At 38.9% G+C, this 57,671-nt stretch carries 44 protein-coding genes and 2 tRNA genes (2 of these 46 cut by a window edge); 25 read left to right on the forward strand and 21 right to left on the reverse strand.

Annotation, left to right across the window (positions count from 1 at the left end; genetic code table 11):
* The 4 genes from HMPREF1505_RS08920 to HMPREF1505_RS08935 all read right to left on the reverse strand — a co-directional run.
* A protein-coding gene (locus HMPREF1505_RS08920) for a thymidylate synthase (protein ID WP_036924771.1) crosses the window boundary here: on the reverse strand, nt 1-480 show its 5' portion. 315 nt of this gene lie to the left of the window's left edge; only the first 480 of its 795 coding nucleotides appear in the window; the start codon lies at nt 478-480; its stop codon lies off the left edge, out of view.
* 70 nt (nt 481-550) lie between these two features.
* A complete protein-coding gene (locus HMPREF1505_RS08925; RefSeq protein ID WP_051412356.1) occupies nt 551-1,954 on the reverse strand; it encodes a hypothetical protein in 1,404 nt (467 codons plus the stop codon).
* A gap of 4 nt (nt 1,955-1,958) precedes the next feature.
* A complete protein-coding gene (locus HMPREF1505_RS08930) occupies nt 1,959-4,052 on the reverse strand; it encodes an OmpA family protein (RefSeq protein WP_036924773.1) in 2,094 nt (697 codons plus the stop codon).
* Between the two features lie 109 nt (nt 4,053-4,161).
* Nucleotides 4,162-6,870, reverse strand: a complete 2,709-nt coding sequence (locus tag HMPREF1505_RS08935) for an endonuclease MutS2 (RefSeq protein WP_036924775.1) — start codon at nt 6,868-6,870, stop codon at nt 4,162-4,164.
* Nucleotides 6,871-7,539: 669 nt separating this feature from the next.
* Between HMPREF1505_RS08935 and HMPREF1505_RS08940 the strand changes: the two genes are divergently transcribed.
* Nucleotides 7,540-9,558: a TonB-dependent receptor plug domain-containing protein gene (locus tag HMPREF1505_RS08940; RefSeq protein WP_231480387.1), complete on the forward strand. Its 2,019-nt coding sequence runs from the start codon at nt 7,540-7,542 to the stop codon at nt 9,556-9,558.
* A gap of 170 nt (nt 9,559-9,728) precedes the next feature.
* Here HMPREF1505_RS08940 and HMPREF1505_RS08945 read toward each other — a convergent pair whose 3' ends face one another.
* Entirely contained in the window at nt 9,729-10,328 is a 600-nt protein-coding gene (locus tag HMPREF1505_RS08945; protein ID WP_013265218.1) for a Crp/Fnr family transcriptional regulator, read from the reverse strand.
* 28 nt (nt 10,329-10,356) lie between these two features.
* Complete coding sequence (lepA, locus tag HMPREF1505_RS08950) at nt 10,357-12,138, reverse strand: translation elongation factor 4 (RefSeq protein WP_036924780.1); 1,782 nt, start codon at nt 12,136-12,138, stop codon at nt 10,357-10,359.
* A 171-nt stretch (nt 12,139-12,309) separates the two neighbouring features.
* Between lepA and HMPREF1505_RS08955 the strand changes: the two genes are divergently transcribed.
* The 3 genes from HMPREF1505_RS08955 to HMPREF1505_RS08965 all read left to right on the forward strand — a co-directional run bounded on the left by HMPREF1505_RS08955 (nt 12,310) and on the right by HMPREF1505_RS08965 (nt 14,814).
* On the forward strand, nt 12,310-12,708 hold the full coding sequence (locus HMPREF1505_RS08955; protein WP_013265094.1) for a hypothetical protein: 399 nt from the start codon (nt 12,310-12,312) through the stop codon (nt 12,706-12,708).
* 163 nt (nt 12,709-12,871) lie between these two features.
* The gene (locus HMPREF1505_RS08960; RefSeq protein ID WP_036924782.1) at nt 12,872-14,392 is read left to right on the forward strand and encodes a DNA methylase; all 1,521 of its coding nucleotides are present in this window, start codon (nt 12,872-12,874) and stop codon (nt 14,390-14,392) included.
* The gene (locus tag HMPREF1505_RS08965; protein ID WP_036924784.1) at nt 14,389-14,814 is read left to right on the forward strand and encodes a hypothetical protein; all 426 of its coding nucleotides are present in this window, start codon (nt 14,389-14,391) and stop codon (nt 14,812-14,814) included. The genes HMPREF1505_RS08960 and HMPREF1505_RS08965 overlap by 4 nt, the downstream gene beginning before the upstream one ends.
* A 401-nt stretch (nt 14,815-15,215) precedes the next feature.
* Here the strand turns inward: HMPREF1505_RS08965 and HMPREF1505_RS08970 are convergent, their stop codons facing one another.
* The 4 genes from HMPREF1505_RS08970 to HMPREF1505_RS08985 form a co-directional block, all read right to left on the reverse strand.
* Nucleotides 15,216-15,719, reverse strand: coding sequence for a hypothetical protein (locus HMPREF1505_RS08970; RefSeq protein ID WP_036924786.1), 504 nt, complete (start codon nt 15,717-15,719; stop codon nt 15,216-15,218).
* On the reverse strand, nt 15,649-16,359 hold the full coding sequence (locus HMPREF1505_RS08975) for a hypothetical protein (RefSeq protein WP_155948931.1): 711 nt from the start codon (nt 16,357-16,359) through the stop codon (nt 15,649-15,651). The genes HMPREF1505_RS08970 and HMPREF1505_RS08975 overlap by 71 nt, the downstream gene beginning before the upstream one ends.
* 29 nt (nt 16,360-16,388) lie before the next feature.
* Complete coding sequence (locus HMPREF1505_RS08980) at nt 16,389-17,636, reverse strand: ABC transporter permease (protein ID WP_036924790.1); 1,248 nt, start codon at nt 17,634-17,636, stop codon at nt 16,389-16,391.
* 334 nt (nt 17,637-17,970) lie between these two features.
* Nucleotides 17,971-19,176 carry a pyridoxal phosphate-dependent aminotransferase gene (locus tag HMPREF1505_RS08985; RefSeq protein ID WP_036924792.1) on the reverse strand — a complete coding sequence of 402 codons (1,206 nt, stop codon included), beginning with the start codon at nt 19,174-19,176 and terminating at the stop codon, nt 17,971-17,973.
* A 224-nt stretch (nt 19,177-19,400) separates the two neighbouring features.
* Here HMPREF1505_RS08985 and HMPREF1505_RS08990 point away from each other — a divergent pair, with 224 nt between their 5' ends.
* Nucleotides 19,401-19,880 (forward strand): DUF4494 domain-containing protein, encoded by a 480-nt coding sequence (locus HMPREF1505_RS08990; RefSeq protein WP_036924794.1) that lies wholly within the window; start codon nt 19,401-19,403, stop codon nt 19,878-19,880.
* 33 nt (nt 19,881-19,913) lie between these two features.
* Entirely contained in the window at nt 19,914-20,585 is a 672-nt protein-coding gene (locus HMPREF1505_RS08995; RefSeq protein WP_036924795.1) for a YggS family pyridoxal phosphate-dependent enzyme, read from the forward strand.
* A gap of 221 nt (nt 20,586-20,806) precedes the next feature.
* Here HMPREF1505_RS08995 and hisC read toward each other — a convergent pair whose 3' ends face one another.
* Nucleotides 20,807-21,856: a histidinol-phosphate transaminase gene (hisC, locus tag HMPREF1505_RS09000; RefSeq protein WP_036924796.1), complete on the reverse strand. Its 1,050-nt coding sequence runs from the start codon at nt 21,854-21,856 to the stop codon at nt 20,807-20,809.
* 51 nt (nt 21,857-21,907) lie between these two features.
* Complete coding sequence (locus tag HMPREF1505_RS09005) at nt 21,908-22,630, reverse strand: RNA methyltransferase (RefSeq protein ID WP_036924797.1); 723 nt, start codon at nt 22,628-22,630, stop codon at nt 21,908-21,910.
* Nucleotides 22,631-22,781: 151 nt separating this feature from the next.
* Between HMPREF1505_RS09005 and HMPREF1505_RS09010 the strand changes: the two genes are divergently transcribed.
* From HMPREF1505_RS09010 to HMPREF1505_RS12990, 12 genes are all read left to right on the forward strand, one after another.
* Nucleotides 22,782-25,046, forward strand: coding sequence for a BamA/TamA family outer membrane protein (locus HMPREF1505_RS09010; RefSeq protein ID WP_036924798.1), 2,265 nt, complete (start codon nt 22,782-22,784; stop codon nt 25,044-25,046).
* Between the two features lie 122 nt (nt 25,047-25,168).
* On the forward strand, nt 25,169-25,975 hold the full coding sequence (locus tag HMPREF1505_RS09015) for an MBL fold metallo-hydrolase (protein WP_036924799.1): 807 nt from the start codon (nt 25,169-25,171) through the stop codon (nt 25,973-25,975).
* A gap of 198 nt (nt 25,976-26,173) precedes the next feature.
* Nucleotides 26,174-26,338, forward strand: a complete 165-nt coding sequence (gene rd / locus HMPREF1505_RS09020) for a rubredoxin (protein WP_013265795.1) — start codon at nt 26,174-26,176, stop codon at nt 26,336-26,338.
* Nucleotides 26,339-27,046: 708 nt separating this feature from the next.
* The gene (locus HMPREF1505_RS09025) at nt 27,047-27,556 is read left to right on the forward strand and encodes a DMP19 family protein (protein ID WP_013265644.1); all 510 of its coding nucleotides are present in this window, start codon (nt 27,047-27,049) and stop codon (nt 27,554-27,556) included.
* Nucleotides 27,549-28,028 carry an SsrA-binding protein SmpB gene (smpB, locus tag HMPREF1505_RS09030; RefSeq protein ID WP_036924800.1) on the forward strand — a complete coding sequence of 160 codons (480 nt, stop codon included), beginning with the start codon at nt 27,549-27,551 and terminating at the stop codon, nt 28,026-28,028. Before HMPREF1505_RS09025 ends, smpB begins: the two co-directional genes overlap by 8 nt.
* A 6-nt stretch (nt 28,029-28,034) precedes the next feature.
* Nucleotides 28,035-30,782 carry a methionine synthase gene (metH, locus tag HMPREF1505_RS09035; RefSeq protein WP_081722947.1) on the forward strand — a complete coding sequence of 916 codons (2,748 nt, stop codon included), beginning with the start codon at nt 28,035-28,037 and terminating at the stop codon, nt 30,780-30,782.
* Nucleotides 30,783-31,056: 274 nt separating this feature from the next.
* On the forward strand, nt 31,057-31,917 hold the full coding sequence (gene map, locus HMPREF1505_RS09040) for a type I methionyl aminopeptidase (protein WP_036924941.1): 861 nt from the start codon (nt 31,057-31,059) through the stop codon (nt 31,915-31,917).
* Nucleotides 31,918-31,953: 36 nt separating this feature from the next.
* Nucleotides 31,954-32,985: a tRNA (adenosine(37)-N6)-threonylcarbamoyltransferase complex transferase subunit TsaD gene (tsaD, locus tag HMPREF1505_RS09045; protein ID WP_036924802.1), complete on the forward strand. Its 1,032-nt coding sequence runs from the start codon at nt 31,954-31,956 to the stop codon at nt 32,983-32,985.
* A 34-nt stretch (nt 32,986-33,019) separates the two neighbouring features.
* Complete coding sequence (locus HMPREF1505_RS09050; protein ID WP_036924804.1) at nt 33,020-33,523, forward strand: CinA family protein; 504 nt, start codon at nt 33,020-33,022, stop codon at nt 33,521-33,523.
* A gap of 125 nt (nt 33,524-33,648) precedes the next feature.
* Entirely contained in the window at nt 33,649-33,912 is a 264-nt protein-coding gene (rpmB, locus tag HMPREF1505_RS09055) for a 50S ribosomal protein L28 (protein ID WP_004359782.1), read from the forward strand.
* 5 nt (nt 33,913-33,917) lie between these two features.
* Nucleotides 33,918-34,106, forward strand: coding sequence for a 50S ribosomal protein L33 (rpmG, locus tag HMPREF1505_RS09060; protein ID WP_004359784.1), 189 nt, complete (start codon nt 33,918-33,920; stop codon nt 34,104-34,106).
* A 46-nt stretch (nt 34,107-34,152) separates the two neighbouring features.
* A complete protein-coding gene (locus HMPREF1505_RS12990) occupies nt 34,153-34,311 on the forward strand; it encodes a DUF4295 domain-containing protein (protein WP_004359785.1) in 159 nt (52 codons plus the stop codon).
* Between the two features lie 718 nt (nt 34,312-35,029).
* On the opposite strand, the gene HMPREF1505_RS09065 is transcribed toward HMPREF1505_RS12990, so the two are convergent.
* Both HMPREF1505_RS09065 and HMPREF1505_RS09070 read right to left on the reverse strand, forming a co-directional pair.
* Nucleotides 35,030-35,104, reverse strand: a tRNA-Glu gene (locus tag HMPREF1505_RS09065).
* Nucleotides 35,105-35,132: 28 nt separating this feature from the next.
* A tRNA-Ser gene (locus tag HMPREF1505_RS09070) sits at nt 35,133-35,219 on the reverse strand.
* A gap of 367 nt (nt 35,220-35,586) precedes the next feature.
* On the opposite strand from HMPREF1505_RS09070, the gene HMPREF1505_RS09075 reads away from it, so the two are divergent.
* Together HMPREF1505_RS09075 and HMPREF1505_RS09080 are read left to right on the forward strand one after the other, a co-directional pair.
* Entirely contained in the window at nt 35,587-37,008 is a 1,422-nt protein-coding gene (locus HMPREF1505_RS09075; RefSeq protein WP_036924806.1) for a radical SAM protein, read from the forward strand.
* A gap of 29 nt (nt 37,009-37,037) precedes the next feature.
* A complete protein-coding gene (locus HMPREF1505_RS09080; protein ID WP_036924807.1) occupies nt 37,038-38,141 on the forward strand; it encodes a S9 family peptidase in 1,104 nt (367 codons plus the stop codon).
* Between the two features lie 446 nt (nt 38,142-38,587).
* Here HMPREF1505_RS09080 and HMPREF1505_RS09085 read toward each other — a convergent pair whose 3' ends face one another.
* Entirely contained in the window at nt 38,588-39,190 is a 603-nt protein-coding gene (locus tag HMPREF1505_RS09085) for an OmpH family outer membrane protein (protein ID WP_036924809.1), read from the reverse strand.
* 28 nt (nt 39,191-39,218) lie between these two features.
* Nucleotides 39,219-39,413 (reverse strand): hypothetical protein, encoded by a 195-nt coding sequence (locus HMPREF1505_RS13745; protein ID WP_036864978.1) that lies wholly within the window; start codon nt 39,411-39,413, stop codon nt 39,219-39,221.
* Between the two features lie 77 nt (nt 39,414-39,490).
* On the opposite strand from HMPREF1505_RS13745, the gene HMPREF1505_RS09095 reads away from it, so the two are divergent.
* Nucleotides 39,491-40,942, forward strand: a complete 1,452-nt coding sequence (locus HMPREF1505_RS09095) for an aminoacyl-histidine dipeptidase (protein ID WP_013265676.1) — start codon at nt 39,491-39,493, stop codon at nt 40,940-40,942.
* Between the two features lie 295 nt (nt 40,943-41,237).
* Here HMPREF1505_RS09095 and HMPREF1505_RS09100 read toward each other — a convergent pair whose 3' ends face one another.
* Nucleotides 41,238-41,807, reverse strand: coding sequence for a hypothetical protein (locus HMPREF1505_RS09100; protein WP_036924811.1), 570 nt, complete (start codon nt 41,805-41,807; stop codon nt 41,238-41,240).
* 320 nt (nt 41,808-42,127) lie between these two features.
* On the opposite strand from HMPREF1505_RS09100, the gene htpG reads away from it, so the two are divergent.
* The 3 genes from htpG to HMPREF1505_RS09115 all read left to right on the forward strand — a co-directional run bounded on the left by htpG (nt 42,128) and on the right by HMPREF1505_RS09115 (nt 48,160).
* Nucleotides 42,128-44,182, forward strand: a complete 2,055-nt coding sequence (gene htpG, locus HMPREF1505_RS09105) for a molecular chaperone HtpG (protein WP_036924813.1) — start codon at nt 42,128-42,130, stop codon at nt 44,180-44,182.
* 675 nt (nt 44,183-44,857) lie between these two features.
* Nucleotides 44,858-45,547: a monofunctional biosynthetic peptidoglycan transglycosylase gene (gene mtgA, locus HMPREF1505_RS09110; RefSeq protein ID WP_036924815.1), complete on the forward strand. Its 690-nt coding sequence runs from the start codon at nt 44,858-44,860 to the stop codon at nt 45,545-45,547.
* 57 nt (nt 45,548-45,604) lie between these two features.
* Entirely contained in the window at nt 45,605-48,160 is a 2,556-nt protein-coding gene (locus tag HMPREF1505_RS09115) for an ATP-dependent helicase (RefSeq protein WP_036924816.1), read from the forward strand.
* Nucleotides 48,161-48,232: 72 nt separating this feature from the next.
* On the opposite strand, the gene HMPREF1505_RS09120 is transcribed toward HMPREF1505_RS09115, so the two are convergent.
* Genes HMPREF1505_RS09120 through ispE form a run of 3 tightly spaced genes read right to left on the reverse strand, consistent with a single transcriptional unit; the run spans nt 48,233 to nt 55,324 of the window.
* Nucleotides 48,233-51,109, reverse strand: a complete 2,877-nt coding sequence (locus HMPREF1505_RS09120) for a PD-(D/E)XK nuclease family protein (RefSeq protein WP_036924818.1) — start codon at nt 51,107-51,109, stop codon at nt 48,233-48,235.
* Nucleotides 51,110-51,161: 52 nt separating this feature from the next.
* Nucleotides 51,162-54,461, reverse strand: a complete 3,300-nt coding sequence (locus HMPREF1505_RS09125; RefSeq protein WP_036924943.1) for an exodeoxyribonuclease V subunit beta — start codon at nt 54,459-54,461, stop codon at nt 51,162-51,164.
* 23 nt (nt 54,462-54,484) lie between these two features.
* The gene (ispE, locus tag HMPREF1505_RS09130) at nt 54,485-55,324 is read right to left on the reverse strand and encodes a 4-(cytidine 5'-diphospho)-2-C-methyl-D-erythritol kinase (RefSeq protein WP_036924819.1); all 840 of its coding nucleotides are present in this window, start codon (nt 55,322-55,324) and stop codon (nt 54,485-54,487) included.
* A gap of 98 nt (nt 55,325-55,422) precedes the next feature.
* Here ispE and dnaB point away from each other — a divergent pair, with 98 nt between their 5' ends.
* Nucleotides 55,423-56,943, forward strand: coding sequence for a replicative DNA helicase (gene dnaB / locus HMPREF1505_RS09135; protein WP_013265241.1), 1,521 nt, complete (start codon nt 55,423-55,425; stop codon nt 56,941-56,943).
* A gap of 379 nt (nt 56,944-57,322) precedes the next feature.
* Here dnaB and HMPREF1505_RS09140 read toward each other — a convergent pair whose 3' ends face one another.
* Nucleotides 57,323-57,671, reverse strand: partial view of a GDSL-type esterase/lipase family protein gene (locus HMPREF1505_RS09140; RefSeq protein WP_081722948.1) — the 3' portion only. Its footprint extends 362 nt past the window's final position; 349 of the gene's 711 nt are visible here — the last part of the coding sequence; its start codon lies off the right edge, out of view — the gene reads right to left on this strand; the stop codon is at nt 57,323-57,325.

Raw genomic sequence — 57,671 nt, forward strand, 5'->3', positions numbered from 1 at the left:
CGATAGTCTACCTTCTGCAACATAGAATTGGAAGAGACAGTGGCAGGGTGGGAGAGCCATATCTTCCACCTCAGCAGGATTCCATGCTGTGACCAACATACGACGTGAGTCAGGATTATGCTTGATCATATCCACCACATTCTTAATTTGATCGATTGTACCTCCCTTGTAATCAGGCCATGAACGCCACTGATGACCATAGACCGGACCAAGTTCACCATTCTCATCAGCCCACTCATTCCAAATCCTTACACCATGCTCTTGTAGGTAGCGCACATTCGTATCACCACGTAAGAACCAAAGTAATTCATAAATAATACTCTTCAGATGAAGCTTTTTAGTTGTCAACAGTGGAAAACCATCGCGCAAGTCAAAGCGCATCTGATGTCCAAAAATGGATAAAGTTCCTGTTCCGGTTCTATCACCTTTCTGTGTTCCTTCTGTGAGGATGCGATTGAGGAGGTTTAAATATTGTTGCATAATTGTTCGTTTATTTCTAAGATATTATAGGGATATATTGTTTTCTATATTTTTCTTGTCTGCATTTATATTATAAAAGAACCAAAGGCTCGTCTGGTATATGTGTACTCTTTATGCGCCATTCTTGTGGATAAAGATTGTTCGCACGGTTTCCGAGATTCTTTGCAAAGCCTATCGGATACCCTTTATAAGTAAGCAGAATGATACCACGTGGAGTATCAGAAGATAGTACAATAGCCTCATGACGAAGATAAGCGATAGCTGTTTGATAATCAACCTCTACATTAGGATAGGCCGATTTATCAGTTGAAAAGGAGAGTGCTAACGTATGGTCAGGGATAACATTCTTCCCTTTTTGCATTCCATCTTTTACTCCATGCGAGAGAATACGAAGACGTTTACGAGCTTCTACAATAGCTTTATCAACATCAATAGTTGTCTTATTGATAAACGTCTTGTTCTCTCCATGCTTACGAATGATAGCCATAAAGATACCTTCTCCACGTGTCTTACCAGGAATGAAGCGATAAACTGGAAATTCCCGACCGTCTTTAAGTGGGTTATCAATGAGTGAACCTGTTATATTCCATGCCTCTTCTGTAGGCACAGAGAGGAGTTCAGCATCGTATTCGTTGAGAATCCACGCAATATTCTCTTCATCTTCATGCGCATTAAAGGTGCAAGTTGAATAAATAAGAATACCTCCAGGCTTTAAGTTGTCCCATATATCAGCAATAATACTACGCTGAAGTTGCCAACAGTTCTCTACATTCTGTAGACTCCATTCCTCTATTGATTGTGGATCTTTACGAAACATTCCTTCACCAGAGCAGGGTACATCGGCTATAATAACATCAAACCCAAGCTTTGTCTTTTTGTAATCACGAGGGTAATTGTTCGTAACAGCGACACCCTCATGACCAAACTTTTGAACGTTCTCTGCTAATATTTGTGCACGTTTCCTTATCGGTTCGTTAGAGAAAAGGAAGGAACCTGCAGGTAAGGATGCACGTGCACAAGTTGTTTTACCACCTGGTGCAGCACAGAGATCGAGTGCCATAACTGGCTGTTTTACCATGTGTTGTAATACATGAGATAGAAACATAGATGATGCTTCTTGCACATAATAAACCCCAGCATGAAGTAGTGGATCAAACGTAAAGTTAGGTCTTGTATCCAACCAATAGCCTTCCTTACACCAAGGAATAGGCTGAGGATTCAACTCTGGATTAACTTTATGAGTCGTTTCTGCCAACTTAAAGGGATTAAGACGTATACTCACCGGTGCTGTTTCTCCCAATCCTTTTAGGAATGTATGATAAAGTTTATCACCAAAAAGACTACGAGTATAATCAGTAAAAGCAAGAGGAAGTCTTTCTTCAACTTCTTCTATAGTCCTTATTTCTTGCCCATTTAGGTCTAAAGAACAAGGAGATTGTGCTGCCTGACATTGTCGGCTCTTATCTTTTATCATATGTTTAGGGAATGTTAATGATAATCATTCCATCGTCATCAAGACTTTCTTTTTTCTTTGGTTTTGGCTGTTGCTTAAGGTTTCCCTTCTCATCAAACATACCATATGTGGTTCGAAGCACTGTAAACTCAGTACGGCGGTTCAATTGATTGGCTATTTCTTGCTTCTCCTTATCGAGTTTCTTGATGAAATCTTCAGTGAGAACATCGTTTTCCTTTAGCCAAGGGTACTTCTCTGTAACCTTCTTACGAATCTTCTTTGGACGTTCTTTACCATATCCAACAGGTGTAAGACGGTCGCGAACAATGCCATGTGCAGTGAGATAAGCCACTACGGCATCTGCACGTCGTTGTGAAAGACGTTTATTATAATCAGCAGAACCAAGGTAATCGGTGTGAGCCGAGAGTTCTATTGTTACGTTAGGATTCTCTTTGAGAAGATTGACAAGAGCGTCCAAAGCCTTCTCTGATTCTGGTCGAAGTGTCGCTTTATCAAAGTCATAGAAGATATTGTCTATCAATATAGGTACGTTGATTCCTGCTAAAGCAAACTGAAGGGTATATACTTTAGAATCATCTACATTCCCAACCTTAATCTCCTCCTTATGATTTAAGTAGCCATTGCAGGTTGCAAGGAAGATATAATTAACGCCAGGCTTTATCTCTTGTTCGAAAGAACCATCTCCTTTGACAGCTAACTTCTTGTTAGTTCCATCATCACCAACCATAAATATCTGTGCTGCCGGCAACTCGTAACCATCCATTTCATAGACCCATCCCTTCACAGTCTGAATGATTTCAGGGAGTTCAAAGCTATAGATATGATCCCAACCTCGACCATCACCACGGTTTGAGGAGAAGAAACCGCGATCATGAATGCCCTCGAAAGTCATACCAAAGTCGTCACCTTGTGAGTTAAGAGGGTATCCAGGATGTTCCAAGTGGTAGCGACGATCGTTGCCAACCTTAGCTATAAAGATATCAAGACCACCCAAACCACCATGTCCATTACTTGAGAAATAAAGGTCACCGTTAGGTCGGAAAGTAGGGAATTCTTCATCTCCTTGGGTATTGATAGGCTCTCCGAGGTTCTCAACACCTCCCGTTGTACCGCCTGTCAGACGTACACGCCAGATATCAAGACCACCTTTTCCACCAGGCATATCACTGGTAAAATAAAGCCAATTACCATCTGGTGAGACGGCAGGATGTGCAAAACTCGATAGCGTATCACGACTAATTTCCAACTTATTAGCCTTTCCCCAAGCTGCATCAGAGCGATTACTTACTGAAATTTGAGCATAGCGAGGATTGCTTGGATCGGTCAAACACTGTGTAATATACATTTCCCTCCCATCGACAGAAAAAGCAGGTGTACCCTCATCAGCCTCTGTATTCAATGCAGACTCTATAGCCTTCGGTGTACTCCATTTGCCTTTATCATCCTTTTCACTAAGGAAGATGTCACCAGCCTTTGCACCAGTAATACCGCTCAATTCGTCACCTTTGGCTTCATTTCGTGTAGAAGTAAAGTAAAGCTGTTCGTATTTATCACCAAAAAGCATTGGCGAATAATCCTGTCGACGTGAGTTAAACACGTCCATACGCTTCACAATATACTTTGAACCACGCTCTTTTACGCTTGCAGCTATTGATGCAGCCTGAAGCTCTTGAGCTATCAATTGATTGTTGGGCATTGAATCAAGCGCAATGCGATACTCCTTAACAGCCTCCGCATAACTACCTTCCTTCATTAGATTATCAGCCAAACGCTTATGCGTCTCACCATTATCCAGCTTATAGCGGATAACATTTCTATAAGCTGATATTGCCCGTTGAGAGGACGAAATACGCTCATAACACTCAGCCATCTTCAAAGAAAGCTCTCCACGTTGGCGTCTATCCTTAGGCGAAGTACGTTGATAAGCTGTTTTAAATTGGTTCGCAGCGTCATAATATTCGCCCAAGAAAAGGTGTTTTTCGCCTTTCTTAATATTTCTATCTATACCGCATGACGTCAGCATCAACGTGACACCAACAGCTAACAGAAGATTCTGTCGCTGTTTGCGAAGTATATGTAAAAGCCTTAGGTAGTTCATATTAATATTCTAACGCTTACTCTTTCAATTTATTGCCTATATTCTTTATCTGTCTTCTTATAAAAGAAATAACTCGTAAACTTGTTTACTTGTAAACTTGTCAACTAACTTATAGTTCCACAACCGTGATACCTGCACCGCCAAACTGTACATGTTCATCGCGATAGTTTGTAACATTAGGAACACTGCCAAGATACTGTCGGATTAGCTGACGAAGTATACCATTGCCTTTACCGTGAAGAATACGCACCTGACTTGCCCCAACAAGAATAGCATCATCAATAAAGTATTGCACCTGATTTAAGGCTTCATCAGCCCTCATACCACGTACATCCAACTCTTGTCGGAACTGGTTACGATGCTTATCAATGGTTTCACGAGTCTCACGACTATAGTTATAAGCTTGGAATTGCTTCTGTTCTGACTGAATAGTTGCCGCATCAACATGCTCCAAACGACTAATAGCCATCTTTGTTCTCATACCACCAAAGATAACAGTTGCCTGTTTTCCTTCAATAGATTCCACCTTACCAACAGACGTTAGACCCTTTATACGTACAGAATCACCAGCCATAACGAGTCCACCTCCTTGCTGTTTACGTACGGCATTCTTCAATGCTTCAGCAGCTGCTTGCTGCTTACTTGCTTTTTCTTTCAGATGCTGTTCGTGGCGTTCCTTACGACTCTTAATCTTGTCAACCTTCTTTTGGAAATCGTCATCAGAGAGCAATCCGCCACTCTTAAGTTTCTTCTTATTAGACGTATCGCTCTTATCATTCTTTCCTGCATCCGTCAATCCCGCTTCGTAAGCAGCTAATTCCTGACGAATACGCTTGGTTTCTTCCTTCTCAGCCTGCTTCTCTCTGATTTCACGGATAGCGTTTTCTATACGTCGATTACTCTCCTTGATAATCTCCTCTGCCTGTGCCTTGGCACGGTTGAGAATCTCCTTACGACTTTGTTCTAACGCTGCAATATCCTTTTCATATTGACCGATACGTTTCTCCAACTCCTTCTCATGGCTGTGAATGGCTTGACGCTTATTCTCCCAATAACGTTTATCTCGAACAATATCCTGTAAGTACTTATCACTCTGAATATAATCAGATCCAACAATCTCTGACGCATCACGGATTACTTCTTCTGGTATTCCCGTCTTTCGAGCAATCTCAATAGCAAACGAACTACCGGGTCTACCGATTGCCAACTGGAAGAGTGGGCGCATTTCATGGCGGTCATAGAGCATCGCACCATTGACTGTACCAAGATGTTCTTCTGCAAAATGCTTGAGGTTCTGATAGTGGGTTGTTATCACAGCCCAAGCATGCTTCTTCCAGAACTGACGTAAAACAGACTCGGCAATTGCTCCACCAATCTGTGGTTCCGTACCAGTTCCAAACTCATCAATGAGGATAAGCGTAGACTCTGAAGCACGACGCATCATCACCTTCATATTCATCAAGTGAGAAGAATAGGTACTAAGATCGTTCTCAATACTCTGTTCATCACCGATATCTATCATAATATCCGTAAAAATACCAGTGGTTGAGCGGTCGCCAACAGGAATCGAAAGACCGCACTGAAGCATATACTGAAGTAAACCCACAGTTTTCAAACAAACAGATTTACCACCAGCATTCGGACCAGAGATAATCAGTAAATGCTTATCTTTTGTGAGTTGAATATCGAGAGGAACAACACTTGAAGGAACGTTTCGTGTATTGTTCTCTTCTTCTAATATAGTGTCGTAATCTTGTGTGTTATCAACTTCATTAGAAACTTTATCTATTTCATTATTATCATCAGATAATGAGGTGTTTAACTTATTATTATTTTTTCTTTCTAATGAAAGTTGAAGTAGGGGATGAATAGCTCTAATCCAATCAATATGAGGCTCCTCTGCCACCTGTGGTTCAAAACTCTTAAAGAGTCGAGCCAACTCAGCCTTTGCACGAATAAAGTCTACAGCTGCCATAAGATTGTATGAATCGAGAATCTCACGCACATTCGGACGTACCTTCTTAGCAAAGTCCGTGAGAATTCGAATCATCTCTCTACGCTCCTCATTCTCAAGTTCGCGAACCTTATTATTAGCCTCTACAACCTCAGTAGGCTCAATATATACCGTCCTACCCGTAGCACTTTCATCGTGTACAATACCCGAAATCTTACGTTTTAAGCCCGGTGCAACAGGGATAACCAGTCGACCATCACGCAATGTAGGTGTGACATCCTTCTCAACAAGTCCTTCACCCTGTGCAGCACGCAAGATACCATATAACGTACGTGAGATACTTCCCTCGATGCGCGCCAACTCACGGCGTATCTGAAGTAGTTCTGGAGAAGCATTGTCACGCATTTTACCGAATTTATCGATAATCTGTGAGATGCGCTGAACAAGCAGTGGGAAGGTTGCTACACCATCAGCAAGATTATAGAGAGCAGGGTAGTAATGACGTATTTCGCCCTGTTCCGTCTCCTCTCCACGGCTCAGAAAGTTCACAATAGCAATAATTGTCTCTAATGAACGCTTCAAATCAAAGAGTTCTTCAACCTCCATGTAGGTTCCTTCCAAGCGGATTCGTGCCACACTTTCACGTACATCAAAGAAATTATCTAAAGGAAAGTCGTCTTGTCCCTCTTGTATTCTACGAAACTCTCTAATCTCTTCCATCCAAGTATTCACCTGTACGGCATCGGTTGAGAAACTCATTGCATCAACTCGTTCCTTACCTAAAGGTGACAAACAGCGTGCACGCAGAAGTGAGCGCACCTCTGTGAAACCAATCTTTTGCTCAAAGTTCTTGGGATATATCATTACTTTTATCTTCTCAATATGTTATTTGTAGGCTTTAATATCAGTATCGATTCCACTGATAAATTACTAAATCAACAATCCTTTTTGCTAATATATGAAACAGCCTATTGAACTGCAAATTTACAAAATGTTTCTGTAATATGGATAGTATAAGTGCAGAACCTTTGACGCTAAGTTGATTATTAATCCACATCTGACTGTTATTTCAATTCATACTATTGTCTTCTGAATCAATGTTTTTATTGTTTCCCAACAATACATTGCTCAAGCAGATGAGTTGTTTGTAGCTTATTCACCTTATAACAACTTCTATAAGAGTTCTAACTTTCCATTTCCTACTAACAGATTACAGCTTATCACATAGAGTATGAATGCTCCGCACATGTGGTGTTGATACTCCGCACCAATAGTGCTGATGCTTCGCACCATTGGTGCTAATGGTTAACACCACTACACTTTACGTTTAAAACATAAGTAATTTGTGGTTTGAAAAACATTATAACACCCTAAACAGACAAAGAATACAAGTTTTTCAATGGTAATGTATGGTTTTTCTATTTTTGAACCTATTATTTAATATTTTTGTGTAAGTTTGCATATGATTCTACGGAAGATTATCTTTATTGCTGAAAGTCTATTACATAAACTCATTCACTGAGGTCTATCTATATGAGAAAACTACTATTCATAATACTTCTAACATGCTTTCAAACATCATTGTATGCTCAGACTAACAATGTGTTACTGAGTCGTATCCTACGGCAGGTACAGCTATTCCCGCAAGAGAAGACCTACGTATTTACCAATGCAGATAGTTATCAAGCAGGACAACGTATTAACTTGCGTGTCTTCTTAGTGAATGCAGTAGTTCATCAGGCGGATAGTGTGAGCCGTTATGTATACGTAGAACTTCTTAATCCAGAACGTCTCGTTGTGAAACGAGTACGTCTAATACGAAGCGATCAAGGTTTTGTTGGTCATATTGACATTCCTGAAGGAGTGGTGAAAGGACGTTATTTATTACGTAGTTATACGAAGAATATGTTGAACCTCAGTCGATATGAAAGCCTTAAAAGTATCTTTATTGGTGGACATGGAAAGCTATTACCGTTTAAGTATGGGGACACTATAAACATCATTAATAGCAATTCGAAAATAAATCTATCTATCAATAAATTAAACAAGAATATTAAAGTAAGTATTAACAATCCATCAGATAGCTTAAATAGTAGCTATAGACTATTTGTTCACTGTCGTTCAATCCCTCTTTTCTTTGGAAAAATAAGCCAAGGAAGAGATATTATTCTGAGTTATGATAGTCTTTCTCAAGGCGGTATTTATTCTTTCCAGCTCTTGGATTCTAACTTAAAAACGGTTGTAGAGAAACTGAATTTCTTATATCCAGAGAAAGAACAGTGTCCGATTTCTGTAATATGGATGGCGGCAGAGAAATCAAATGATGGGCAAATACCTTTTATTATTAAGGCTGATAGCTTACGAGAAGGAGAAACAATGGACGTTTCTCTACGTGTAGAATATGCCGGAACTGACGATTTAGCAGAACAATCAAACATTCTTTCTCATTTATTATACGATATGGATGTGGCAGATTGTCCAGAAGAACCAGCATCTGTTCTTTCTAATAATGAATCAGAACGATTGCTTGACAGCTGTAGTTGGAATCGGTATCGAATGGCAGATGTAATCAGAGGGGAATGTAAGAAGGGAAAGATTGGTATCGAAAAGTCTGCTGTAATACGTGGACGAGTTGAAACATTGGTAGGGCATAAAGCTATAAAAGAAGGTATTGTAAATCTTATTTCACCCGATAAAGGCTTTTATGCTGTTACTAAAACCGATGCACAAGGTCGTTTTTCATTTGAAGGAATAGATTTTCCTGAAGGTACACAGTATGTTCTTAATGCCTTTACAAAAGCTGGAAAATCGTGGGTAAAACTGCTATTAGATGAAGAGGAGTTCCCTGCTTATAAAGGTCAACTTCCGCCGTTTGAATGGACGAGTAATGATACAACACGCGTAGATGCAACATTAGAATTGCCGAAAGGGGGTATACAGATGGAAGAAGTGAATATCTTCAGTCATCAACCTACCTATTCTTCTCGTTCTGATGCTTATGCACGAACTGCTGACTTCTCCTTTGGTCTACGTGATATAGAGAGTATTGGTGCAACTTGTTTGCATGAATTATTGCGTAGAGTACCGAGTGTTACGGTTGAATTGGGGAAATGCTATGTACGTGGAGGTACAGCTGTAGATGGAAAAAGACCAGCCGCTATTGCCATAGATGGGATATTTGTCAATGATGATTACGATTTAGACAACATCCAGATGTCCGATGTTGAGAGAGTAGATGTCTTTAAGGGCGGCTCAACAGTTATCTGGGGAGCGATTGGTGGTATGGGTGTTATCTCTATAACAACGAAGAAAGGGGATTTCAAAGCGGCTTCTGTACCACTGACAAATACGAAGACTTTTACTACATTAGGCTATCAAATTCCACAAAGTTACACTCCTAACGCACATACTCCAGTGTGGTTACCTTCATTACGCGGTAGTTCTTTCCGTCTACTTTTACCTGCAGAATATAGTTCAAACTATCGTATTATAATTGAAGGTGTGACAAGTGAAGGGAGAATTATCCACTATGTGGGAGAGTTAGGGAAGTAGGATAGGGTGGTTACATTGGTGTTCTACACTCTATTAAGAGCTATTCAAGGAAAATAATTAGAGGAGTTAAATAATTACTTTTACTTTTATCATTCGCTTTTCAATACAAATAATAGGTAATTATTTAACTCCTCTAACTGCTTATAACGCTTAATAAGTATAAAAGCGCTTTAATCATCAAGCAATGTTGACGAACGAACACGGCTTAATGTTTCTGGTGTCATCTGCAGATAGCTGGCAATATAAACCAGCGGTGCACGCAAGATAACCTGTGGACTTAGCTTACACATTCTCTTATAACGAGCTTGTGCAGTTTCAAAACGTACAAGGTCAGCATGTACCTGTGAGGTGATAAGACTCTCTTCTAATATCTTACGATAGAGAATCTGAATATTAACATTATGAAGAGCTACCTGCTCTAACTTCTGTTTTGGTAGTGCATAAACCCATGTTGGCTCTATAGCCTCAACCTGTAGTTTGGTTGGCTCCTCACGGAAAAGACTTTCAATACACATAAAGATACTTCTATCCTCTCCTAAGTGTTCAGTAATCTGCTTACCGTTCTTAAAATAGAATTGACGAATTAGGCCTCTTTCTATATAATAAACGTGCTTGCAGATTTCACCTTCACTGAGAATCATCTGTCCTTTTGCGAATTTCATTGGTACGAGGATACTTTCAAGTACATCCAACTCATCATGGGTCATCGTACTATATTTACGTGCCAATTCACGTGCTATATCTCTTGAATCGTTCACCAAATCTTTCATTTTCCTTTCCTTTCTTAACTCTTTGATATTAATCTAACTTCAATACTGCAAGGAATGCTTTCTGTGGAACCTGTACGTTTCCAATCTGTTTCATACGCTTCTTACCCTTCTTCTGTTTCTCAAGAAGTTTACGCTTACGGCTGATGTCACCACCATAACACTTGGCTGTAACGTCCTTACGTACCTGCTTAACGGTCTCTCGGGCAACAATCTTTGCTCCGATAGCAGCCTGAATAGCGATATCAAACTGCTGACGTGGGATTAAGTCTTTTAGCTTCTCACATATTCTTCGACCAAAAACAACAGCATTACTCTCATGTGTCAGTGCTGATAGGGCATCAACAGGCTCTCCATTCAAAAGAATATCAAGCTTAGCTAACTTAGAAGGACGATAAGAATCGATATGATAATCAAATGAAGCGTAGCCCTTTGAAATACTCTTCAGTTTGTCATAGAAGTCTATCACAATCTCACCCAATGGAATCATGAAGAGGAGTTCTAAACGATTTCCACTCACATAGTTCTGGCTAATGAGTTCACCTCGCTTATCAAGACAAAGCGTCATGATAGGACCAATAAACTCGCTGGAGGTAATAATAGAGGCTTTAATATAAGGCTCTTCAATATGATCAATCATTGTCTGATCAGGTAGACCAGATGGATTATGAACCTCCTTTTCATTTCCTTGCTTGTCATACACCATGTAACTTACGTTAGGCACAGTGGTAATGACATCCATGTTGAACTCACGATCCAAACGTTCCTGTATAATCTCCATGTGAAGCAAACCTAAGAAGCCACAACGGAAACCAAAGCCCAAAGCCTGAGAACTCTCTGGCTGGAAGGTTAGTGAGGCATCATTCAACTGCAGTTTCTCCAATGAAGAACGCAATCCTTCGTAATCATTTGGGTCAACAGGATAGACACCAGCAAAAACCATAGGCTTTACTTCTTGGAATCCTTCAATAGCTTTCTCACAAGGATTGACTATGTGGGTAACAGTATCACCCACCTTCACCTCTGTGGCAGTCTTGATACCAGAGATGATGTATCCCACCTCTCCTGTTGAGAGCTGTTGGGTAGGCATCATATCCATCTTCAATACGCCCACTTCATCAGCAGCGTATTCCATTCCTGTCTGTACAAACTTAACTTTATCACCCTTCTTGATGACACCATTCTCAACCTTACACAGTGTGATAATACCACGAAAAGAGTTGAAGATAGAGTCAAAGATAAGCGCCTGCAACGGAGCTTTGGTATCACCTGTTGGTGAAGGGATACGCTTAATGATTGCTTCAAGTATGTCTGGCACACCCTCACCAGTCTTTCCACTGGCACGAATGATGTCCTTTGGGTCACAACCAATGAGGTCAACAATCTCGTCTTCAACCTCTTCTGGCATAGCATTTGGCATATCAATCTTGTTGATAACAGGGATAATTTCCAAGTTATGATCAATAGCCATATAGAGGTTAGAAATCGTCTGAGCCTGTACTCCCTGTGTAGCATCAACGATAAGCAATGCACCTTCACACGCAGCAATGCTTCGTGACACCTCATACGAGAAGTCTACATGGCCCGGAGTATCGATAAGATTAAGAATATATTTCTCCTTATCCAATGTGTACTCCATTTGGATAGCATGACTCTTGATAGTAATACCACGTTCACGCTCCAAGTCCATATCGTCAAGCATCTGCCCACCAGTAATCTTTATCGTCTGAGTATATTCAAGGAGACGATCCGCCAAGGTTGATTTACCATGGTCAATATGGGCAATAATGCAGAAATTTCTTATATGATTCATCAGTTTGTCTATATTTTCAAAGTGCAAATATAGTCATAATTATTGAGAATTAAGAACCTTAAAATAAGAAATTGCCTATTTTTTCTTATCTTTGCAACGGATATATGGTTAGGGTGAAGATAAAAAGTGTTATCTTTACATAAAGCCCTTACGAAATTAATATTAACTTGAATGAGAATGAAACACTTACTTTATGCAGGCGTACTACTGCTTTCTCTTTCTGCTTGTCATAAAAGTCTGGAGGACAGAGCAGCACAAGAATGTAAAGAATATACAGAAAAGAAGTGTCCTACACCCGTAGTAAATGACACAAGAATGGACAGTATGGTCTTTGAACCTTCGTCTCGAACCATCCATTACTATTACTCACTTGTAGGAAATGCAGATAACGAACAGGCTGTTAACGCAAAGAAGTCTGAGTTAAGAAAAGCTTTGCGTGATGCTTTGAAGGCTGACACTGGCACAAAAGGTTATAAGGATGCTGGCTTTAACTTCCGATATACTTATCGTTCAGGCAAATCTCCTTCAAAGGTGTTGCTGGATGAGCAATACACTGAAAAGGACTATTAAAAGCATAGAACAAGGATGTTGGAGAGAGTTAGTGAAGTAAGGTACGATTCTAATTTATCTGTAACGGAGGATTGATGCTTAACTTCACTAACTCTCTTTCAACGTCTTTTGATTCCTGCAATACTATTCTATAAAACTTTTAAACACCTATCCCTTCCGCAAAATGTCTTCATCAAGAAAACCATCTACTAACACTTACATTGCCATAGACCTTAAATCGTTCTATGCCAGTGTGGAATGTGTAGAGCGTGGACTTGACCCAATGACAACCAACTTGGTTGTAGCGGATAAAGGAAGAACAGAAAAGACAATTTGTCTTGCCGTCTCACCATCTCTGAAGGCACACGGAATTCCTGGCCGTGCACGTCTTTTTGAAGTGATACAACGCTTGAAAGAGGTTAATGAGGAACGTTGTCTCTTAGCAGGAAAAGCACTTACAGGAAAATCATACAACGCGAAAGAGCTCGAACAACATCCTGATTGGGCTGTTGATTATCTTACGGCAATCCCCCGTATGTCGCATTATATCAAGCATAGCGCAAAGATTTACAATATTTACCTGCGCTATATTGCCCCAGAAGACATACATGTTTACTCCATTGATGAGGTCTTTATCGATGCTACAGCTTACCTCTCCAGCTATCGTATGACTGCCCACGAGTTAGCAATAAAGATGATACGTGATGTCTTACGTGAGACTGGTATCACTGCAACAGCAGGCATAGGAACGAATATGTACCTTTGTAAAGTAGCGATGGACATTGTTGCAAAGCACATACCTGCCGACAAAGATGGTGTACGTATTGCCGAATTAGATGAGAAAAGTTATCGTGATAAACTATGGGACCACCGTCCACTCACCGACTTTTGGCGTGTAGGAAGAGGTATTGCACAGCGTCTTTATTCCTATGGGATAGACACGATGGGTAAGATTGCACGTTGTTCTATTCATCAAGAAGAACTACTTTATAAGCTCTTTGGCGTGAATGCCGAGTTGCTTATCGACCATGCTTGGGGCTGGGAACCATGTACAATGGAAATGGTTAAGGCTTATCGACCGGAGCATAGTTCGATGAGTAGTGGTCAAGTTCTCCAAGAGGCTTATAGTTTTCGTAAGGCAAGAGTTGTCGTACAAGAGATGGCTGATGCCATTGCATTAGACTTAGTTGAGAAACGTTGTGTGTCTGACCAACTTGTTCTGTATGTTGGTTACGACCGTGAAAGCCTTACTTCCCCTGCAGGAAAGGATTATACTGGTCCTGTTTCTGTAGACTGGTACGGACGAAAAGTACCTAAGAGTGCTCACGGCACAGCCAATCTCCACCGCTTTACATCTTCCTCTCGACTGATAGGAAAGGCTATCCTTGCACTTTATGATGAGATTGTTGATAAACGCTTATTGGTTAGAAGATTAAATATATCAACCAATCACGTTCTCAGTGAAGAGCAAATGAAACAGCGAACCTCCAAGCCAGTCGAGCTTGATATGTTTACTGATTATGAGGCTGTAAAGAAAGAAAAGCAGATTGAGGAAGCAGCGTTAGCACGTGAACGAAAGATACAAGAAACTATCATTAATATCAAGAACAAGTTTGGTAAGAACTCTTTACTTCGTGGCTTAAACTTTGATGAAGGTTCAACGGCAAAGGAACGTAATAAACAGATAGGAGGACATAAAGCATGACAGATAATTACGACGATATTATTCACCTTCCTCGTCACGTCTCAAAGCGACATCCGCAGATGAGTCTGTATAACCGTGCTGCTCAATTTGCTCCTTTTGCTGCCCTCACTGGTTATGGTGCAGCGATTGCAGAGACTGCCCGACAAACAAGTCCTAAGATAGAAATGATGGAAGACGACCGTCAATTGATGGACCGAAAGCTCTCAATTCTTTCCTCTCATTTAGAAGAAGAGCCAACTATCTCTATTACCTTTTTCCAGCCCGATGGACGTAAGACAGGTGGACATTATCTTACGATTACTGGTGTTGTCAAGGCTATTCGTACCAGTGAACGCATCATTATAATGAAAGACAGAAAGAGAATAAGCATTGACGCTATTGTTGGTTTAGAAGGAGAGTTGTTTTCTCCCAATAAACTTTAGATATCTATCACAGGAGTTAAGACCTAAAAAGATTCCACTGTGGTAACTTTATATAAGGTATTTAGCACCCGCACCATTCGTGTTTACCATTCGCACCACAGGTGTTTACCAACAACACGACATGTGCTTAGTAACAACTAAATACCTATGAGTGATATTTTCATTCTAAATTCATCACGAGAAGATTTGGAAAATAGTTTACATAAAATTCTTATCTAACACCTTACGACGATAAGAAAACAACGTTTTAAATCGCCTTTGTAACTAAAAGCATATCAAACGATTACAGACTTGTACAAGAAAAGGTGCTTAATAGGAGTCTTAAAGGGCGTTAGTAAGGCTTCAATTAACGCCCTTTTGAACCTCAATTAAACCTTAATTCAAATCGAAGTAAGCCTTAATTATTTTTCAATCTTATAATTTTCTTTACAAAACCGCAGATTACCTTTCCAGTAATTTATATCATCTTCCTTCATAGACATCCTCCAATCTTCGATGTCTCTATGGGCTAATAAAACTATTGCATCACGATTGTAAAGGGAATATAACAAGGCATTGGCTGCATAATCAGTTGCCGAATTCTGCAAAAGTTGCAACCATTGTTCTTTCTTAATAGTTCTTATAAGGCTATCCTCGTTGGCGGATAACTTGACACATACACGATAACCAATATCGTGAATAGGAAAACAGGAATCGCAAGCCACATACAAGATATCAAAATGAATATCTCGGTTATTAATAAAGCTAATATCAGTTCTATGCTTCTTCACTTCAGCTGGCTTTCTAAGCGTACAAGAAAATACCATTAAAGATAAGATAGTTAATAGACCTAATTTAATCACAAATGCATGTAGTTCGCAAGTAAAGACGCGATAAAATTTGTCCTTTAGATGAATCTTTGTCATAAGTAACTTGATAACTCTTTCCGTTGTAAGTAAATATAGTCCAAGCTCCAATAGGCTTTATTCTTTTAGTTTTAACGTCAACTAAAGCAAAGCCCTTTGAAGCAATATGTTTCTTGTCATAAAACTTCTTAATAAAAATTATGCTGTCTGCTGTTGTGTAGTTAAAGAAAGGAATGTTTTCCTTCTCACTTTTTGTAACATTGCTACGTACTGAGGTTGTGAGTTTATTTGAAGACTCTGCTAATAGATATTTTTTATAAAGTGGTTCTGTAAGCTGTTTGATAATTTCAGCCCTGTTGACACTAAACCATTTTTCGGCGAGTGAATAGTAAATAGGGGAGTCTAAACCATCAGTAATTTCCAAATCAAAGTCACACTCACTTTGTCTTATATAATAATAACAAGTACCTTTATACTCCACATACTCACATAATTCAGCCTTTGGAAAGCCTATAGGCTTCAATGTTTCCGGATATTCTCCGTGCTGTTTTTTATAAGTTTCTAATCTTTCTATTAGATCCTTAGCCCGCAGCTTTCCTATATAGATGTTATATACAGGGATATATTTAATGACACAAAGTACAACTAAAATAATCTCTATAATAACAGAAATATAGATAACCACTCGATTCCTTTTCATAGCTTTCATTCTGAAGGGAATAAATGTTATTACTCGTAGTGCATTGACTTAGCTGGATGAATGCGACTTATAAGATAGCTTGGTGCAATCAGAACTGCAACACATACCAACAATGTTGCGAGGTTGAGAGCAATGATAAGTGGAAGGTTGACTTCTACTGGTACCGTACTTACATAATAAGTTTGTGGATCGAGCTTTATAAGTCCAGTCCACTTTTGCAAGAAGATAATACCAAATCCTATGAGGTTACCTATAAGCAGACCTCTACCAATAATAAAGGTAGCAAACCAAAGGAAGATATGACGTATCTGACGATTACGTGAACCAAGTGCCTTTAAGATACCAATCATCTGGGTACGTTCGAGAATGATAATCAATAAACCTGATATCATCGTGACACCAGCAACCGCTACCATAAGTGCAAGAATAATCCATACGTTTAAGTCCATTAAATCAAGCCAAGAGAATATCTGCGGATTTTGATCTATAATATTCTCTGCAGAGTAAGTTTCTCCGTAATGGTCAGTCGTATTCTTCACTTTATTAAGTACGCGAAGAGTTATATTGTTTAGTTGTGAGAAGTCGTTAACAAGTAATTCAACTCCGCTATATTGATCTGCTTCCCACCCATTTAGCTTATTAGCAGTATATAAATCGGTGAAACAAATCTGCGAATCAAACTGCTTCATATTTGTTTCATAGATACCAGCGATAGTGAACTTACGTGTACGAACACCTTGGTCGTTGATAAAGTAGGCAAAAAGACGTTGTCCCACCTTCAGATTAAGTTTGTCTGCAATCGTTTTAGAGATAACTAACTTCTGTTGATTCTCTGTGGCAGAGAAATGGGGAAGACTTCCTTCTACCATATTGTTATGTATAAAGGTAGAGTCAAAGTCAGGTCCAACACCTTTCAACATAACACCCAAGAAATCATTGTCAGTCTTTAATATGCCCTGTGTATATGCATAACGCTGCACATGCTTCACACCAGGTACCGCCTTAAGTTCCTTTATTAGTGAATCGTTTACTGCTATTGGATATTGCTCAGAGCCCTGCAATGTAAGGAAGTTGGCTACAGTTATATGACTTCCAAAGCCCACCATCTTATCACGGATAGTATGCTTAAAGCCCAATACAACACACACAGACACAATCATTACAGCCAAACCGATTGCTACACCAATAGTAGCAATAGTAATAGCAGGCTTCGACACCTTCCGTGTCTTGTCTCCTCCGTTATATATTTTACGAGCAATAAAAAGCGGATAGTTCATTATTTTAATTTATAATTCATAGTTCATAATTCAAAATTATGATGACTACTTTAATGCAGAATTCATAATCCATAATTCATAATTATGATTACTTCTTTAATTCAGAATTCAAAATTCATAATTCATAATTATGATTACCTTCATTCTGTATGAGTATATTCTATTTAAATATATTAATTATACAAGTATATTCTTATTCCTTGCTTACAGTTATTTGCCTATCTTCAACCTATAATACTCTCCTAAATAAAATTGAGAAAGGGATTAACGAAAACAAATATCAGTAATCATAATTATGAATTATGAACTATGAATTGTGAATTATAAACAGACTTTACTCTTCATCTACACGTCCTGGATATGCCTCCAAAGCTTTTTGAAGAACAATCAAAGCACGCTGTAAGTCTTCACGTTTAAGTACGTAAGCAATGCGAACTTGGTTATGTCCAGCACCTGGTGTTGTATAGAAGCCACTGGCTGGAGCCATCATTACAGTCTCACCTTCATAGTTGAATTCCTCCAAACACCAACGACAGAACTTATCTGAGTCGTCAACAGGGAGTTTAGCTACAGTATAAAAGGCTCCCATAGGGATAGGAGAGTAAACGCCTGGAATGCGATTCAATCCGTCAATAAGACATTTACGACGCTCCACATATTCATCATAGACATCACGATAGTAAGAAGCAGGTGCATCAAGACTTGCTTCAGCAACAATCTGACCAATCAGTGGGGGAGAGAGACGTGCCTGACAGAACTTCATTACAGCCTTACGTATCTCTTCATTCTTTGTTATCAACGCACCAATACGAATACCGCACTCACTGTAACGCTTTGACACAGAATCAATAAGAACCGTATTATTCTCAATTCCCTGTAAGTGCATTGCAGAGATATAAGGCGACCCTGTATAGATATACTCACGATAAACCTCATCCGAGAAGAGATAAAGATCGTACTTCTTAACGAGGTCACGAATCTGATTCATCTCCCTTCTTGTATACAAATAACCAGTAGGGTTGTTTGGATTACATATCATGATAGCACGCGTCTTCTCATTGATAAGTTCCTCAAACTTCTCAACCTTAGGCAGTGCAAATCCTTCTTCTATAGAGGTTGCAATCGTCTTTATCTTTGCACCAGCTGATATAGCAAATGCCATATAATTAGCATATGCAGGCTCTGGAACGATGATTTCATCTCCAGGATTTAGACATGCCATAAAAGAATACAGCACAGCTTCAGAACCACCAGCAGTAATGATGATATCGTCTGGTGTGACGTTTATGTTGAACTTCTCATAAAAGTCACAGAGTTTTTCTCTATAAGAAAGATAGCCTTGAGATGGTGAGTACTCTAAAAGTTTACGATCAATCTTTTTCAGAGCGTCCAGTCCGCATTGCGGTGTTGGAAGATCAGGTTGACCGATATTCAAATGGTAAACTTTAATACCACGTTTCTTTGCTGCAACGGCAAGTGGAGCCAGTTTTCTAATAGGTGACTCCGGCATTTCAAGTCCACGAACTGATATTTCCGGCATAATGACTTTATTTATTCTCCCGATAATGAATGAGAGTAGAAGATATCTGCTCTTATATTCTTTACTATGATGCAAAGATAGACATTTTTTTTATTTTAACCGCACTTTTAGCCGATTAACGCAGAATTTTTACTACTTTTGCACATCTATAAAACCGCCTATTGCTCTTCATTTTGTCTTTATTTGATAGCTGAAAAGCAGGGCTTAAAACTTAAAGAATAATTATGAGAAGTAGAACAAGCACTTGGTTTGAAACACGAGTAAGATATGACAAGACCATGGAAGATGGTCAGAACAAGAAAGTCATTGAACAGTATGTGGTTGATGCATTCAGTTTCTCTGAGGCTGAGGAGTTTATCACAGAGGAAATGTCACACTATGTTAGCGGTGAGCTTGACGTAAAAGCCATTTCCCCAGCACCATTCGGTGAGATTTTCTTTAGCGATATTGATACTGACGACAAGTGGTTTAAGGCAAAGCTTTCTTTCATAACATTGGATGAAAAGACAGATAAGGAAAAGCGTACTTCAGTAACATATCTTGTTCAGGCACATTCTGTAAGCGGAGCTGTTAAGCATGTAGACGAGGTGATGGGTTCTACTATGATTGATTACGAGATTGCAGCTATCACTGAAACAAAGGTTATGGACGTCTTTGAGCATCATGCTGGAAAGAAGAACGAGAAGCCAGAATTCGAACAATAACTTAATAAGTAAACAAGAAAGAAACTTACAGTTATGTATGATGTAGCAAATAATTTACACAAAGTGCTTAGGAATCTTCCTGATGGTGTGAAGTTGGTTGCCATCAGTAAGTTTCACCCTAATGAATATTTGGAAGTGGCTTATCGGGAAGGACAGCGTATCTTTGGCGAGAGTCAGGTGCAGGAACTATCCCGTAAGGTTGAGACACTCCCAAAGGATATAGAGTGGCACTTTATTGGTCATCTACAGACCAATAAAGTGAAATATATTGCTCCCTATATCTCTATGGTTGAAGCTGTTGATTCTTTGAAACTTTTAAAGGAAATCAATAAGCAAGCTGCGAAGTACAACCGTGTTATTAATGTTCTTCTTGAACTTCATATTGCAGAAGAGGAAACGAAGTATGGCTTCACTCCTGATGCTTGTCGTGAGCTATTGGAAGGCGGTGAATGGAAGGAACTTAAGAATGTACACATCTCAGGTTTAATGATGATGGCATCAAATGTAGATGACCTTAATCAAATTAAAAAGGAGATGACGTTAGCAGCAGACCTCTTTGACGAATTGAAGGCAAAGTATTTTGCAGATGACCCTGAATTCAAAGAGCGTTCATGGGGTATGAGTCATGACTATGATATAGCCGTGGAATGTCGCTCAACAATGGTTCGTGTGGGTACAACTATCTTTGGTCCGCGTATTTATTAATCGTCCGCACCATTGGTGTTAACCGTCCGCACCATTGGTGCTGGGGCTCCGCACTATCCTAAAAAGGCATTAGAGCCATACCTTATAGTCACCATGAAATAAATAAGACATTGCTAAATTACTTATACGAAGACGTCTTATCGTATAATACTAAACAGAAGTATTTGATTATCTATAAGTTGATGCTGTAATAAAGCAACATCAACTTATAGACTTTAAGACTATTTTGTTGGCTTATAATACCTAAGTATTCCAAGGATTTCTGCGTTTTCAGCCTTGGAACCAATTGTTATACGTAAGCAATTACCGCATAACGAAACGTTAGAGCATTCCCTAACATGGATACCTTTTTTACACAGATAGTCATACACACTTTGTGCATCTTTCATCTTTGCTAAGAAGAAATTGGCATTCGATGGATAGACTTTCTCACAACAAGCTAAACTCTCAAAGGCAAGAATCATACGCTTACGCTCTAATAAGAGTATCTTTATCCAATCCTCAATATCATAGCGATGCTTAAGTGCATCAAGTCCTTGTTCTTGTGTCAGTTGGCTAATATGGTAAGGACTGCTCACCTTGTTGAAGATGCTTATAATAGCTTCTTGTGCATAAACCACACCTAAACGGATAGCAGCACTTGCCCATGCCTTAGAAAAAGTGTTGAGTACTATTATATTAGGGAATTCTGATATACGCTCTCGAAAGGTTGGTAAGCGTGTAAAATCAGCATAAGCCTCATCAATAATAACAATACCATCAAATCCTTTCAATACCTTCTCAACTTCTTCAACATTCAGTAAATTACCGCTTGGCGTATTAGGAGAGCAAAGCCATACTAACTTTGTATGCTTGTCACAAGCCTTGAGAAGTTCTGTAGCATTTAACTGAAACTCTTCATCCAAAAGTACTGAGCGGTATTCAATATCATTTAATCTGGCAAAATGTTTGTATAGTTCACAGGTCGGTTCTACCGCAACAACATTATCAACCTTTGGCTGACAGAAGATACGATAGCACATATCTATCGCCTCTGTAGAGCCATTGCTTAAGAAAATCTCCTTAGTTCTAACACCTTTTAGTTTGGCAAGTTCTTCTTTCAACTCTATCTGATCATCAGAAGGATAGCGGTTAAAAGGTTTGTTATATGGATTTTCATTAGCATCAAGCATAATATGTTGAGAATCCCTTACATTCTCTTCAGCTTTTGTTTCAGCGCAAGAGATGAGTTCTCTAATATTTGTTCTAATTAGATTTTGTAAGTTTATCATATTATGTTTCTTTGTAGGTTGGTAGTTAATTATTCCAAGAATAAGAGCCTTTTATCGTCTTCTGAACTCAGCACAAACGATAGATGTTGCGATGGCTACATTCAAAGACTCTGCCGTTTCACGCTCTGGAGGATAGTTTGGAATCAGAAGTTTTCGGTTAATCTTTGTTCTAAGCTGCGAAGATATACCTTTTCCCTCATTTCCCATTACAATCATTCCGTGATGAGAGAGTTCTTGACTATAGATGTTATTACCATCCAAAAGCGTGGCATAGATAGGGTAGTCAACAGGGAGATGGTCTATCAACTCATTCAAGTTTAAGTAATGAAGCTTTACTCTTGCAATACTTCCCATCGTTGCCTGCACAACCTTTGGATTCCAGCAATCAGCTGTCTCATGCGAACAGAAAATGTTTTCAATTCCAAACCAATCTGCAATTCGTATGATTGTACCAAGATTACCGGGGTCTTGCACGCCATCAAGGGCTAATACAAGTTGATTATCAATGTATTCATTGAATAGACTTAAGTAATTATTTGTTACTTTACAATCTTCTTCTGGCATCTTGAAAACACCCAAAACAGGCTGTGGATGTTGTAGAAAAGAAACCTTTTTGATATCTTCAATATCTTCTAAAATTTCATCTGCCACAAACCCTTCGTGTAGCAAATCATTGACAACTTTGGGTCCTTCTGCTACAAATAATCCTACTTTCTCTCTGCCTTTTTTTGTCTCAAGAGAACGGATAAGCTTTATCTTATTTTTTGATATCACTTCGCAAATTTACAAAAAACTATCCACTCGCCGACTATTACTTCTTAACTTTTTACTACCTTTGCATAAAATAAGCTACGTTCGGCAAATTGAAAGTCAACCTTCTTTGCGATTACGTGTATTATTTTGGGATTAACAAATTAGGATATCAATGCTATTTTCAAAGACATATAGATTTCTCACACCCCTCCTTATCGTTATGACTATACTTGTTGTCATAGCGTGTTCATCAGATAAGTTTGTTCCTGATGGGCAATATCTTTTGGATAAAGTAGAGCTACGTTCTGACAGAAAGGACGTTAACTCATCACTTCTGATGCAGTATGTACGTCAAAAAGGGAACTCACGTTGGTTCTCTCTCTTTAAGATTCCATTAGGAACTTACGCTATGGCGGGACAAGATACTACGAAATGGATTAACCGTACACTCCGTAGAATGGGAGAGGAACCCGTATTGTATGATTCTGTTCAGGCTCGTCTTTCGTCTGAGGACTTGACCGTTGCAATGCAGAATATGGGTTATATGAATGCAACAGTAGACGTAGAGAAAAAGGTTAAAGGAAAGAAACTGACCCTTAACTACCTACTTCACCCGGGCAACCCTTATATTATTAATCGATTTAACTATGAGATAGAGGATTCTGTCATTGAAAGAGTACTTGCTCCTCACCTCAAAAAAGATACTGATCGACCACATCAGTTTACCGTTACATCCTTGGATGACGAGCGTAAAAGACTGACACATATCCTGAATGACTCTGGTTTTTACAGATTTCATAAGGACTTCATATATTATACTGCAGACTCTACGCAAGGTAGACAGCATGTAAACGTGACCTTACACTTAATGAAATACGTTGAGAATAGTGATGCTAAACCAACATTACACCCACGCTATATCATCAATAACGTCAATTTTATTCCAGGTGATTCTACAGGTTTTCATCTTAGAAAGGGAGTATTGGAAGACAATACACTAATAGAAAAAGGCAAATACTTCTCGGCTACAGACTTACAAAAGACTTATAACAACTTCTCTCGGCTTGGTGCAGTACGCTATACGAACATCAATTTTAGGGAAGTTCCTCGCTATGATAGTTTGGTGATAGGTAAGACATTTACCTATACAACATCTTCTACGCATTACTTAGATGCTGATATTCAGGTTTCAAACAATAAACCAAACACCATCTCTTTCCAACCAGAAGGAACAAATACAGCTGGAGATTTAGGTGCTGCAGCCGTACTTTCTTATCAGAATAGGAACCTTTTTAGAGGTAGTGAACATTTAAGTTTAGAGTTCCGTGCTGCTTTTGAGGCCATCAAAGGTCTTGAGGGCTATAAGAATAGCGACTATGAGGAGTATAGTGTACAAGCACATCTACAGTTCCCTCGCTTCTTAGCTCCATTCATATCAAAGAACTTTAAAAGAAAGAGTAGTGCAACATCAGAGGTATCTGTGGGCTGGAATCTACAAAACAGACCAGAGTTCCACCGTCGAGTCTTTTCTTCTGCATGGAAATATCATTGGTCAGATCCTGTTCGTCACCTTACCTATGACTTCGATCTCCTTAATCTCAGCTATGTATATATGCCCTGGATTAGTGAGACTTTTAAGCATGATTACCTCGACAATGCGACAACACGCAATGCCATTCTTCGATATAACTATCAAGATTTGTTTATTTTACGAACAGGTTTTGGCGTAAATTATAGTGGTGCAAATCAAGCTTTCAGAGCAAGAATGGAGTTGGCAGGCAACTTACTGAATGGATTGAGTGGTGTCTTCAACTTTAAAAAGAATAGCGAAGGAAAACGAACACTTTTCAATATTGCCTATGCACAATACGCAAAGTTCGACTTCGATTATACTAAGATACTACGATTTGACGAACGTAACTCCTTAGCTTTACATGGTGGCTTTGGCATTGCGATTCCTTATGGCAATAGTACTGTACTCCCATTTGAGAAACGTTATTTCTCTGGTGGTGCCAACTCTGTTCGCGGTTGGAGCGTAAGAGAGTTGGGACCGGGTAAGTTTAAGGGTGTTGATGGTCGAATAGACTTTATCAACCAGACTGGTGATATGAAGCTTGATTTAAACGCAGAGTATCGTACACATCTGTTTTGGAAACTTGATGCGGCAGCCTTCATAGATGCAGGAAACATATGGACACTACGTGACTATGCTGACCAACCAGGCGGACAGTTTAGCTTTAAGAGTTTCTATAATCAAATAGCGGTTGCATACGGACTTGGTTTACGACTCAATTTCGATTACTTCATACTTCGATTTGATGGTGGTATGAAAGCCATTAACCCTGCTTATACAAGTACGGAAGAGCATTATGCTTTATGGCATCCAAATCTAAAACGAGACTTTACGTTCCATTTCGCCGTAGGACTTCCATTTTAGTCATTTCATAGATACTTTTATGTTTAATTATTCCTAAAAGTAGAGTGTATAATAAGGCAAACATAAACAATAATTTTGTCTATCAAAATACTTTTGTTACATTTGCCTAAAATAAGAAAATAATGCTGAGGTTTTTATCTTTCGGCAGTGGTAGTAGTGGTAATTGCTATCTTTTATATACCGACACAGACTGTCTAATGATTGATTGTGGTGTTGGTATTCGTACATTAAAGAAGCATTTCCACAACTATGGTCTGCAATTAAATATGGTTCATAATGTGCTTATCACCCATGATCATGCCGATCATGTGAAGTCTGTTGGCTCTATAAGTGGTGATTTGCAACTACCTGTATATACAACAAAAGATGTTCATAGAGGAATTAGTCAGAACTGGTGTGTAAGACGTAAAGTCGATCAACAATACGTTAAATTCGTACAAAAAGGCGAAGAGATTACTATTGGTGAATTTAAAGTAACCCCTTTCGGAGTACCCCATGATAGCACAGACTGTGTTGGTTATTCTGTAGAATATGAGAGTATTCGATTTACATTAATCACCGATTGTGGACATATCACAGATGAGATTGCTCAGTTTATTTCTATTTCTAATTACTTGGTAATTGAGGCAAACCATGAGCCAGAGAAGTTGGCTGCTGGTCCATATCCACGCCATTTAAAGGAACGTATCAGTGGACCAAACGGACATCTTAGTAATGAAGCCTGTGCAAAAGCACTTGTAGAGAATGCTTCACCTGCTTTACGCCATGTATGGTTATGCCATCTGAGTGATGAAAATAATCATCCAGAATTGGCTAAGAAGACAATTGAAGCTGTTTTACGTGATAGTGGAATAATCATTGGAAAGGAATTCACACTTGAAGTATTGAAACGCAAAATACCAAGTGAAATGTACGAATTAAATCCTTAAAGATACTTTTTTCAGTGAACACGCAAGCATTGTATTTACCTATGAATCAACAAGTTTTGAATCTATAAGTAACATCAAGCCTTCAGCTCGATAGCATTTTTTAACTAATTAATTATGTAATTATTACAAAATACTTGTAACTTTGCAAGCGATATAATTCAAATTAAAATTATTTTTAACATTATAAACAGAAGCATTATGAAGAAGTACGAATGCGAGACATGTGGTTATATTTATGACCCAGAACTTGGTGATCCAGATAGTGGCATTGAGCCAGGTACAGCATTTGAGGATATTCCAGATGATTGGGTTTGCCCTCTTTGCGGTGTAGGTAAGGATGATTTCACTCCAGTTGAAGAGTAATCAATTTACAACTATAGAATTAAAGCCTGCTCATTTTAATGAGTGGGCTTTTTCTGTATGGGTGAAAGATGTTAGCTGAAGGTAGGAGAGATAGAATACAATGATTTCTTTATAGGGATAAGACATGTTGGATAGAATAAGGAAAGTAGAAATGTTTGCGTTAAAAGAAAGAAGAAGCACACTCTTTTGTCACATATTTTCATTACCAATAATTTAAAAGTGGCTTAATTGCGTTCTTATTAAGGCTTAATTACCTTGCAAAAAACGCCCAATTGAAGGCTAACTAACGCCCTTTAAGAGTCCTATTAAGCACCTTGGTATTTAACTACCCACACAATATTCTGATTTACAGAACATTACAAAGGTTATCAAAATATTGCTTTAAGACTCTTTTTCGAGTAAAAAGACAAAGATATATGTAAACATATTTCATAGCAAGCGTGATTAAAATTACGGATAAAAAGTCATTTTAAAAAAATAGCATAGGACAGATTTAAGTCTTTTAGAACCCTCTTTATTCGCTTGTATATAAGCTTATACGAAAGAAATACCTATTCATAAAGACATAATCGAGAAAAAAAAGTTATCTTTGCAAAAGATAAGCTGCATTCGGCAAAGTGGAAGCGAGTTACACTCAATAGTTTGAAGGCTGTTTCTCTCTGCTGATACATGCATAACCCTTAGAATTGTATTACAAAAGATATAACAATGATTGACGTCAAAATAAAAGATAGCGATATACGCAAAGCCGTTGAAGAAGGAATGGACAGTTTTGTTCAGGTCTTTGTTGATGCTATTGGCAATGCAATAGATAATAAGCTGACATTGGAAGCTATGCAGCAACTAAATGCTGATCAGATAACACTGTTAGCATGGAGTTATCTCCATCAGGAAGTGATGGATGGCGGTTATGTCCAGTTGATATACAATGGTTATGGTGCTTTTATCTTCAAAAATCCTTTTGCCGTAGCAATGCGCAACTGGGGAATTCGTGAGCTATACACACACATTCGCCACGGAAAGAAATATTACGAAAAGTATCACGAGGCGATCGAAGCTGTTGAGTCTGACGAAGATTTCATGGCTTTATATGAACAGATGCCTGAATTTGACGAGTTTGATGATGAGTTTGTGGTCAATGAAGAACGTTGGTGTGCAATGATTGCAGCCTATATCGATGACCATATTGAGAATTTTGCAACAATTGAAAATGAATAAGGAACAACAAGAGAAAAGAAAGAAATCACCTGTACAGATAAGAAACAAGAAAGCTTCTTTTGAATATTTCTTCGTTGATACTTACACAGCAGGTATTGTTCTTACTGGTACGGAGATAAAGTCTATACGTGCTGGTAAGGCTTCGTTGGTTGATTCTTACTGCTATATAACAAAAGGTGAAATGTGGGTTCAGGGGATGAACATATCTCCTTATTTCTATGGTTCGTATGCCAATCATGAGGCAAAACGTCCACGAAAGCTCCTATTGAACCGAAAAGAAATACGCAACCTTGAAGCTGACTCAAAGACTCCTGGCTTCACCATTATTCCAACACTTATCTTTATCGATGAGAACGGACGAGCAAAGGTTGACATAGCCTTGGCAAGAGGTAAGAAAGAATACGACAAACGCCAAACACTAAAAGAAAAAGAAGACCGACGAGAAATGGATCGGGCAAAGAAACATTATTAAAGCATAATGAAATTAAGGGATAACATTAAAGATAGAATACTAATTTTAGACGGTGCGATGGGCACCATGATTCAAGGGTATAACTTGACGGAGAAAGACTTTCGAGGTAACCTTGAACTTTTACAGATGCTCAATTATCAGGGTAATAATGATATGTTGAATCTGTCACGCCCTGATATCATTGAGGATATTCATCGTCGTTATTTAGAGGTGGGAGCTGATATTATCAGTACTAACACCTTCTCTGCACAGCGCATTTCGCAAGCAGATTACCACATGGAGAGTTTCTCCCGTGATATTGCCTTTGCAGGAGCAAAACTTGCACGTAAGTGTGCTGACGAATATTCGACCGCAGACAAGCCTCGTTTTGTCGCAGGGAGTATTGGTCCTACGAACAAGACTTGTTCGATGTCGCCTGATGTAAGCGACCCTGCTAAGCGTGACCTTACATACGATGCACTCTTTGATGCTTATAGCGAGCAGGTTGCAGCGATGATAGAAGGGGGGATTGATGCTGTTTTGATTGAGACTATCTTTGATACGCTTAATGCTAAAGTTGCAATTGATGCGTCATTGTCAGAGATGAAGAAGGCGGGTGTCGACCTACCTATTATGCTGTCAGTGACCATTACCGACCTGTCTGGAAGAACGCTTAGTGGTCAGACACTCGATGCTTTCCTTGCATCAGTATCGTCTTATCCTATCTTTTCTGTTGGTCTTAACTGTTCGTTCGGAGCAGAACAGATGCGCCCTTATTTGAAGGAGTTAGCTGCTAAAGCACCTTATTATATAAGCATTCATCCAAATGCAGGTCTTCCAAACTCGATGGGAGAATATGATGAAACACCTGAAATCATGGTGCCACAGATGGTTTCATTCGTGGATGAAGGGCTTGTGAATATCATTGGTGGCTGTTGTGGAACAACGGAAGAGTTCATTGCCGGCTACGTAAAGGTTGTTGAAGGAAAGAAACCTCATATACCTGTTGATGCGCCAAAGGAGATGATTCTCTCTGGGCTTGAGCAGTTCCGATTAACTCCAGAAATATCATTTGTGAATGTTGGTGAGCGTTGTAATGTTGCTGGAAGCCGTAAGTTCCTTCGCTTAGTAAAAGAGAAGAACTACGAGGAGGCGCTGACAATTGCTCGTAAACAGGTAGATGATGGTGCGTTAGTACTGGATATCAATATGGACGACGGTCTGTTGGAGGCAAAAGATGAGATGGCTCATTTCGTCAATATGATTTCATCAGAACCAGAGATTGCTCGTGTTCCATTGATGATTGACTCATCTGATTGGGAGGTAGTTGTATCTGCTTTGAAGTGTGTGCAGGGTAAAGCAATTGTCAACTCTATTTCTTTGAAAGAAGGTGAAGAGGTCTTTATTCGCCATGCAAAGGATGTACTGCGCTTCGGTACAGCTGTTGTTGTGATGTGCTTTGATGAAGAAGGACAAGCAACAAGCTACGAGCGTCGTATTGAGATAGCTGAAAGAGCTTATAAGATTCTTACCGAGAAAGTGGGTTTCCCACCTCAAGACATTATCTTCGACCCAAATATTCTTGCTATTTGTACGGGTATGAAAGAGCATAATAGCTATGCTGTCGATTTCATCCGTGCAACCGAATGGATAAAGAAGAACCTACCTGGTGCGCACGTTAGTGGTGGTGTAAGTAACCTTTCATTTAGTTTCCGAGGTAATAACTATATCCGTGAGGCAATGCATGCCGTATTCCTTTATCATGCCATTCAGGTGGGTATGGACTTTGGTATTGTCAATCCAGCTACCAAAGTGACATACGCCGATATACCAGAAGACCATCTGAAGATAATTGAAGACGTTGTTCTGGATAGGGTAGAGGGAGCCGACGAACTACTGATTGAACTGGCTAACAAGATTCTTGAGGAAAAAGAAGCACAAAAGAATGGTGGTGCTACGCAGGAAGTTGCGCAGGAAGCATGGCGTAATGACATTTTGGAAGATAGATTAAAATATGCACTGCGCAAGGGTATTTCAACCTATTTGAATGAGGATATTCATGAAGCATTGGAGAAGTATCCACACGCTGTGAACATTATTGAAGGTCCTTTGATGCAAGGTATGAATGAAGTAGGCGACTTGTTCGGTGCTGGTAAGATGTTCTTACCACAGGTTGTCAAGACTGCCCGCACAATGAAAGATGCTGTAGCTATCCTTCAACCTTATATTGAAAAGGAGAAGGTAGATGGTAAGGCTATTGCAGGAAAGGTGCTATTGGCTACTGTAAAGGGCGATGTGCACGATATCGGAAAGAATATTGTGGGCGTTGTGATGGCTTGTAACAACTATGAAGTAATTGATTTGGGCGTTATGGTGCCAGCTGATCAGATTATTAAGAAAGCCAAGGAAGAGAATGTAGACTTAATTGGACTGTCTGGTCTCATTACACCAAGCCTTCAGGAGATGGTAAATAGTGTTATAGCTTTTAAGGAAGCGGGACTGAATATTCCTGTTATGATTGGTGGTGCAACAACCTCTCAACTTCATGTTGCGCTGAAGATTGCTCCATTATACGATGCCCCAGTTGTATGGGTTAAAGACGCTTCTGTCAATCCTTCCATAGCAGCCGCACTGCTTAATGGAAAAGAGCGTGAACACTTCTGCAAAGAGTTAGACGCAACATACGAGAAACTTCGTGCTGGTTATAAAGAAGAACAACAAAAGGTTTTGTCTCTAAGTAAGGCAAGAGAGAACAAACTAAACCTTTTTGATTAAGAATAAAGACTTGACAAACAGAATTATTACCAAACATTGGTAGAAGCACCTCAGGTGAGATTCATGTAGATTTAGTACCCCTTACTTGATTACATTCCAGTAGGCTGTTGTACGATATATCAAATAAGACTCTTCTGTAAGAAAGGACTTGATTTATTTTGTTTTGTCTTTGAATTATAGTACTTTTGCAGAAACTAAGCAGCACTCCACAAAATAGAAACATGATTTCTTGTGTTTGCTTGCTTTATTCTTGCAAAAAGATAAAATTGACGATATGCAGTTGAAAAAGAAAAGGTGGCATTGTCTTCCAGGACAGGAGCCAACCGAAATGGACTTAAAGATAATAGCTCTTGAGAAGAAGGGCAAACTCGTTCCTACACGTGATATGATTAAGACACCTGAGCAGATTGAAGGTATCCGAAAGAGTGGTATAGTCAATACTGGCTGCTTGGATGCTGTCGCTGAGGCTATCCACGCAGGAATGAATACACAGGAGATTGATGATATCTGTATGCAGTATTGCAAGGACCACAATGCAATCCCTGCCTGCTTGAACTATGAGGGATATCCTAAGAGTGTATGCACAAGTATTAATGAAGTTGTGTGTCATGGTGTTCCAAAGAAAGAAGATGTTCTTCAAGAAGGTGATATTATCAATGTTGATATGACTACGATTGTAGATGGCTATTATGCAGATGCAAGTCGTATGTTCATCATTGGAAAGACAACACCAGAGAAGGAACGATTAGTTCGTGTAGCCAAAGAATGCCTTGAAATTGGTGCTGAAGCAGCTAAGCCTTATTCCTTTGTAGGTGACATCGGTCATGCTATACAGAAGCATGCCGAGAAGAATGGCTATGGTGTTGTACGTGACCTCTGCGGACATGGTGTTGGTATCGAGTTCCACGAGCAGCCAGATGTTGTTCACTATGGACATAAAGGTACTGGTATGTTACTGGTTCCTGGTATGGTATTTACCATTGAACCAATGATTAATATGGGTACATGGAAAGTCTTTATTGATGCTGACGACCCGTATGGTTGGGAGGTTATCACAGGTGATGAGAAGCCTTCAGCTCAGTGGGAGCATACTTTCGTTATGACAGAACATGGATTAGAGATTCTGACACATTAATGTCTTTTATTCTCTTAGGAGAGAATCTAACAGAAAATGGTAAAAGAAGATATTTATATATTAGGTATAGAAAGCAGTTGTGATGACACAAGTGCTGCCGTATTGAGGAATGGTGTTATCCTTAGTAATGTAACAGCCTCACAGGAGGTACATAAAGCTTACGGAGGAGTTGTTCCTGAGCTTGCTTCAAGAGCTCACCAACAGAACGTGGTTCCTGTTGTTGACCAAGCGTTGAAGCGTGCAGGTATTACTAAAGAACAACTTTCAGCCATTGCCTTTACACGTGGCCCTGGATTGATGGGTAGTCTTTTGGTTGGTGTAAACTTTGCCAAAGGTTTTGCTCGTTCATTGAATATCCCTATGATTGAAGTTAACCATTTGCAGGGTCATGTCATGGCCCACTTCATCAAGGAAAACGATGACGACAATCACATGCCTCCATTCCCATTCCTTTGTCTCTTGGTATCTGGTGGTAATTCTCAGATTGTTAAGGTGAATGCTTATAACGATATGGAAGTACTCGGTCAGACTATTGACGATGCAGCTGGTGAGGCTATTGATAAGTGTTCTAAGGTAATGGGACTCGGTTATCCTGGTGGTCCAATCATTGATAGACTTGCTCGCCAAGGTAATCCTTTGGCTTATAAGTTTGCAGAACCAAATGTAGCAGGTTTTGATTACTCTTTCTCTGGTCTTAAGACATCATTCTTATATAATATGAGAAAGTGGGTACAGGAAGACCCAGACTTCATCGAGCATCATAAAGAAGACATTGCAGCCAGTCTTGAGCATGCGATAGTCGACATACTTATGAAGAAGCTACGCTTAGCGGTTAAAGAGACAGGCATTAAACATGTAGCCGTTGCGGGTGGCGTATCAGCTAATAATGGTCTTCGTAATGCGTTCCATGACCATGCTGAGCGTTATGGTTGGACAATTTACATACCAAAGTTTAGCTATACGACAGACAATGCAGCAATGATTGCCAGTGTAGGTAACTTCAAGTATCAAGACAAAGACTTTACACAGATGGATATCCCAGTATTTAGTAAAGTAACTTTTGAATAATAACAAAATTAAGTCCTATAATAAGAATAAGTTTATGGAATTTGAAAGTAAGATAATATCACGTCAGATTGGTGACATCCTTTATGCTTCAGGTTACACAATTGGAACAGCAGAAAGCTGCACAGGTGGTCGTATCAGCGAAGCGATTATGGCTATCCCAGGATCATCTAATTATTATAAAGGAGGAGTAGTTGCTTATACGGATGAAGTAAAGGAGAAACTACTTGGCGTATCTCACGAAATACTTGAGGAGAAAAGTGCAGTATCAGAGGAGGTTGCACGTGAGATGGTATTAGGCACTATAAAAACTATTGGAGTAGACTTTGCCATTGCATCTACAGGAGTAGCTGGCCCTGGAGGCGGTACAGCAGAACATCCAGTGGGTACTATTTGGTTGGCATATGGCAACAAAGATGACGTAAGAACATTTAAGTTAACCGAAGACTTCGGACGTGACATAAATCTTGCCATTGCAACAAACAAAGCAATCCGTCTATTTCTTGATTTCCTAAAAGAATTAGATATTAAGTCCGAATAAACTCGCAAAAAAGCTTAAAAGCAACAATTATTGTAGTAAAAGTTTTGCTTATTTGAAACTTTTTTGTAATTTTGCACCCTGTTTGGAATAGGTATCAATTAACGAATCACAAAACAAAGATAGAAATGTCTAAGATTTGTCAAATCACAGGAAAGAAGGCACAGATAGGTTGTAACGTGTCTCACTCAAAGCACCGTACAAAGAGAAGCTTTGACGTTAACCTCTTCAGCAAGAAGTTCTACTACGTAGAGGAGGCTTGCTGGATTCAGCTGAAGATTAGTGCTGCTGGTCTTCGTCTTATTAACAAGGTAGGTCTTGATGCAGCACTCAAGCAGGCTGTTTCTAAGGGTTATGTTGACTGGAAGGACATTAAGGTAATAGGAGACTAAATATCATGGCAAAGAAAGCTAAAGGAAACAGAGTCCAAGTTATCTTGGAATGTACCGAGATGAAGAACAGCGGTGTAGCTGGTACAAGTCGTTACGTAACTACAAAGAACCGTAAGAATACTCCAGAGCGTCTTGAGCTCATGAAGTATAATCCTGTTCTGAAGAAGGTTACCCTTCACAAGGAGATTAAGTAAACTCGCTAAAAAGAGTAGTATAGTTAATAGTTAAAATTAATAGACTATGGCAAAGAAAGCGGTCGCTACCCTCCACGAAGGTTCTACGGATGGTCGCGCATATTCAAAGGTTATCAAGATGGTAAAGAGCCCTAAGACTGGTGCTTACATCTTCGATGAGCAGATGGTCCCAAATGAGGACGTCAAGGAGTTCTTTAAGAATTAATTCTATAAAGATACAATCAATAAAAGGCTATAGGGTTTCCTATAGCCTTTATTTGGTTTAGCCCATTACACCAACCTTACCTTTATTCACACACCACACACGCAAAGATTATCTATGTAAGCAGCTTACACGAAACAATAGAGTAGGAGAGTTGCTTACTACCATAAATACGGATTCTAAAAGAAAATAGATTAATCTACAAGTATGTATTTAACCGCAACCAGTCATTAGACCACAATGTGTATAGTTCTTATTACTATGGTATTGTTTCCTAACATCTTTTATTTATTATCGACATCTTGTTTGTCTTTGTAACCTGACGTAGCTCGTTACCTTCGCACCAAAAAGACAGCTAATCTGCTCGATGAGAAAGGAAACATGTTTAGGAGCTAACAACCTTTTTGAGTTTAAATAGATAGAAAAGATTTTATCATAAAACTATTCTTAACTTCATCGTACATACACATATCTTACAAGAATATTTTTGTCTCAATTTCCTGTCACTTTTAACACTTCATTTATTTTTCTGTAGACTAACAAGTTAAGCACACACAACAGATGATAGCAGTGACAGCAAATTGAAATTCAGTAATACCCAAGCAGCTTCACAAATAAAATGTAACCACACCCGGTTTTAGGACTGCTCCCTTCTACCTCCCCACAAAATCACATAAACTTATATAATAAAAAAGTCCAGCTTAATAGCTGAACTTTCGATTGGTAGTCGATAGGGGAATCGAACCCCTATGCCAAGATTGAGAATCTTGTATCCTAACCATTAGATGAATCGACCAAAATACATTTGAGATTATGAGATAAAGCGGAAGGAGGGGGATTCGAACCCCCGGTACGCGAATGCGCACGGCAGTTTAGCAAACTGCTGGTTTCAGCCACTCACCCATCCTTCCAAGATGGCCTATAACCGAATTACCAAGCATTATCTCAAATGCGAGTGCAAAGATAGTACTTTATTTTCATACCTCAAAATTTTTTGTTGTCTTTTTCTTTTATTCGATGAAAAAACACAGCAATGACAAGAATAATACTGATAGAAATAGAATATATCTGTTTTAGAATAGAAAATGTAAGTACAGTCTAATCGAATTGAGTTTTCTTGAAAAAAGTTTGCATATATGAAATGTAATAACGACTTTTGTATAACATATTTATTAAGGACGATAGTTTAAACTTCATTTTCTATGCGTTGATTAGCTTCACCTAATTAATCGCCTCATTAAAATAATATAGTGTCTTGAAGAATAAAGAATTGACAGCATGAGAGTAAAAATGATATTACCAGCGTTGCAAGAGGCAGAAAGCCCTTATTGGCGACCAATCAAATACTCGCTTTTCCCACCTTTGGGACTGGCGACACTTGCAGCCTATTTCTCTGATAATGATGATGTAGAGATACAAGATCAACACATTGAGAAACTAAAGTTGGATGATACTCCAGATTTGGTTTGTATTCAAGTCTACGTTACTAATGCTTATAGGGCTTACAAGATTGCTGATGAGTATAGAAGAAGAGGTGTGTATGTAGTTATGGGAGGCCTTCACGTTACAAGTCTTCCTGATGAAGCGGCACAACACGCCGACACACTTATCTTAGGGCCAGGAGAAGAAGCATTTCCACGATTTATCAAAGACTTACGTGAAGGACATCCTCAAAAACGATATGTAGCAAGTTGGAGAAGCATTGAAAACATTCCCCCTGTACGCCGTGATCTTATTAAAAGAGAAAAGTATTTTGTACCAAACTCACTTGTTGTTTCCCGTGGTTGTCCTCATCATTGTGACTTTTGCTACAAGGATGCCTTCTATAGCGAGGGCAAATCGTTTTACACTCGAAAGGTAGACGATGCCTTAGCTGAAATTGATAGTCTACCTGGCAGACATCTTTATTTCCTTGACGATCATCTTTTAGGCAATCCTCACTTCGCATCAGAATTATTTGAAGGTATGCGCGGTATGGGTAGAGTTTTTCAGAGTGCCTCTACTGTTGCAGCAGTACTAAATGGCAATTTGATAGAAAAAGCTGCCGAGGCAGGATTACGAAGTTTGTTTTTAGGCTTCGAGACATTTTCTCCAGACAATCTTCGTTCAAGTAACAAACTACAAAACTTATCGAAAGATTATGTAGCAGCTGTTGAACGACTGCATAGTCTTGGTATAATGATAAACGGAAGTTTTGTTTTTGGACTTGACCATGATGATAAAGACGTATTTCTAAGAACCGTTGATTGGGGGATTGAACATAGCATAACAACAGCTACTTTCCATGTTTTAACTCCTTATCCAGGGACTCGTCTGTTTCAACAGATGGAACGAGATGGACGTATTACATCCTACGACTGGAGCAAGTATGATACCCGAACGGTTGTGTACAAAACATTGGGATTGACCGCAGAAGAGTTAAAGCAAGGCTACGAGTGGGCTTATCATAACTTCTATTCATGGAGTAATATTTTTAAGGCAAGCTTTGGTCACGATAACATAAAGCAGCAATTGGCTCATCTCTTTTATATGGGAGGGTGGAAGAAGTTTGAACCTTTCTGGAACTTTATGATTCAATATGGTAACCTCAATCGTATGTTACCCGTGCTGGAGAATCTATTGGCCAACACAAATGGGCATAAAACAAAGAGCAAAATGCCAAAACAAGGTATAGAACTTCTTAAAAAGACCGCATTATAACAACCTGCAAGTATAAATATAAAAGGATTATGAGGAAGAAGATTTTATCTTTTTTACTACTGTTCATGGCCATCTTAGGTTTTGCAACATGGCAGTATCGTTTGTTAAGTATCTTACTTTTTGTATTGATAAACAAGAATTGGATTAAGTCTCATCCGCTGCTATTACGGTTTAAGCAATCTTATAAATTGTTGGTTTCAATACTAATAATAGCCATCTTTATTGCAATCCCAAACTATTATCAGCGCGGTCGAACACAATTAGCATACATTGACAAGACAGGTAAACATATTGCTACACCGATAAAGATCTACCTGCTAAACATAATATTCCCAGAGGAAGAAATAATGAATGTAGGCATGAAAGTTTCTGCAATTATACCTCCAGCTGGAGAGCCAACTTTGATAAAAAAACTTGGAGGACGTTTTATCCGTGAGGCTCAAAATGACTTCTGGAACGGTAAGGCGTTAAGTTTTTACGCTCAATACAATCAATTGTCATGGCAATTCAGCAATCCTGGCTCATTTGCTATAGCCCAAGCGTATAATGAACAGTTTGGGACAAACTACAATGGTATTTATATAACAAAGCCACAACATTACACTTCTTCAAAAAAGTACCCTGTTGTATTATTCGCCCATGGTTATTTGGGTAGTTGGGAACTTTATCAAGGCCTTTTCTCAAGTTTGAAAAATTGCTTCGTTGTTAGCATTGCAACACACAATCTCTCAGGTATCTTTAGTCATGAAGACATTAACAGAATATTCAAGTTTTACCTTCCCATGCTTAAAAAAGAAGGATATAGCATTGATGAAAGTCGATTACATTTAATTGGTCTATCAAATGGTGGAAGTGCATCTAACATTGCACTACGAAACTTTGATAATAAATTTAAGACCATCACATATATTTCTACATCCTGTGATGTCGTTAAAAAGACTCATTCAGAAGTACTTTTAATAGGTGGAGGACAAGATAATAGCTCTAATAACCTCCCAACTTCTACTAAACGACTACAAAGATGTGGAACGAAAGCTGTGCTACTTTTTGATGAGAAAGAGAAACACTACATGTTGATACATCAAAAAGAAAGAATAATAGATTTCCTCAACCATGAGTTAGAATTGGATTAAATCATTATTTATAGCAATACCCATAAGGATTAAACAACATACTCACAAATGTTGAATCTATTGAGACAAGTAAACTACTAAATCAAAGATATTATGTTTGATTTGTAACAGTCTTCTACTTATCTAACAACAAGTTGAGAACAACAAAGCCATATTTTGCATGGTATTAAACGCTCAACACTATTGGTGCTTACCATCAACACGATATGTGCGAAGCACCAACACAATTGTAAAATATGAAATATTAGAGTTATAGTGGTTGTTAAAATCTGTAGAGAAGAGTGGCATATCAAACTTATAGAGAGATGACTATCAGGAAGTGCTACACAAAACAAGAAAGTAAACTTTATCCCTTTCTATGATACAATGTTATAAAAAACAAAACCAGCCGTAAATCACGACTGGTTTTATTATATCTATTTAATAAGTAACTGTGAACCCACAAATTACTTCTTCATACCTTTGTAAGCCTGGTTCATACCCTTAACAACATCGTCTGTAATGTTGTAAGCAGGATCAGCATAAAGGATATTATCACCACTCTTAGCAAGAATGATACTATACTTCTTATCCTTATTATACTCCTTCAGATAGTTATGCACGCTGTCAGAGAGAGCTTTGTTATACTTAGCAACCTCGTTCTGATACTCAGCACCAAGACGCTGCTGCAAAGCATCAGCATCCTGAGCCTGCTTCTGGATACTTGCCTGAATCTGCTGTGCCTGTGCCTGTGTGTACTTATTTGCCTGAATATTCTGCTGGAAGTTAGCAGCTGCAGCCTGAATAGCCTTCTGCTTACCAGCCAATGTACGCTGGATATTAGCTTCTTTTGCCTTTACAAGCTTAGTAACATCTTTCCAATAAGTATACTGGCTCATGATAGAGTCTATCTCTACATAAGCTACTTTCTGACTATTTGCAGCTGGAGCAACTGTAGATGTTTCAGCCTTGCCAGCTGCTGTATCATTCTTCACTGGCTGATTGTTACATGCAACAAAAGCGAATGCTGCCATAGCAAGCACTGACATTTTGCTAAATGATTTCTTCATTTCTATTGTATTTAATTGATTATTTCTCCTAATATGCCTTATTTCTAACTCTGGCTTCCTTGTCTTGGTCGATAACACAATGGATACCTTTCTCCTTTAGATATGCATTATCCGATATATGCTGCGACTGAAACTCCCCACCTTTCTTGAATAACACACGTACTCCGAGGAGCAACATGGCTATAGCAATTATTAACAATGTTAACAATAATGTTACAAACATTTTCTTTATCTTTGCATTTATATTGACCGCAAAGGTAATATAAAACAGCAAGATTACAAAAAAAAATATTATTAAAAATGGCAAATGTAGAATTAAAACCTGCTTGTGTCTTTGAGCAGTTCGCTAAAATCAATCAAATACCACGCCCATCTAAGCATGAAGAGCAGATGATTAGTTATTTACAGGAGTTTGCTAAGGAGCGTAACCTTGACGTAAAGGTTGACAAAGTTGGCAATGTTCTGATTTCTAAACCTGCTACAAAAGGTATGGAAAATGTTCCAACAGTAGTACTCCAGAGTCACATGGATATGGTATGTGACAAGCTCGTTGACATAGAATTTGACTTCCACAAGGATGCTATTCAAACCTATGTGGATGGCGAATGGCTTCATGCAAAGGGTACAACACTCGGTGCTGATGATGGTATCGGCATGGCTTATGAGTTGGCTATCCTCGACTCTAATGATATTGAGCACGGACCTATTGAATGTCTCTTTACACGTGATGAGGAAACTGGCTTAACTGGTGCCTTCGGCTTGGAGGCTGGTTTCATGACAGGAAACTATCTCATCAACCTTGATTCTGAGGATGAAGGTCAAATCTTTGTAAGTTGTGCGGGTGGTAATAGTACAACAGCAGTATTCAACTTTGAGCGTGAGAATGCACCAGAAGGCTACTTCTTTATGGAAGCAAGCTTGAAGGGTCTTGTTGGTGGTCACTCTGGTGATGACATCAATAAGAAGCGCGCCAATGCTATCAAACTCCTTGCACGCTTCCTCTATGCTGAACAGGCTAAGATGGACCTTCGTTTAAGCTACTGGAATTCTGGTAAGATGCACAATGCTATCCCACGTGATGGTAAGGTACTCTTCGCCGTTCCTTCAGCTAATAAAGAGACCGTTAAAGCAGATTGGAATATCTTTAGCACAGAGGTTGCAGACGAGTTCCATGTTACTGACACCGCTATGGTATGGAATCTTGAGAGTGCAGATGCTGCTCCAGTTATGCCAAAGCAGATTTCACATAACGTTATCCTTGCTTTGCAGGCACTCGACAACGGTCCATTGACTAACTGCCAGGATGAAGCCTTGGCTTATATGGTTGAAACATCAAGTAATGTTGCAAGCATACAGACAGAGGAGAATAAGTTAACAGTTGTCTCTTCACAGCGTTCAAACGTAATGAGTAACTTGGTAAACATGACCAATACTGTTCGTGCATGTTTCGAGTTGGCTGGTGCTGAGATTGTTGTAGATGACAGTTATCCTGCATGGAAGATGAATCCTAACTCAGAATTAGTACACGTTGCAGTTGAGCAATACAAGAATATCTTCGGTAAGGAACCTCTCGTTCTTGGTATTCACGCAGGTCTTGAGTGCGGCCTCTTCTCTGAGAAGTATCCACATTTAGATATGATTAGCTTTGGTCCAACCCTTCGTTATGTTCATACACCAGACGAGTGTCTGCTTATTCCTACAGTTCAAATGGTATGGGATCACCTCCTTGCCGTTCTTAAGAATATCAAGTAATAGGACACAACCATAATTATTTACACGCCATCTTGCTCCTTAGAACAAGATGGCGTTTTCTTAATGTATATATGTTAGCTTTCGAAAGAGAACATTATTCATTGTAGCGTGTTGAGTATCTACAAGATTATGATAACTTTGAAGTCCACACATATTGGAATAAAGCACGGTTGGATATAAGGATATATATATCTGAGGAACTAAACAATCTATCATACAAAAGAATAGGAATTGAAAGTACAGAGAGGGATAACCTCTTACCGCAAATGGGCAAAAATATTTCAAGAGCTCTTGATTAATAGGTTATTCTGTTCTTAGTACGATTATTCTTATAATGTCTTTTTATAACCTTATTCCCTTCATAGCTAAACTCAACTAAAGTTGTATCTTTGAGTTGACTATTTATTATATAAGCACTATTGATATTAGCTCTATTTTCATTATAATTTATAATCATATCTCTTGCTATGATCTTTATAAGAGGAAACTCTGTATAAGTCTCATATTTAAGGAAGTCTATTTCTGTTGGCGTAAACTCATCATACCTAACTGCAATGACTCTGTAATTTAAACAAGAAAGTTCATGGGCATTCTTCAGCATCTTTTGTATAGCTTCTGAGTTATTCATATTGGAACTGTATGTCGTTTTCCCATCCTTAACTATGTATGAAAAGCTATCAGTTATCGTTAATAACGTAGAATCAAAACTAATCGTATATTTCCCTTTAATATGCTTAACAGTATCATTAAGCCACAGTTTGAATTTTTGTTCAGGAGATATTCTTATTCCGTTTTGATGTCTTGATACCGCATATATAGATAAAGCTATTAGAAATATCAAGCACATGATAGATATTTTTTTCATTATCTAAAAGTTTAAATGTTCATTACGCTGAAAATGTACTATAATGCTGCATGGCTGAAATCATCTTGCTTTAGTCTCAACTCAATACGTAAATGCTTCGAATAAGAAAATATATTCCATAGACGGAAAGCAATTACTTTTCAAGGAATGAGTTACGGACATTAGCCTGTTGTTTATTATATTCTCATTGGCAAAAGTATATAACATTCTTGAAAAATCCAAAGGAATGAGAATTTATTTCTTAATTAAGTATTATATATAGATGGCACGGAGTTTGTTATTACCTATGCAAAATAAAAACAATTAAAATTTATATTGCTATGCAAAAAGGAAATATCGGGGTTACAACTGAGAACATCTTCCCCGTTATCAAAAAGTTCTTATATTCAGATCATGACATCTTCTTGCGTGAGATGGTGTCAAATGCTGTTGATGCTACTCAGAAACTGAAGACTCTCTCTGCAACAGGTGACTTCAAAGGCGAGTTGGGTGATTTGAGTGTTCGTGTCAGCTTAGATGAGAAGGCTGGAACATTGACTATCAGCGACCGCGGTATCGGTATGACCGCTGAGGAGATTGAGAAGTATATCAATCAGATTGCTTTCTCTGGTGTCAATGACTTCCTTGAGAAATATCAGGACAAGGCAGAGGCAATCATCGGTCATTTCGGTCTTGGATTCTATTCTTCTTTCATGGTTTCAAAGAAGGTAGAGATTATCACTAAGAGCTATAAAGAAGGTAGCAAGGCTGTAAAATGGAGCTGTGATGGTAGCCCAGAATATACACTTGAAGATGCAGAAAAGGAGGATCGTGGTAGCGATATCGTCCTTTATATCGATGATGATTGCAAGGAATTCCTGCAGAAATCAAAGATTGAAGAACTGCTAAACAAGTACTGTAAGTTTATGGCTGTTCCTGTTGTCTTTGGTAAGAAGACTGAATGGAAAGACGGCAAGATGGTTGATACTGAAGAAGATAATATCATCAACAGCGTTGAACCTTTGTGGGTAAAGGCGCCATCAGGTCTGAAGGACGAAGACTACAAGAGCTTCTATCGTACTCTCTTCCCAATGAATGACGAGCCATTGTTTTGGATTCACTTGAACGTTGACTACCCATTCAACCTTACGGGTATTCTTTATTTCCCACGTGTAAAGAACAATATCGAACTGCAACGTAATAAGATTCAGCTCTATTGTAATCAAGTATTCGTAACCGATCAGGTTGAGGGAATTGTACCAGAGTTCCTTACATTGCTCCATGGTGTTATCGACTCTCCAGATATTCCTCTGAACGTGAGCCGTAGCTACTTGCAAAGTGATGCGAATGTGAAGAAGATTGCAACCTATATCACTAAGAAGGTTGCTGACAGACTGCAGAGTATTTTCAAAGAAAGTCGTAAGGAATTTGAGGAGAAATGGGATGATCTAAAGCTCTTCATCAACTACGGAATGCTTTCAGATTCTGACTTTTACGAGCGTGCAAAGGACTTCTCTCTTATCAAGGATACCGAAGGCAAGTACTTCACCTTTGAGGAGTATAACACACTCATTAAGGATAATCAGACCGACAAAGAGGGCTACCTTGTAAACCTTTATACAAGTAACAAGGAGGAGCAGTATAGCTATATTGAAGCTGCAAAGCAGAAGGGGTATAGCGTTATTGATGCAAGCGGACAGTTGGATGTACCGTTGCTTTCAATGCTTGAGCAGAAGCAGGAGAAGACACGCTACGTACGTGTTGACTCAGATATTGTTGATCGCATTATTCAGAAGGAAGATGCACCAAAGAATAATCTGTCAGTAGAAGAAACTGACAATTTGTCAGAGGCTTTCCGTTCACAGATTCCTACAATCGAGAAAGCAGACTTCACAGTTGATGTACAGTCACTTGGAGAGTCTTTCCAGCCAGTTCTTGTAACACAGAACGAGTATATGCGCCGTATGAAGGAGATGAGTCAGTTCCAGCAGGGAATGGGTTTCTATGCTCAGTTGCCTGATTCTTATAATCTCGTTCTTAATGCCGACCACCCATTAGTAAAGAAGGTTCTTGACGATGTCACTGCTAACACAGCAGAGGAATTGAAACCAGTAGCAAGCGAACTGAAGGGACAAGAGGCACGTTTGGCAGCTTTGCATCAGTCACAAGATAGCAAGAAGACTGAGGAACTGACACAGGAGGAGAAGGACGATATGCAGAATACTCAGAAGACTGTTTCTGAACTTCAGGACAAGAAGAAAGCTATTGTTGCTGCATATGCTAAGGGTAATGATATTGTTCATCAGCTCATCGACTTGGCATTGCTACAGAATGGTATGCTTCAGGGTGCTGCACTCGATAAGTTCCTCAAGCGTTCTATCAGTTTGATTAAGTAAATATAAAGTAGCTATCCTACTTATATACACAAAGTAATTAAAAGGTTCTTCCGTTAAATGCGTAGACGCTTATTTTATAGGCGTATATCTTTAACGGAGGGACCTTTCCTTTTTACACCTCGAAAAACATATCTTCAACTATGAAAAATTCATTACATAAATCCAAATAAAAATCCTCAAATAATGGCAAAAACAACCTATCACGAGTAGGTTTATAACTTTCAATGAATCAACAAGTTACAAAACAATAAAAGTAAAGATGACTAATTGGGCTTTAAAAGGGCGTTAGTAACACTTCAAAAGGGCACCTATTGGAAGTCAATTAGGCGTCTTTTAGAAGCTAAAAGAGCATGTGTGGCTTTGAAAGATTAGAAAAAAGTTTACATTCCTCTATAAACAAAGCGAGGAATTACTTGTAAAAATAAAAAGATATACTAATAGACTAACTTCAGTTTTAACTTCTATGGGAATATCTACTGGATAGCAATAGTCGCTCTTTGTGCCACTAACAGCTCTGTGTAGCGTTTAACTCCGTCTGCTCTTTTTCTCTGTGTGCCTTACTATGTAAGGGATTTAGTTTATCACTCCATATTTCGGAAGAACCGAAAAAACTTCTTCTTCACGCTTGCTATCAAATAAGATTTAGTACCTTTGCAAATAATTAACTCATTAACTATGTTCAAGAAGATTTTTAAAGTGATAAGATGGGTATTATCCCTAACCTTTATCTCCACTATATTGGCGGTAGTTGTCTATCGCTTTATCCCTGTATACTTTACCCCTCTGATGATTAGTCGTTGTTTTGAACAGATTGGTAAAGGAGAGTCTGTGAAACTTTATCATGACTGGGTTCCGTTAGAAAAGATGTCAAAATCAATGCCTGTGGCAGTGATGGCAAGTGAGGACCAACGCTTCCTTACACATCATGGTTTCGACTATCAAGCTATCGAGAAAGCTGCAGAAGACCACCTAAAGAAAGGGAAGAAACTGCGTGGTGGATCTACCATATCTCAGCAAACAGCAAAGAATGTCTTTTTGTGGCAGGGACGATCATGGGTAAGAAAAGGATTGGAGGTTTATTTCACTTTCCTCATAGAAACACTATGGAGCAAACAACGTATCATGGAGGTTTATCTTAATTCAATTGAGATGGGCGATGGAATCTATGGTGTTGAAGCTTGTGCTGAACAGAATTTCGGTATGGCGGCCAGCCAACTTAGTCGAAGAGATTGTGCACTCATAGCAGCGACATTACCTAATCCACGTCGCTTCTCCTCAAAGAATCCTGGACCTTATATGCGCAAGAGAATTGGACAGATTGAACACCAAATGACTTTTATACCAGCTTTCCCTGAAGAGCATTAAAAATGCTGTATATTAGTCTGTTAAACTATTCTGTTCAATAAAAACAAAGAAGATAAGATGATAAAACAAGATAAGGAAGAGGCTATCCTCTCCGCACTGAACGAAAGCCAGCGTGAGGCAGTTGAGTATTGTACAGGACCGTCACTGGTGATTGCTGGTGCAGGTTCTGGTAAGACACGTGTCCTTACCTATAAGATTGCCTACCTACTCAGTAAAGGCTTGAAGCCATGGAACATCCTTGCGCTTACGTTTACAAACAAAGCTGCAAGAGAGATGAAAGAACGTATCGCACAGATAACAACTGCTAAAGATGCGCAACATCTTTATATGGGAACGTTCCACTCCATCTTTGCACGTATCCTACGTCGTGAAGGAGAGGCTATCGGCTTTGGAAGTAATTTCACTATTTATGACGAAAACGACTCTCGTTCGCTTATTAAGAGTATTGTAAAAGCCTTAGACCTTGACGAAAAAACATATAAACCTGCCTCGGTGCATAACTTTATTTCAATGGCAAAGAACCATCTTATTACTGCTTCAGAATATGCAGAAGACCGTGCTGCCATTGAGCGTGACCGAAGTGCGCGTATGCCGGCTATCCACATGATTTACAAAGCATACGAAGCAAGATGTCGTCAGGCAAATGCAATGGACTTTGACGATATTCTGCTTTATACCTTCTTGCTCTTCCGTGATAACAAAGAGATTAGAGAGAAGTATGGCCAGCAGTTTGAATATATCTTGGTAGACGAGTATCAAGACACAAACTATGCACAGGTTAGTATCATCAGCCAGTTGGCTGAGACACATCGTCGTATCTGTGTTGTGGGTGATGACTATCAGAGTATCTACTCTTTCCGTGGTGCAAATATTGACAATATCCTTGACTTCAAGCATAAGTTTGACGATGCTAAACTCTTTAAGTTAGAGCGCAATTACCGTTCAACACAGCTCATCGTACAGGCAGCAAACTCGTTGATGAAACACAACGAACGACAGATTCCTAAGGATGTATTTTCTAAAGAAGCCGAAGGAGACAAGATTCTCTATAAACCTTGCTATAGTGATAGGGAAGAGGCTATGGTTGTTGCGAATGAACTGAAGCGTATCAAACGCAATGATGACTGTGATTATGGCAACTTTGCCATTCTCTACCGTACGAATGCACAGAGTCGTTCTTTCGAGGATGAATTCCGCAAACAAGGTATTCCTTACAAGATTATTGGTGGACTTTCGTTTTATCAACGTAAGGAAATCAAAGATATCATCGCATATTTCCGCTTGGTTTCTAACCCTAATGACGAAGAAGCCTTCCGGCGTATCATCAATTACCCAACACGTGGAATTGGTAACACGACCATTCAAAAGATTATTGATTGTGCCCAACGGAATTCTGTATCGCTATGGGAAACTATCCTCAATCCTATTCAATATGGATTAGATGTCAACAAGGGTACTATGACAAAGCTTTTTGCTTTCAGAACACTTATCAGTGGATTTATTAAGAATGTAGCACTGAAGGATGCATACGAGCTTGGAAAGGAGATTATTGAAGAGAGTGGACTAAGTGCTGATATACGTTCGGGGAGTGAGCCAGAGGACTTGGCTCGTCGAGAGAACTTAGAAGAGTTTATGTCGGCTATGCAGGGCTTTGTGGATTCTGGACGCGAAGAAGGACGAGAAGAGAATGTCTACCTTACTGACTACCTTCAGGAAGTAGCATTATACACAGATGCTGACAAGGAAGACGATGACACTCCGAAAGTTACATTAATGACAATTCACGCAGCAAAAGGATTAGAATTTCCTACGGTATTTGTCGTTGGATTGGAGGAAAATATATTCCCAAGTCCTATGTCAGCAAGTTCAAAACGTGAGATAGAAGAAGAGAGAAGATTACTCTATGTGGCTATAACACGTGCCGAACGACATTGTATATTGACGAATGCAAAGAACCGTTTTCGCTATGGATCAATGCAAGTGGACAACCCAAGTCGTTTTTTAAATGATTTCGACCCTGCACTGATTCATGTAGAAGATGAAGCAAACAGTGCTTTTGGAGGTGAACGACGTAAGATGCCTTGGGACGAGGATAATAGTTCAAGAAACGCTTGGGGACGTAATCGCTCAGAAGATAATTTCCGTGAGTACGAACCAAACAAGGCATACACAGGTAGCAGACCTTGGGGACAAGAATATCGTCAAATGGGCTCGAGATGGCAGAATTCAAATCCTGTTGCAAGCCAATTTCGTGCTGATCCAAAGCCAAAGATAACTGAACGTAAACGTCCTGAAGCTGCTGTTGACCCATTCTCTGAGCGTGCTAAACGCAGATTAATAGCGGAGGGTGGTAATTTCAAACGCCTATCGTCTGCAATGACAAATGGTGGTAGGACATTATCTACAGAGAGTACTTCAATATCCTCGGTTTCATCGACAGCCTCAATAGCTGGACTCAGTGTTGGCGTGACCATTGAACATCAACGCTTCGGTATTGGAAAGGTATTAAACCTTGAAGGTTCTGGAGAAAATGCTAAGGCAACTGTTGAGTTCCGTAATGCAGGAACCAAACAACTACTGCTGAAGTTTGCCAAGTTTAAGATTATTGGTTAAGAACAATAGAAAACGATAGGCGGTCATAAATGTATTCGCATTATGACCGCCTATTATCGTTTATAGCTGTAATTATCGTCCACACATCTGTTTATAAGGACAGTATTGACAACTATCAGTATTGTCTGTTGGAGCAAAAGCTATATTAGGATTATGTATTTCTTCGAGTTTCTCCGTGAGATTTCTAAGAAAATCCTCTTCATATACGATGACATCAGTAACTTCTTCCTTATCTATTGATAGTACAGGAGTATAATCTTCACTACCTGCATGTTGGATAAAGAGCAAAGCAGGACTAACAGCACGATGATTTGGATTATGTTCAGAATCGTTCTTTGCTTCAATAAGACTGTATAGCATCGCCTGCATTGTGTAGTCACTCTTTTTACTTAAATTCTTTGAGTCAAACATTTCATCAACACTTTTCAATGACTCCGCTGCTTTTCCACCAGTCTTATAGTCTACAACTCGTAAGCGTGCGCTATCACTATCAACAAGAATCTCGTCTAAACGGTCAATACGTCCGCCTGTTTCTATTTGCTTCTCCAATCCATTCACATTAATTGTCAATGAGCGTTTAACAGGAAACTCATGACCAATCACACGCAATGGGGCAGAACGCCGATCAATTCGCAATAATTGATGAAGGTACTTTATAATAACTTCGCGATTGATGAGTTGGAGTCCATTGAGCTTTGGATGTTTCTTTACTCCTCGTTGTTGATGAAATAGTTCAGTAGCAAATGCCTCGTCGACAATATCATCCAATGTAAGTTCTGCATTGCCTGATGTGAGTGACTGTGTGCTCTTACCTGTCTTTAACAAATAATCTATGTTCTTAGCTGTGATGACTTCTCTTGGCAGTAACTTTTCATACATAAGCTGTGCTGCAGTATGAAAGATATTACCAAACATTCGATTATCAACATCGTCAACATCGATTTCATCAAGTTCATTGATACCTGCGATATACTTAAAGTAATACTTTAGCTGGCAAGTTATATATGTATTAATAGCAGTTGGGGAGAAATAACTGATTTCATCGAGTCTTTTCAGCACAGCTTCATTCTTTTCAACCACTTCTGCTTCACAGTGCATAGGCTCTTGCCCTGCTTGCAAAGTTAATCGATGAATTGGGTGATTCCACTCGACCATCAACTGTAAAATAAAACGACTCATCTCTCCTGTATGGCTACCTTGCGTGGAGTTATTATAAAGGAAAGTAACATCTTTTGCCCGCTGAATCAGACTATGGAAATAGTAACTGTAGATAGACACCTTATTATCAATTGTTGTTAACTCGTATGCCTTACGAATAAGATGAGGTATGAACGAAGCATCGTCTATTCCCTTTGGCATATTTCCTTCATTACAAGAGAGTACAAGTACATGATCGAAATCGAGATTACGCGTTTCAAGAACGCCCATCACTTGAACGCCACGTGCAGGTTCACCATGGAAAGGAATGCTTGTAGCAGTAATAAGTTGTGTTAATAGACGACGGAAGATAATCTTATCTGCATCTAAATCCCCATTTGTCATCAAATCAGACAAACGTGTTAGTAAGGTATACATACGAAAAACAGACTCTTCAAAGAGCGGGTCTTTGTCAGCTGCACCATTCACACCGATGAAACGGATAGTTTCTGCTAACCAACTAACTAATGCTTGTAGGTTCTGCTTATCACTTGGATGGTATTCAAAGATTGAGCCTTCTTTTGGCTTTACATAAAACTGTCGTTCACTATTCAATCGTTCGATGATTTCGGCAACTTTTGGTGTGAGATACTTCCCATAAGGATGTCGTAACACTCTGTTTACATAGTGAAGTCTATAACTCTGTTCTTGTACAGAATAACCTTCTGTCTGTAACGCCCAAAGCTGCGTAACCATCGATGCAATCGGGGTTTGTTGTAACGGATAACCCGTTGTGACATTCAGAGTTTCGACTTCATCAGGTATACAATGGATTACTGTCTGCAACAGATGTTCATCACAAAGAACAATTGCTGTTCGCTTACCATCTTTATATCTTTCATTCTCGCGCAACCACTCGGTGATATAACGTGCTTGTAAGTTCTCTGTAGGAGCAGAGATAATGTTTATATCCTTCTCTTTACCTAAATTATCATACAATTCATCGCTATCGTTTGGTAAAGCATTGGGGAATTTATCAAGCCAACGACAAATATAGTTACCAGCTTCATTTGTTGGCTTCATATAATATCGGTCATAATCCCAATAAAAACTTGCCTTTTCTTCCTTTAAGAAGCGTTTGAAAAGAAGCTGTTCTACCTTCTGAAGTACGTTGAATCCGACAAAAACATAGCATTCATATTGTGCTTCTATCTTTGTTTTCTCTACCACATCACGATAAAGCATACCTTCGTATGCAAGTTTTTGAGATTTAAGCCTTTGCTTGAAATCATTATATATATCATTCAACTTATTCCAAAGAGTTATAAAACGCTCTCTAATACCCTCTGGATTATCATCGAAATTAGCGAAGAAACGGCGTAATTCTACTTTCTGTTCATCGGTAAGATAACTAATATCATCTAACTCTTTAAGGTTACTAATATTAGAGAAGACCATCTCAGCGTTTGCCATATTCTTATCGATGTCATCGAAATCGGCTAAGAGCAGTTGCCCCCAACCATAGAAGTGGTCTAAGGTTTCATTCGTATTGCCTGTTACCTCGATGTAACTCTTATAAAGATCGCAAATACTTTTAATAGGATCAGCTATTGTTAGCTCTGAATGTTGACGAAAGAAGTCAGAGATGGTAATATATGCTGGACTCCATACAGGACCATCAGCCAATCGAGCTAATGCTTGATTCAGAAAGAGTGCAGCACGCTTATTAGGAAAGACAACAGCTATATGCGCCATGTCATTACCATACTTCTTCAGTAAATCAGCTGCAACGTGTTCGAGAAATGTATTCATAATTATATATCAGAACGCTTGTTAAGAATGAAATGAAGTTAAGTAATATAGGCTATTTGCCCTTTAATGGAAGAAAAGGAGTTGGTACGATCTCGTTTCTAACGACATACCAAATATAACCAGACACCTTCTCATAGCCCATACGCATAAGCAAACTCATATAGCGTTGTACTTGCTCATGATATTCTTCACGTGGTTTACCAAACTTGAAATCTACTACAATAATCTCCTTTCCATCGGTCATTACACGGTCAGGACGATGTTCATGAATATCTCCACTCTCCTTATCATAGTCAAGAATGGTGCACTCATTAAACAACTTCCATCGTGAACTAAACCAATCTTTTACTTTCTCATTCATCAGAGCATTGGCAATCTTATTCTGCAATTCTCTCGATGTAACCTCATCATTATAGATAACTCCTTCTTGTTCTAATTCCTTCAAGCGTGGTTCAATATCATCTTCAGTAAGGATCGTAGAAAAGAGTTGGTGTAGTATATTTCCAACCTTTATATAACGATTAGCATCCGAAGGGTCAATATCCTCACCATTGATAAAGTCATGACTCTTATTACTCTGTCGGAAGCTAACTGGATGGGGGAAAGTTTCTATCTTTAATTTATGCGTCTTTGGAGTAAGTTCAAAAGGATTCTCCGTAGACTTCTCCTTATCAACACGCTGTTCACAATCCAACAAAGTACCAAAATCGAAACTGATAGCCTCCTTATCACCAGCATCATCAACCGTTGCTTCTGGCAATTCATTAGCAAGATTATCAATAACTAATTGAATAATTTGTGAGCGATCTGTAGCTGTATTACCATTTTGTAGCTTAGTAAAAGTGGTTTTAGAAGCCTTTTTACCAGTAATAAATAGGTTCTTTCCCGCACGTGTAAAGGTAACATAAAGCAAATTCATGTTATCTACAGTATTCTGAAGATGCTCTTCTTTGTAATCATCTTCAAAGACAGTACCTATCATCTTTTTAGAAAAATCTATCGGAATCAACGGTAAATCTCCATAAGGCTTCTCCTTATTATCACCTGGACACCATATTGTATTACCTACTGTTTTTTCTAATCCCCAATCACAGAAAGGAATCAGAACGTTATCATATTCCAATCCCTTACTCTTATGAATGGTAATCAAACGTATTCCATCAACTTCATCACTTTGAATTGTATTGCTTGAAAGACTATCTTCCCATTCTTCGATGAAATCATCAATATCTGCAGGATGGTCTCTCAAATATTCATTCAATGTATCGTAGAATGTACATACGTATGCACTTTGTCCTTCAAGACTACCGAGATTAAAAAGTGAGTAAATCTCATCAACAAGGTCTACAAGTGACAATCTTAACAAAAAGTCAAACTTATCTACATAACCACTTGGTAAAAAAGACTTTAATTCTCTTTCACCTTCATCTACAAATAAAGCATTATTATCTCTATCCGTCTGTTTTACTTGTTGTTGATAAAGCTTAACCAACTTACTTTCTGTAAGTTTATCATCAGGATGTGTAAGCAATCGCAGAGCAGCAATAATCACATTAACAGCTAACGAAGCATCCAATTGGAATGCCTCATCAGAAACTATACTTACATCTGTACCAAACTCACATTGGAATTTGTCGGCAATATCTTGTATTACTCCTTTTGATCGGACAAGAATTGCAATATCCTTTTGTTTATACCCACGTTTTAATAGTTCACGGATATTACTAACTAATTCATTGAGAACATTCTCGTTATATTCTGATACTGCCTTTTTATCATAAGGAAAGAGTTTTATATGCACAGATCCCTTACCATCATTTTTTCTTGGTTTCTGTTCAATCTCTTTATAAGCTTCAATCAACTGAGAAGCACCTTTTATATCATCACTCTCTAATTCTTTAACTGTTTGAATAACGGCCTGCGTAAAGAAAGCATTATTAAATCGGATTATATTCTCTTCAGAACGATAATTAGTTTCAAGTGGTTCTATCTTTATTTGCTCTTCAGAGAAGTCATACTCAATATTGTTTAGTAATTTCCAATCACCTTGGCGCCATCGATAAATACTCTGCTTAACATCACCCACTATCAAATTGTGAGATTCTATTTGAGCCATACAGTTATCGAGTAACTTACGAAAATTAGTCCATTGAATAGTACTCGTATCTTGAAACTCATCAATCATGATATGCTTCAAGTAAGCACCCATCTTTTCAAAAACGAATGGAGTATCAGTATCTTTCATCAAAGTGCTAAGTAGTGACTGAGTGTTACTTAGCATAAACCGGTTCGTGTCTTTATTTATCTCATCAACAGCCTCAGAAATGGCATGTAAAAGACGAAGTTGAGAAAGATGTTTAAGTGTAAGATTACTGGATTGATACTCTTTCCAACATTCTTTTCGATATTGTTCTAATAGCAGTAAGTCATCATACCATGATTCGGATATAAGAGTACTAATGCGCTCTTTCTCCCCTGCAGGACATTTCTTCAACAACCAATTATCTGGACTATCAAGACATTTCAACACATTTGCAGATGGTCCATCATCAGTAGGTTCATTCTCAAACTGCTTAGTGATATATCCACACAATCCTTTAATGAGATATCCTGTATCAACACCAGCATCACTTATTTTTTGAAGTAACTTCCCTGCCTGTTCTTTAACCTTCTTAGGACTTTCCTTTCGTATCTTACGCAAAACCGTGATGAAATCGTCAAAAAACGATTCTTCACGAAACCGACTATCAAGTTCTGCCTTATGGTCTTTATAAAAGTCCTTAAAAATATTCTTACCAAAGTCTTTTATCTGTCCAATGACGTTCCACCCCTTGTCATCTTCAATATTTTTATCGATGTAATCGCGAATCCAAGTCAAGACCTCTTCGCCTTCCTCAAGACTATTAATCAACTCATCGACAGCCTGAGCTTCCACTTGTTCATCATTGAGATCAATACGGAGATTAGCCGTAAGATTCAGTTCACGAGCAAGATTACGCAATACAGATTGAAAGAAGGCGTCAATCGTCTGTACACGAAACTCATTATAATGATGGGTAAGCAGCGACAAGGCTTCAGCGGCATTCTCCCTAATCGTGAGTTCAGGGAAACCAGTCTTCCGTAATACCTGTTCATAATATGCCTGAGAATCTGGCAACTTATGGGCAATACCATATAGCTGGGAAAGAATACGCGTTTTCATTTCCTGCGTTGCCTTATTGGTGAAGGTAACAGCAAGAATCTTCTTATAATCTTGTGGATTCTTTACCACTAAAGTAATATATTCCGATGCTAACGTAAAAGTCTTACCTGAACCTGCTGACGCTTTATAAACCGTTAATGCTTTTTCCATCATGAATATCTAAAGAATTGGAATTAGAGTCTGACACAATATGTGAACATTCCTGGGAAAAATTCCTTTATATTCGCTGGCTTTTGACCAAAGATACCAAAGATAGTACTACCACTACCTGACATCTGTGCATACAAAGCACCATTCGCATATAGCTTTTCTTTAACATCAGCCAGCACTGGATATTTTGCAAAAATAGATTTTTCAAAATCATTTGTAAGCTCATCACGCCATGTATCAATTGGTTGGCGAACTATATCACGACAGCTTTTCGCAGGCTTCTTTGGTGTCACTCCAGCATATGCTTCCGCAGTAGAGACAGCTACATCAGGCTTTACCAATGCAAGATAATATCCTTCTAAACTATGATGTTCGTTATCTGCAGGTGCAAGAACATCACCTATTCCCGTTGCATAGGCTATTTCAGAACGAATAAAGAACGCACAATCAGCACCCAATTGGGCTGCATAACGCTCCATCTCTGCATTACCCATATTCAAACGAAAACGCTCATCGAGTAATCGAATCATATAAGCAGCATCAGCTGAACCACCTCCAAGTCCTGCCTGCATAGGAATACGCTTAACAAGGTGAACATGTATGCGAGGTAACTCATAATCCTTTGCAAGGAGATGATAAGCCTTAACTACCAAATTATTACGCTCATCACATTCTACAGCATGACCAGTCACTTTTAAGTCAATGGGAGTAGGAGAAGGGAATTCCTCATCCATCTTTTTAATTTCCAACACATCACATAAAGGAACAGGATAAAAAACTGTTTCAAGGTCATGATAGCCATCAGGACGTTTTGCAACAATATTTAATCCAAGGTTGATTTTACAGCAAGGAAAGGTAATCATAGTCTAAAATATAATTAAAGAATTCTTTTTTGCAAAGATAATAAAAGCTTAGAAGAATGGTGTTAGAAATGGAATATTTTTTGTAAATTTGCCACCATATGGCAGAAAGAAGTAATAACAATAAAAGTAGTCGTAGAACCAAGCAGGCTCCTATCGACACAACGTTTGGTCACCTACAACCACAAGCAACTGACATTGAAAAGGTTGTTTTAGGTGCGCTTATGATTGATAAGGATGCCTTTACTGTTGTCTCAGAGATTATCAAACCAGAGACATTCTATGAGTCTCGTCATGAGAAGATTTATGAGGCTGTGCAATCTCTGAATCTGCAGGAGAAGCCTGTAGATATTATGACCGTAGTAGAAGAACTTCGTCATAAAGGAACACTTGAAGAAGTTGGTGGTCCTGCATATATTGTTGAGCTTAGTTCCAATGTTGCTTCATCTGCACACATTGAGTATCATGCACATATTCTTGCACAAAAGTTCTTGGCGCGACAACTTATCCAGTTCGCATCAATGATTGAGACTGATGCTTTCGATGAAACCGTGGATGTTGACGAGTTGATGCAGAAAGCCGAGGGTGCTCTGTTTGAGATTTCCCAGAAGAATATGCTACAAGATTATGTACAGATTGACTCTGTCGTTGAACAAGCCCATCAATTACTTCTCAAGGCTGCAAACAATAAGGGTAGCTTAACTGGCGTACCAAGTGGGTTCCACGACTTAGATAAGATAACAGCTGGTTGGCAGGCATCCGACTTGGTTATTATTGCTGGTCGTCCTGCCATGGGTAAGACTTCTTTTGCACTTAGTATTGCTAAAAATATTGCCATTGATTATCGTAAACCAATTGCGTTCTTCTCTCTTGAGATGAACAACGTACAGCTTGTCAATCGTTTAATTTCAAACGTTTGTTCTGTACCTGGTAACAAGATTCTTAATGGTCAGCTAACACCTGACGAGTGGGAACGTTTCGACTCTAACATACGAAAGATGCAGGGTGCACCGATTTATATTGACGATACACCTGGACTTTCTATCTTCGAGCTTCGTACAAAAGCGCGTCGATTGGTGCGTGAACATAATATAGAAGTGCTCATGATTGACTACTTACAGCTGATGAATGCCAATGGTATGCGCTTCAATAGCCGTCAGGAGGAGGTTTCTACGATTAGCCGTTCCTTGAAGGGACTTGCAAAAGAGCTGAACATTCCAATATTAGCACTGTCACAGTTGAGTCGTGCAGTTGAACAGCGTGACCCACGTGAGGGTAAACGCCCACAGTTAAGTGACTTGCGTGAGTCTGGAGCTATCGAGCAGGATGCCGATATGGTACTCTTTGTACATCGACCAGAGTATTATCATATTCTGCAAGATGACCACGGAAACGACCTTCATGGTATGGCTCAGATTATTATTGCCAAGCATCGTAAGGGTGCAACTGGTGATGTTCTACTCAACTTCCGTGGTGAATACACTCGTTTTGCTAATCCTGAGGATTTGGATATGGCTGCTCCAATGCCTAATGACCCATTAGGTGGTGAGATTGTTGGTAGCAAGATGAATGATGACCCTATACCACCATACCCAAGTGGAGACATGAGAGTACCCTTCTAAACGACATTAGGTAATCCTTTCAAGATACATAAAGTCTACGAAATTTCATTACAAAAATAACGACTATCAAACCTTACATAAGGTCAAAATAGTCGTTATTTTTCGTCTTTGTAACTAACCGATTATCAATTAGTTGCAAAGTGCTATACAAAAAGGTGCTTAATTGGACTTCAAAAGGGCGTTAGTAACATCGCAAAAGGGCACCTTTTGGAAGCTAATTGGGCGTTAATTGCAAGCCCAAAAAGCATCTTTTATTTTTCAAGATGTGATTTTATTTTACAAATAGAGATACTGATAAAGACAAATCAACAGTTACATAACAACTAAATTCGGCTTTATCATCAAGAACAACAGCAAACCTCTAAAATGAACACTAACATCATTCATTGATATAAGAGCGGATAATATTTGCCCAAACTTCATAACCTTTATTCGAAAGATGCAGTCCATCACGACAATAGTCTGCGTGCATTTCCTTAGCATTGACACCTAAGAGGGGATGATAGAGGTCGATAAAAACAAGTTTATTGTCATTACAGTAATCCTTTAACTTCTCATTTAACTGAATAATCATATCATCCTTACCCTTAAGTAGTTTCCACACACCAACCTTTTCATTTAAAGGTAAAAGACTTTGTACGTACAGCTTGGTTTGTGGACATGTTGTTCGAATTGTCTCTATGACATTAACTACCCCTTGAAATATACGATCAACCGTCCAACCATGA

Origin of the sequence: Prevotella sp. ICM33 (genome assembly GCF_000517825.1) — a bacterium.
GTDB classification, from domain to species: domain Bacteria; phylum Bacteroidota; class Bacteroidia; order Bacteroidales; family Bacteroidaceae; genus Prevotella; species Prevotella melaninogenica.

Bases quoted from the DNA above. Each gene is read 5' to 3' on its own strand.
- HMPREF1505_RS08925 (WP_051412356.1), bottom strand. From the start codon at position 1,954: ATGATAAAAGATAAGAGCCGACAATGTCAGGCAGCACAATCTCCTTGT.
- HMPREF1505_RS08930 (WP_036924773.1), bottom strand. From the start codon at position 4,052: ATGAACTACCTAAGGCTTTTACATATACTTCGCAAACAGCGACAGAAT.
- HMPREF1505_RS08935 (WP_036924775.1), bottom strand. From the start codon at position 6,870: ATGATATATCCCAAGAACTTTGAGCAAAAGATTGGTTTCACAGAGGTG.
- HMPREF1505_RS08940 (WP_231480387.1), top strand. From the start codon at position 7,540: ATGAGAAAACTACTATTCATAATACTTCTAACATGCTTTCAAACATCA.
- HMPREF1505_RS08945 (WP_013265218.1), bottom strand. From the start codon at position 10,328: ATGAAAGATTTGGTGAACGATTCAAGAGATATAGCACGTGAATTGGCA.
- lepA (WP_036924780.1), bottom strand. From the start codon at position 12,138: ATGAATCATATAAGAAATTTCTGCATTATTGCCCATATTGACCATGGT.
- HMPREF1505_RS08955 (WP_013265094.1), top strand. From the start codon at position 12,310: ATGAGAATGAAACACTTACTTTATGCAGGCGTACTACTGCTTTCTCTT.
- HMPREF1505_RS08960 (WP_036924782.1), top strand. From the start codon at position 12,872: ATGTCTTCATCAAGAAAACCATCTACTAACACTTACATTGCCATAGAC.
- HMPREF1505_RS08965 (WP_036924784.1), top strand. From the start codon at position 14,389: ATGACAGATAATTACGACGATATTATTCACCTTCCTCGTCACGTCTCA.
- HMPREF1505_RS08970 (WP_036924786.1), bottom strand. From the start codon at position 15,719: ATGACAAAGATTCATCTAAAGGACAAATTTTATCGCGTCTTTACTTGC.
- HMPREF1505_RS08975 (WP_155948931.1), bottom strand. From the start codon at position 16,359: ATGAAAAGGAATCGAGTGGTTATCTATATTTCTGTTATTATAGAGATT.
- HMPREF1505_RS08980 (WP_036924790.1), bottom strand. From the start codon at position 17,636: ATGAACTATCCGCTTTTTATTGCTCGTAAAATATATAACGGAGGAGAC.
- HMPREF1505_RS08985 (WP_036924792.1), bottom strand. From the start codon at position 19,176: ATGCCGGAAATATCAGTTCGTGGACTTGAAATGCCGGAGTCACCTATT.
- HMPREF1505_RS08990 (WP_036924794.1), top strand. From the start codon at position 19,401: ATGAGAAGTAGAACAAGCACTTGGTTTGAAACACGAGTAAGATATGAC.
- HMPREF1505_RS08995 (WP_036924795.1), top strand. From the start codon at position 19,914: ATGTATGATGTAGCAAATAATTTACACAAAGTGCTTAGGAATCTTCCT.
- hisC (WP_036924796.1), bottom strand. From the start codon at position 21,856: ATGATAAACTTACAAAATCTAATTAGAACAAATATTAGAGAACTCATC.
- HMPREF1505_RS09010 (WP_036924798.1), top strand. From the start codon at position 22,782: ATGCTATTTTCAAAGACATATAGATTTCTCACACCCCTCCTTATCGTT.
- HMPREF1505_RS09015 (WP_036924799.1), top strand. From the start codon at position 25,169: ATGCTGAGGTTTTTATCTTTCGGCAGTGGTAGTAGTGGTAATTGCTAT.
- rd (WP_013265795.1), top strand. From the start codon at position 26,174: ATGAAGAAGTACGAATGCGAGACATGTGGTTATATTTATGACCCAGAA.
- HMPREF1505_RS09025 (WP_013265644.1), top strand. From the start codon at position 27,047: ATGATTGACGTCAAAATAAAAGATAGCGATATACGCAAAGCCGTTGAA.
- smpB (WP_036924800.1), top strand. From the start codon at position 27,549: ATGAATAAGGAACAACAAGAGAAAAGAAAGAAATCACCTGTACAGATA.
- metH (WP_081722947.1), top strand. From the start codon at position 28,035: ATGAAATTAAGGGATAACATTAAAGATAGAATACTAATTTTAGACGGT.
- map (WP_036924941.1), top strand. From the start codon at position 31,057: ATGCAGTTGAAAAAGAAAAGGTGGCATTGTCTTCCAGGACAGGAGCCA.
- tsaD (WP_036924802.1), top strand. From the start codon at position 31,954: ATGGTAAAAGAAGATATTTATATATTAGGTATAGAAAGCAGTTGTGAT.
- HMPREF1505_RS09050 (WP_036924804.1), top strand. From the start codon at position 33,020: ATGGAATTTGAAAGTAAGATAATATCACGTCAGATTGGTGACATCCTT.
- rpmB (WP_004359782.1), top strand. From the start codon at position 33,649: ATGTCTAAGATTTGTCAAATCACAGGAAAGAAGGCACAGATAGGTTGT.
- rpmG (WP_004359784.1), top strand. From the start codon at position 33,918: ATGGCAAAGAAAGCTAAAGGAAACAGAGTCCAAGTTATCTTGGAATGT.
- HMPREF1505_RS12990 (WP_004359785.1), top strand. From the start codon at position 34,153: ATGGCAAAGAAAGCGGTCGCTACCCTCCACGAAGGTTCTACGGATGGT.
- HMPREF1505_RS09075 (WP_036924806.1), top strand. From the start codon at position 35,587: ATGAGAGTAAAAATGATATTACCAGCGTTGCAAGAGGCAGAAAGCCCT.
- HMPREF1505_RS09080 (WP_036924807.1), top strand. From the start codon at position 37,038: ATGAGGAAGAAGATTTTATCTTTTTTACTACTGTTCATGGCCATCTTA.
- HMPREF1505_RS09085 (WP_036924809.1), bottom strand. From the start codon at position 39,190: ATGAAGAAATCATTTAGCAAAATGTCAGTGCTTGCTATGGCAGCATTC.
- HMPREF1505_RS13745 (WP_036864978.1), bottom strand. From the start codon at position 39,413: ATGTTTGTAACATTATTGTTAACATTGTTAATAATTGCTATAGCCATG.
- HMPREF1505_RS09095 (WP_013265676.1), top strand. From the start codon at position 39,491: ATGGCAAATGTAGAATTAAAACCTGCTTGTGTCTTTGAGCAGTTCGCT.
- HMPREF1505_RS09100 (WP_036924811.1), bottom strand. From the start codon at position 41,807: ATGAAAAAAATATCTATCATGTGCTTGATATTTCTAATAGCTTTATCT.
- htpG (WP_036924813.1), top strand. From the start codon at position 42,128: ATGCAAAAAGGAAATATCGGGGTTACAACTGAGAACATCTTCCCCGTT.
- mtgA (WP_036924815.1), top strand. From the start codon at position 44,858: ATGTTCAAGAAGATTTTTAAAGTGATAAGATGGGTATTATCCCTAACC.
- HMPREF1505_RS09115 (WP_036924816.1), top strand. From the start codon at position 45,605: ATGATAAAACAAGATAAGGAAGAGGCTATCCTCTCCGCACTGAACGAA.
- HMPREF1505_RS09120 (WP_036924818.1), bottom strand. From the start codon at position 51,109: ATGAATACATTTCTCGAACACGTTGCAGCTGATTTACTGAAGAAGTAT.
- HMPREF1505_RS09125 (WP_036924943.1), bottom strand. From the start codon at position 54,461: ATGGAAAAAGCATTAACGGTTTATAAAGCGTCAGCAGGTTCAGGTAAG.
- ispE (WP_036924819.1), bottom strand. From the start codon at position 55,324: ATGATTACCTTTCCTTGCTGTAAAATCAACCTTGGATTAAATATTGTT.
- dnaB (WP_013265241.1), top strand. From the start codon at position 55,423: ATGGCAGAAAGAAGTAATAACAATAAAAGTAGTCGTAGAACCAAGCAG.